51 protein-coding genes, 2 tRNA genes and 1 pseudogene (1 of these 54 running past the window's edge) are annotated in these 57,671 nt (G+C 68.8%); 36 read left to right on the top strand and 18 right to left on the bottom strand.

Going from position 1 to position 57,671, the window contains the following annotated elements; all coding sequences use genetic code 11:
• Together ACFC0D_RS23340 and rpsF are read right to left on the bottom strand one after the other, a co-directional pair.
• On the bottom strand, window positions 1-563 hold the 5' portion of the coding sequence (locus ACFC0D_RS23340) for a single-stranded DNA-binding protein (RefSeq protein ID WP_376439095.1). Its footprint begins 25 nt before the window's first position; the window shows 563 of its 588 coding nt (coding positions 1-563); the start codon lies at window positions 561-563; its stop codon lies off the left edge, out of view.
• A gap of 74 nt (window positions 564-637) precedes the next feature.
• Window positions 638-928 (bottom strand): 30S ribosomal protein S6, encoded by a 291-nt coding sequence (rpsF, locus tag ACFC0D_RS23335; RefSeq protein WP_004950685.1) that lies wholly within the window; start codon window positions 926-928, stop codon window positions 638-640.
• 285 nt (window positions 929-1,213) lie between these two features.
• Between rpsF and ACFC0D_RS23330 the strand changes: the two genes are divergently transcribed.
• The 3 genes from ACFC0D_RS23330 (at window position 1,214) to ACFC0D_RS23320 (ending at window position 3,877) form a co-directional block, all read left to right on the top strand.
• Window positions 1,214-1,513: a hypothetical protein gene (locus ACFC0D_RS23330; RefSeq protein WP_376439093.1), complete on the top strand. Its 300-nt coding sequence runs from the start codon at window positions 1,214-1,216 to the stop codon at window positions 1,511-1,513.
• Window positions 1,514-1,641: 128 nt separating this feature from the next.
• Window positions 1,642-2,760: a peptidoglycan bridge formation glycyltransferase FemA/FemB family protein gene (locus ACFC0D_RS23325; protein WP_361435418.1), complete on the top strand. Its 1,119-nt coding sequence runs from the start codon at window positions 1,642-1,644 to the stop codon at window positions 2,758-2,760.
• A gap of 85 nt (window positions 2,761-2,845) precedes the next feature.
• On the top strand, window positions 2,846-3,877 hold the full coding sequence (locus ACFC0D_RS23320; protein ID WP_376439089.1) for an alanine racemase: 1,032 nt from the start codon (window positions 2,846-2,848) through the stop codon (window positions 3,875-3,877).
• A gap of 47 nt (window positions 3,878-3,924) precedes the next feature.
• Here ACFC0D_RS23320 and ACFC0D_RS23315 read toward each other — a convergent pair whose 3' ends face one another.
• A complete protein-coding gene (locus ACFC0D_RS23315; RefSeq protein WP_376439086.1) occupies window positions 3,925-5,418 on the bottom strand; it encodes a glycosyltransferase family 87 protein in 1,494 nt (497 codons plus the stop codon).
• Between the two features lie 122 nt (window positions 5,419-5,540).
• A complete protein-coding gene (locus ACFC0D_RS23310) occupies window positions 5,541-8,237 on the bottom strand; it encodes a transglycosylase domain-containing protein (protein WP_376439084.1) in 2,697 nt (898 codons plus the stop codon).
• 368 nt (window positions 8,238-8,605) lie between these two features.
• Here ACFC0D_RS23310 and ACFC0D_RS23305 point away from each other — a divergent pair, with 368 nt between their 5' ends.
• The 3 genes and pseudogenes from ACFC0D_RS23305 to ACFC0D_RS23295 form a co-directional block, all read left to right on the top strand.
• Window positions 8,606-9,295 carry a helix-turn-helix transcriptional regulator gene (locus ACFC0D_RS23305; RefSeq protein ID WP_376439081.1) on the top strand — a complete coding sequence of 230 codons (690 nt, stop codon included), beginning with the start codon at window positions 8,606-8,608 and terminating at the stop codon, window positions 9,293-9,295.
• Between the two features lie 49 nt (window positions 9,296-9,344).
• Window positions 9,345-10,427: an inositol-3-phosphate synthase gene (locus ACFC0D_RS23300; RefSeq protein WP_376439078.1), complete on the top strand. Its 1,083-nt coding sequence runs from the start codon at window positions 9,345-9,347 to the stop codon at window positions 10,425-10,427.
• Window positions 10,428-10,504: 77 nt separating this feature from the next.
• Window positions 10,505-11,746 (top strand): annotated as a pseudogene (locus ACFC0D_RS23295) (MFS transporter); the annotation flags it as partial.
• Window positions 11,747-11,838: 92 nt separating this feature from the next.
• Here the strand turns inward: ACFC0D_RS23295 and ACFC0D_RS23290 are convergent.
• Entirely contained in the window at window positions 11,839-13,281 is a 1,443-nt protein-coding gene (locus ACFC0D_RS23290; protein ID WP_376439075.1) for a CCA tRNA nucleotidyltransferase, read from the bottom strand.
• A gap of 181 nt (window positions 13,282-13,462) precedes the next feature.
• Here ACFC0D_RS23290 and ACFC0D_RS23285 point away from each other — a divergent pair, with 181 nt between their 5' ends.
• From ACFC0D_RS23285 to trxA, 7 genes are all read left to right on the top strand, one after another.
• Complete coding sequence (locus tag ACFC0D_RS23285; protein ID WP_376439072.1) at window positions 13,463-15,745, top strand: DUF6049 family protein; 2,283 nt, start codon at window positions 13,463-13,465, stop codon at window positions 15,743-15,745.
• Window positions 15,746-15,790: 45 nt separating this feature from the next.
• Window positions 15,791-17,998: a murein biosynthesis integral membrane protein MurJ gene (gene murJ, locus ACFC0D_RS23280; RefSeq protein WP_376439069.1), complete on the top strand. Its 2,208-nt coding sequence runs from the start codon at window positions 15,791-15,793 to the stop codon at window positions 17,996-17,998.
• A gap of 118 nt (window positions 17,999-18,116) precedes the next feature.
• Window positions 18,117-19,826, top strand: a complete 1,710-nt coding sequence (locus ACFC0D_RS23275) for a protein kinase family protein (protein ID WP_376439066.1) — start codon at window positions 18,117-18,119, stop codon at window positions 19,824-19,826.
• A 24-nt stretch (window positions 19,827-19,850) separates the two neighbouring features.
• Window positions 19,851-20,555: an RNA polymerase sigma factor SigM gene (sigM, locus tag ACFC0D_RS23270; protein WP_376439063.1), complete on the top strand. Its 705-nt coding sequence runs from the start codon at window positions 19,851-19,853 to the stop codon at window positions 20,553-20,555.
• The gene (locus ACFC0D_RS23265; protein ID WP_376439060.1) at window positions 20,552-21,463 is read left to right on the top strand and encodes a hypothetical protein; all 912 of its coding nucleotides are present in this window, start codon (window positions 20,552-20,554) and stop codon (window positions 21,461-21,463) included. The genes sigM and ACFC0D_RS23265 overlap by 4 nt, the downstream gene beginning before the upstream one ends.
• Before the next feature lie 126 nt (window positions 21,464-21,589).
• Window positions 21,590-22,564, top strand: a complete 975-nt coding sequence (gene trxB / locus ACFC0D_RS23260; RefSeq protein ID WP_376439057.1) for a thioredoxin-disulfide reductase — start codon at window positions 21,590-21,592, stop codon at window positions 22,562-22,564.
• A 49-nt stretch (window positions 22,565-22,613) separates the two neighbouring features.
• Entirely contained in the window at window positions 22,614-22,949 is a 336-nt protein-coding gene (gene trxA, locus ACFC0D_RS23255) for a thioredoxin (protein WP_376439055.1), read from the top strand.
• A gap of 78 nt (window positions 22,950-23,027) precedes the next feature.
• Here the strand turns inward: trxA and ACFC0D_RS23250 are convergent, their stop codons facing one another.
• The 9 genes from ACFC0D_RS23250 to rpmH form a co-directional block, all read right to left on the bottom strand.
• Window positions 23,028-23,645 carry a GNAT family N-acetyltransferase gene (locus ACFC0D_RS23250; RefSeq protein WP_376439053.1) on the bottom strand — a complete coding sequence of 206 codons (618 nt, stop codon included), beginning with the start codon at window positions 23,643-23,645 and terminating at the stop codon, window positions 23,028-23,030.
• Between the two features lie 159 nt (window positions 23,646-23,804).
• Entirely contained in the window at window positions 23,805-24,911 is a 1,107-nt protein-coding gene (locus tag ACFC0D_RS23245) for a ParB/RepB/Spo0J family partition protein (protein WP_376439050.1), read from the bottom strand.
• The gene (locus ACFC0D_RS23240; RefSeq protein ID WP_329118463.1) at window positions 24,904-25,983 is read right to left on the bottom strand and encodes an AAA family ATPase; all 1,080 of its coding nucleotides are present in this window, start codon (window positions 25,981-25,983) and stop codon (window positions 24,904-24,906) included. The genes ACFC0D_RS23245 and ACFC0D_RS23240 overlap by 8 nt, the downstream gene beginning before the upstream one ends.
• Window positions 25,984-26,272: 289 nt before the next feature.
• Window positions 26,273-26,989, bottom strand: coding sequence for a 16S rRNA (guanine(527)-N(7))-methyltransferase RsmG (gene rsmG / locus ACFC0D_RS23235; RefSeq protein WP_376439047.1), 717 nt, complete (start codon window positions 26,987-26,989; stop codon window positions 26,273-26,275).
• A gap of 115 nt (window positions 26,990-27,104) precedes the next feature.
• The gene (locus ACFC0D_RS23230) at window positions 27,105-27,617 is read right to left on the bottom strand and encodes a protein jag (protein ID WP_376439044.1); all 513 of its coding nucleotides are present in this window, start codon (window positions 27,615-27,617) and stop codon (window positions 27,105-27,107) included.
• 13 nt (window positions 27,618-27,630) lie between these two features.
• Window positions 27,631-28,941: a membrane protein insertase YidC gene (gene yidC, locus ACFC0D_RS23225; RefSeq protein WP_376439041.1), complete on the bottom strand. Its 1,311-nt coding sequence runs from the start codon at window positions 28,939-28,941 to the stop codon at window positions 27,631-27,633.
• A gap of 3 nt (window positions 28,942-28,944) precedes the next feature.
• Complete coding sequence (gene yidD / locus ACFC0D_RS23220) at window positions 28,945-29,271, bottom strand: membrane protein insertion efficiency factor YidD (protein ID WP_137994568.1); 327 nt, start codon at window positions 29,269-29,271, stop codon at window positions 28,945-28,947.
• Window positions 29,268-29,639, bottom strand: coding sequence for a ribonuclease P protein component (gene rnpA, locus ACFC0D_RS23215; protein WP_376439037.1), 372 nt, complete (start codon window positions 29,637-29,639; stop codon window positions 29,268-29,270). The genes yidD and rnpA overlap by 4 nt, the downstream gene beginning before the upstream one ends.
• Window positions 29,640-29,660: 21 nt before the next feature.
• Window positions 29,661-29,798 carry a 50S ribosomal protein L34 gene (gene rpmH / locus ACFC0D_RS23210; protein ID WP_060891143.1) on the bottom strand — a complete coding sequence of 46 codons (138 nt, stop codon included), beginning with the start codon at window positions 29,796-29,798 and terminating at the stop codon, window positions 29,661-29,663.
• A gap of 383 nt (window positions 29,799-30,181) precedes the next feature.
• Here rpmH and dnaA point away from each other — a divergent pair, with 383 nt between their 5' ends.
• The 13 genes from dnaA (at window position 30,182) to ACFC0D_RS23145 (ending at window position 46,807) form a co-directional block, all read left to right on the top strand.
• Window positions 30,182-31,948, top strand: coding sequence for a chromosomal replication initiator protein DnaA (gene dnaA / locus ACFC0D_RS23205; RefSeq protein WP_376439033.1), 1,767 nt, complete (start codon window positions 30,182-30,184; stop codon window positions 31,946-31,948).
• An 839-nt stretch (window positions 31,949-32,787) separates the two neighbouring features.
• Window positions 32,788-33,918 (top strand): DNA polymerase III subunit beta, encoded by a 1,131-nt coding sequence (dnaN, locus tag ACFC0D_RS23200; protein ID WP_030205035.1) that lies wholly within the window; start codon window positions 32,788-32,790, stop codon window positions 33,916-33,918.
• Window positions 33,919-34,027: 109 nt separating this feature from the next.
• A complete protein-coding gene (gene gnd / locus ACFC0D_RS23195; protein ID WP_376439029.1) occupies window positions 34,028-34,906 on the top strand; it encodes a phosphogluconate dehydrogenase (NAD(+)-dependent, decarboxylating) in 879 nt (292 codons plus the stop codon).
• Between the two features lie 56 nt (window positions 34,907-34,962).
• Window positions 34,963-36,084: a DNA replication/repair protein RecF gene (gene recF, locus ACFC0D_RS23190; protein ID WP_376439026.1), complete on the top strand. Its 1,122-nt coding sequence runs from the start codon at window positions 34,963-34,965 to the stop codon at window positions 36,082-36,084.
• 4 nt (window positions 36,085-36,088) lie between these two features.
• On the top strand, window positions 36,089-36,664 hold the full coding sequence (locus tag ACFC0D_RS23185; protein WP_376439023.1) for a DUF721 domain-containing protein: 576 nt from the start codon (window positions 36,089-36,091) through the stop codon (window positions 36,662-36,664).
• 482 nt (window positions 36,665-37,146) lie between these two features.
• Window positions 37,147-39,195, top strand: a complete 2,049-nt coding sequence (gene gyrB, locus ACFC0D_RS23180; protein ID WP_376439021.1) for a DNA topoisomerase (ATP-hydrolyzing) subunit B — start codon at window positions 37,147-37,149, stop codon at window positions 39,193-39,195.
• A 41-nt stretch (window positions 39,196-39,236) separates the two neighbouring features.
• Window positions 39,237-41,837 carry a DNA gyrase subunit A gene (gyrA, locus tag ACFC0D_RS23175; protein ID WP_376439018.1) on the top strand — a complete coding sequence of 867 codons (2,601 nt, stop codon included), beginning with the start codon at window positions 39,237-39,239 and terminating at the stop codon, window positions 41,835-41,837.
• A gap of 3 nt (window positions 41,838-41,840) precedes the next feature.
• A complete protein-coding gene (locus tag ACFC0D_RS23170) occupies window positions 41,841-42,500 on the top strand; it encodes a DUF3566 domain-containing protein (protein WP_376439015.1) in 660 nt (219 codons plus the stop codon).
• Between the two features lie 97 nt (window positions 42,501-42,597).
• Window positions 42,598-42,671 (top strand) — tRNA-Ile (locus tag ACFC0D_RS23165).
• A 95-nt stretch (window positions 42,672-42,766) separates the two neighbouring features.
• Window positions 42,767-43,093: a hypothetical protein gene (locus ACFC0D_RS23160; RefSeq protein WP_376439012.1), complete on the top strand. Its 327-nt coding sequence runs from the start codon at window positions 42,767-42,769 to the stop codon at window positions 43,091-43,093.
• 161 nt (window positions 43,094-43,254) lie between these two features.
• Window positions 43,255-43,389 (top strand): DLW-39 family protein, encoded by a 135-nt coding sequence (locus ACFC0D_RS23155; protein WP_003958712.1) that lies wholly within the window; start codon window positions 43,255-43,257, stop codon window positions 43,387-43,389.
• 155 nt (window positions 43,390-43,544) lie between these two features.
• Complete coding sequence (locus tag ACFC0D_RS23150; protein ID WP_376439009.1) at window positions 43,545-45,458, top strand: VWA domain-containing protein; 1,914 nt, start codon at window positions 43,545-43,547, stop codon at window positions 45,456-45,458.
• Between the two features lie 8 nt (window positions 45,459-45,466).
• Window positions 45,467-46,807 (top strand): hypothetical protein, encoded by a 1,341-nt coding sequence (locus tag ACFC0D_RS23145; protein ID WP_376439104.1) that lies wholly within the window; start codon window positions 45,467-45,469, stop codon window positions 46,805-46,807.
• Window positions 46,808-46,856: 49 nt separating this feature from the next.
• Here the strand turns inward: ACFC0D_RS23145 and ACFC0D_RS23140 are convergent, their stop codons facing one another.
• Window positions 46,857-48,182 carry a protein kinase gene (locus tag ACFC0D_RS23140; protein ID WP_376439006.1) on the bottom strand — a complete coding sequence of 442 codons (1,326 nt, stop codon included), beginning with the start codon at window positions 48,180-48,182 and terminating at the stop codon, window positions 46,857-46,859.
• A 67-nt stretch (window positions 48,183-48,249) separates the two neighbouring features.
• Window positions 48,250-48,798 carry a DNA-binding protein gene (locus ACFC0D_RS23135; protein WP_329118492.1) on the bottom strand — a complete coding sequence of 183 codons (549 nt, stop codon included), beginning with the start codon at window positions 48,796-48,798 and terminating at the stop codon, window positions 48,250-48,252.
• A 129-nt stretch (window positions 48,799-48,927) separates the two neighbouring features.
• Between ACFC0D_RS23135 and ACFC0D_RS23130 the strand changes: the two genes are divergently transcribed.
• A tRNA-Ala gene (locus ACFC0D_RS23130) sits at window positions 48,928-49,000 on the top strand.
• A 145-nt stretch (window positions 49,001-49,145) separates the two neighbouring features.
• Window positions 49,146-50,132, top strand: coding sequence for a DUF6344 domain-containing protein (locus ACFC0D_RS23125; protein WP_376439100.1), 987 nt, complete (start codon window positions 49,146-49,148; stop codon window positions 50,130-50,132).
• A gap of 71 nt (window positions 50,133-50,203) precedes the next feature.
• Here the strand turns inward: ACFC0D_RS23125 and ACFC0D_RS23120 are convergent, their stop codons facing one another.
• Entirely contained in the window at window positions 50,204-50,947 is a 744-nt protein-coding gene (locus ACFC0D_RS23120; protein ID WP_376439098.1) for a DUF5324 family protein, read from the bottom strand.
• A 168-nt stretch (window positions 50,948-51,115) separates the two neighbouring features.
• Here ACFC0D_RS23120 and ACFC0D_RS23115 point away from each other — a divergent pair, with 168 nt between their 5' ends.
• Window positions 51,116-51,643, top strand: coding sequence for a peptidylprolyl isomerase (locus ACFC0D_RS23115; RefSeq protein ID WP_376439002.1), 528 nt, complete (start codon window positions 51,116-51,118; stop codon window positions 51,641-51,643).
• Window positions 51,644-51,765: 122 nt separating this feature from the next.
• Window positions 51,766-52,632 carry a rhomboid family intramembrane serine protease gene (locus tag ACFC0D_RS23110; protein WP_376438999.1) on the top strand — a complete coding sequence of 289 codons (867 nt, stop codon included), beginning with the start codon at window positions 51,766-51,768 and terminating at the stop codon, window positions 52,630-52,632.
• A gap of 284 nt (window positions 52,633-52,916) precedes the next feature.
• Here the strand turns inward: ACFC0D_RS23110 and crgA are convergent, their stop codons facing one another.
• Window positions 52,917-53,171, bottom strand: a complete 255-nt coding sequence (gene crgA / locus ACFC0D_RS23105; protein WP_329118500.1) for a cell division protein CrgA — start codon at window positions 53,169-53,171, stop codon at window positions 52,917-52,919.
• 149 nt (window positions 53,172-53,320) lie between these two features.
• Here crgA and ACFC0D_RS23100 point away from each other — a divergent pair, with 149 nt between their 5' ends.
• The 6 genes from ACFC0D_RS23100 to ACFC0D_RS23075 are packed head-to-tail and all read left to right on the top strand — an operon-like array spanning window position 53,321 to window position 57,589.
• The gene (locus ACFC0D_RS23100; protein WP_376438996.1) at window positions 53,321-54,088 is read left to right on the top strand and encodes a DUF881 domain-containing protein; all 768 of its coding nucleotides are present in this window, start codon (window positions 53,321-53,323) and stop codon (window positions 54,086-54,088) included.
• A 19-nt stretch (window positions 54,089-54,107) separates the two neighbouring features.
• Window positions 54,108-54,785 (top strand): class E sortase, encoded by a 678-nt coding sequence (locus ACFC0D_RS23095; protein WP_376438993.1) that lies wholly within the window; start codon window positions 54,108-54,110, stop codon window positions 54,783-54,785.
• A 55-nt stretch (window positions 54,786-54,840) separates the two neighbouring features.
• Window positions 54,841-55,011 (top strand): hypothetical protein, encoded by a 171-nt coding sequence (locus tag ACFC0D_RS23090; RefSeq protein WP_329125917.1) that lies wholly within the window; start codon window positions 54,841-54,843, stop codon window positions 55,009-55,011.
• Window positions 55,008-55,646, top strand: a complete 639-nt coding sequence (locus ACFC0D_RS23085) for an aminodeoxychorismate/anthranilate synthase component II (RefSeq protein ID WP_376438990.1) — start codon at window positions 55,008-55,010, stop codon at window positions 55,644-55,646. Before ACFC0D_RS23090 ends, ACFC0D_RS23085 begins: the two co-directional genes overlap by 4 nt.
• Window positions 55,643-56,872 (top strand): class E sortase, encoded by a 1,230-nt coding sequence (locus ACFC0D_RS23080; protein ID WP_376438987.1) that lies wholly within the window; start codon window positions 55,643-55,645, stop codon window positions 56,870-56,872. The genes ACFC0D_RS23085 and ACFC0D_RS23080 overlap by 4 nt, the downstream gene beginning before the upstream one ends.
• 42 nt (window positions 56,873-56,914) lie before the next feature.
• A complete protein-coding gene (locus ACFC0D_RS23075; protein WP_376438984.1) occupies window positions 56,915-57,589 on the top strand; it encodes a class E sortase in 675 nt (224 codons plus the stop codon).
• Window positions 57,590-57,671 lie beyond the last annotated feature (82 nt).

Raw genomic sequence — 57,671 nt, 5'->3', positions numbered from 1 at the left:
CCGCCGCCGCTGGAGTTTCCACCCCAGCCGCCTCCGCCGCCCTGCTGCTGGCCGCCACCGGCCGGCGCGCTGGTCGCCCACGGGTCGTCGGCGGGAGCACCGCCACCACCCTGCTGGCCACCACCGGAGCTTCCGCCCCAGCTGCCGCCGCCCTGCTGCTGGCCGCCACCGCCGCCATAGCCACCCTGGCCACCGCGACCCGTGGTCTTGGTGACCTTGGCCGTGGCGTTCTTGAGGCTGGGGCCGACTTCCTCGACGTCCAGCTCGTAGACCGTGCGCTTGACGCCCTCGCGGTCCTCATAGGACCGCTGCTTCAGCCGGCCCTGCACGACAACGCGCATGCCTCGCTGGAGCGACTCGGCGACGTTCTCCGCCGCCTGACGCCAGACCGAGCAGGTCAGGAACAGGCTCTCGCCGTCCTTCCACTCATTGGTCTGACGGTCGAAGGTGCGGGGGGTGGACGCGATACGGAACTTCGCGACCGCCGCACCGGACGGGGTGAAGCGCAGCTCGGGGTCGTCGACAAGATTGCCGACGACCGTGATGACGGTCTCGCCTGCCATTGGGTGAACCTCTCGGCGGGATTGCTTCTGGCTGCTTACTGCTACTCGAACCCGATGACCTCTGAGCTAGGTGCTCAGTGGGTCTCGGGACGGAGGACCTTGGTCCGGAGGACCGACTCGTTCAGGTTCATCTGGCGGTCGAGCTCCTTGACGACCGCAGGCTCGGCCTGCAGGTCGATGACCGAGTAGATGCCCTCGGGCTTCTTCTTGATCTCGTAGGCGAGACGACGACGGCCCCAGGTGTCGACCTTCTCGACCTTTCCGTTGCCCTCACGGACGACAGAAAGGAAGTTCTCGATCAGCGGGGAGACAGCGCGCTCCTCGAGATCGGGGTCGAGGATGACCATCACCTCGTAGTGACGCATGTGGAACCCACCTCCTTTGGACTCAGCGGCCACGGTCGTTCCGTGGCAGGAGGGTCGTGATGCGTAAGCAACGGTATCGGCCGCCACTGACAATCCCCCTCGGCGAGCGAGGAGGCCGTCGGGGCCCTGGATGGACCTGGGCAGACACCGGTGCAGACCGTACAGACTACCTGCACACCGGCTTCCGGTTGAAATCCGGTGGTGAGGGGACGCAATCTGTACACAGCGGATGTCGGCGGCGCTAGGATGCGCCGCCTTCCCGGAAGCCACGCCAGGAGGTGCCCCATGGCACAGGCCATGCGACCCGACCCCGGACATTCCCTTCTCGCCACCGACGGCAAGCCCCACCCGCTCCAGGACACGCTGGTCGGGGTGACTCTCTTCCTCGGAGTCCTCTCCTTCATCACCGCCCAGTTCCACGACCTCCACGTCCTGGCTTCCTGGGCAGGACTGATCGGCATCGGGACGGGCGCGTTCGGGCAGTTCATCTCGGTGACCACGAGGGAACGCTTCGCCTTGATCGTCGGGCTCGGCGCCTCGGCCGTCGGCTTCTATCTCGGCATGTTCTACGGAGGCCTCGCCTGAGCCATCTCGGGCCCTCCACCGGCCAAGGGACACACGCACAATCGGGGCGCTCCCCGGTCACAGTAGGCTTCGGCGCGAGAGCCGGAGCCCCTGACCGATGGGGACACACCTGCCGAGGAGCGCCCCGCATGAGCCTGACCCTGAGGACCATCAGCCGTGAGCAGCATCTGGCATTCATCCAGAGCCAGCCCGCGGCGAGCCACTGCCAGGTCCCGGCGTGGGCTGATGTGAAGACCGAGTGGCGCTCGGAGAACCTGGGTTGGTTCGACAAGTCCGGTGAACTCGTCGGCGCGGGCCTCGTCCTCTACCGCCAGCTGCCGAAGATCAAGCGCTACCTGGCCTATCTGCCCGAGGGCCCGGTCATCAACTGGTACGCCCCCAACCTCGACGACTGGCTGCAGCCGATGCTCGCGCATCTCAAGCAGCAGGGCGCCTTCTCCGTGAAGATGGGCCCGCCGGTCGTCATCCGGCGTTGGGACTCCGCCGCCATCAAGTCCGGTATCCAGGACCCGGACGTGAAGCGCCTGAAGGACGTCGAGGCCTCGCACATCGAGCCGCGTGCCTTCGAAGTCGCCGACCGGCTGCGGAAGATGGGCTGGCAGCAGGGCGAGGACGGCGGCGCCGGCTTCGGCGACGTCCAGCCCCGCTACGTCTTCCAGGTCCCCCTCGCGAACCGCTCCCTCGACGATGTCCTCAAGGGCTTCAACCAGCTGTGGCGCCGCAACATCAAGAAGGCCGACAAGGCCGGCGTCGAGGTCGTCCAGGGCGGCTACGAGGACCTCGCCGAGTGGCAGCGGCTGTACGAGATCACAGCCGTCCGCGACCACTTCCGCCCGCGCCCGCTCTCGTACTTCCAGCGCATGTGGACCGTCCTCAACAACGAGGACCCCAATCGCATGCGGCTGTACTTCGCCCGCCACAACGGGGTGAACCTGTCCGCGGCCACCATGCTCGTGGTCGGCGGGCACGTCTGGTACTCGTACGGAGCCTCGGACAACATCGGCCGCGAGGTCCGGCCCTCGAACGCGATGCAGTGGCGGATGCTGCGCGACGCCTACGCGATGGGCGCGACCGTCTACGACCTGCGGGGCATCTCGGACTCGCTCGACGAGACCGACCACCTCTTCGGCCTGATCCAGTTCAAGGTCGGCACGGGCGGCGAAGCGGTGGAGTACGTCGGCGAATGGGACTTCCCGCTCAACAAGCTCCTGCACAAGGCGCTCGACATCTACATGTCGCGCCGCTGACGGTTGCGTAGTCTCGTACGTAATCTCGTAGGTCTCGTACATACCTTTGATACACCGCAGCCATCAGAAAGGTTCCGGGCCGGCCATGGCGCTCTCCCTCTACGTCGACACCGCTCGCTGGCGGGCGCACCAGAAGTCCGTGATCGACCAGTTCCCCGGACTGATCCCGGTCTGCAAGGGCAACGGCTACGGATTCGGCCATGAGCGGCTGGCCGACGAGGCGGCCCGCTTCGGCTCGGACATGCTGGCCGTCGGCACCACGTACGAGGCCGCCAAGATCAAGGACTGGTTCGGCGGCGACCTGCTCGTCCTCACCCCGTTCCGACGGGGCGAGGAGCCGGTGCCGCTGCCGGACCGGGTGATCCGCTCCGTGTCGTCCGTGGACGGCGTGCACGCCCTCGTGGGCGCGCGGGTCGTCATCGAGTGCATGAGCTCGATGAAGCGCCACGGCATCCTCGAGGAGGACCTCGGCCGGCTGCACGCCGCCATCGAGGACGTACGGCTCGAGGGCTTCGCGCTCCACCTGCCCCTGGACCGCACCGACGGCACCGACGCGGTCGAGGAGGTCATCGCCTGGATGGACCGCCTGCGGGCCGCCAGGCTGCCGCTGCACACCATGTTCGTGAGCCATCTGCGGGCCGAGGAGCAGGCCAGGCTCCAGCAGCAGTTCCCGCAGACCCGGTTCCGCGCCCGGATCGGCACCCGGCTCTGGCTGGGCGACCACGAGGCGACCGAGTATCGGGGCGCCGTCCTGGACGTCACCCGCGTCTCCAAGGGCGACCGCTTCGGCTACCGCCAGCAGAAGGCCGCCTCCGACGGCTGGCTGGTGGTCGTCGCAGGCGGAACCTCGCACGGAGTGGGCCTGGAGGCCCCCAAGGCGATGCACGGTGTCATGCCGCGCGCCAAGGGCGTGGCCCGTGCCGGCCTCGCGACCGTCAACCGGAACCTTTCGCCGTTCGTCTGGGCCGGCAAGCAGCGCTGGTTCGCCGAGCCGCCGCACATGCAGGTGTCGATCCTGTTCGTCCCGGCCGACGCCCAGGAGCCGAAGGTCGGCGACGAGCTGGTGGCCCACCTGCGGCACACCACCACGCAGTTCGACCGCCTCGTCGAGCGCTGAGCCTCCAGCAGCCCCCAGGCGCCCCCTGGAGGCCGCTGGAGCCCGCGCTACTCCCGCGGAACTCCCCACTCCACCCGTGGGCCGTCCACGGCCATGGCCGCGTGCCGCGCCGGGTGGGCGGCCCTGCCCCGTACGAAGACGTCCTCCGCGCCGTCCAGGACACCCCCTGAGGGGTCGTCCGAGCCGTCCTGCCGCACCACGTCCCGCTCGGGCGCCAGGATGTCCCGCACGATCACGGCGCACAGGTAGAGCGTGCCGAGGATGTGCAGGACGACGGCGAAGTGGTAGCCGTCCGTCGGCAGGCCCTGCTTGTTGCCGCTCATGGTGAAGGCCAGGTACATCCAGATCCCGAGGAAGTACATGACCTCGCAGGCCTGCCAGATCAGGAAGTCGCGCCAGCGCGGCCGGGCCAGTGCGGCCAGCGGAATGAGCCACAGGACGTACTGCGGCGAGTACACCTTGTTCGTCAGCACGAACGCGGCAACGACCAGGAACGCGAGCTGGACGAAGCGGGGCCGGCGGGGTGCCGTGAGCGTCAGGACACCGAGGCCCGCGCAGGCGAGGAGCATCAGAAGGATCGCGAACGTGTTCGCCGTACTCGGCGCGATCGGCTCACCACTGCGCTGGCTGATCAGCAGCCAGAACGACCCGAAGTCGACGTTCCGGTCGGTGCTGAAGGTGTAGAACTGCTTCCACCCCTCGGGCGCGAGCAGCATGATCGGCAGGTTCACCACGAGCCAGGCCCCCGCCGCACCGAGCAGCGCCGCCCCGTACTCCCGCCACCGGCAGGCCCGCCAGCACAGCAGCAGCAGAGGGCCGAGGAGCAGGACCGGATAGAACTTGGCGGCGGTCGCGAGGCCGATCAGGATGCCGAACGCGAGCGGACGGCCTCGTGACCACATCAGGATCGCGGCGCAGGTCAGCGCGACGGCCAGCAGATCCCAGTTGACGGTTGCGGTGAGCGCGAACGCGGGGGCCAGGGCGACGAGCAGAGCGTCCCAGGGCCGACGACGGTGGGTTCGGGCGACACAGACGGCCATGACGGCGGCGCAGACCATGAGCATGGCCGCGTTGACCATCCAGAAGACCTGCTCACGGTGCATCAAGTCGCTGCCGCCCGGCGTGAGCCAGGCTGCGACCTGCATGAACAGACCGGTCAGGACCGGGTACTCCAGGAACTCTATGTCGCTGTTCAGCCGGTCGAAGTACGGCACCATGCCGTCGGCGAACCCGCGCCCCGCGAAGAGGTGCGGGATGTCGGAGTAGCAGGCGTGGGTGTACTGGGACGTGGTGCCCCGGAACCATGCCCAGTCGTAACACGGGATCTTCTGCACCATCCCGAGGGCAAACATCCCGATGGCCACCAGTGCGATCACTCGCACAGGGGTGAGGGCACCGGTACCGAGCAGCGCCCGGCGGCCGATCGGGCCGCCGATCAGTTCACTGCCCGCCGCCGCGACCTCGTCGCGCTGGGTGGGGCACACCACCGGCGGGTCCTGCGGGCGGTCCTGAGACGGACTCGTCTTGTGGAGGCTCGGCATGGGGGACATCCTGCCGTACGTCCCTGGGAAACGGTGAGGGCCGCCGTGCCCGGCCACGCACCTGGGGTACGTGTCGGGTACGGCGGCCCTCAGGACCGTGCCGGGCGGGCCCGGCAGGCGGATCAGCCGCCGCTCAGCCCCCAGGTTCCACCGTTCGGCCTGCCTCCACCGTTGTCGTCGGTGGCTGTCGGCGTGGGTGACGTCGGCGTCGAGGTCGCACCGCCGTCGGAGGCCCCGCCGCTGTCATTGCCCGAGGTGGCGCCACCGTCCTGCCCGCCGTTGTCGTCGCACGGCCAGTCCCAGACATCACAGGTCTTGCCGGGCTTCGGCGAGTTGCTGGGCCTCGTCGAAGGGGTCTGCGACGGGGTGGAGGAGGGCGTCTCGGAAGGCGTCGGCGAAGGCGTCGGCGTGGGGCTGGTCAGACCGCCACCGAAGACCGGGTCCACGTCCAGGTCCTCCGGCTCCGGGAAGGACTTGACCTCCACGCCCTTGTGCGCGGCGGTCATGTAGTTGTGCCAGATCTGGGACGGGAACGAGGAACCGTGGATCTTCGGCTGGTCACCCGTGCCGTACATCTCCTCGAACTTGCGGCCCTGCTTGGTCTCGTCGTCGTCGAAGCGGTACATGTCGATCGCCGTCGACAGCTGCGGGGTGTAGCCCACGAACCATGCCGACTCGTTGCCGTCGGTCGTACCGGTCTTGCCGGCGGCCTTCCGGTCGTCCAGCTTGGCCTTCTTGCCGGTGCCCTTCTCGACGACGTCCGTGAGGACATCAGTGATGTTGCTGGCCACGGCGGTGGAGAAGGCACGCTCCGGCTTGGCCTCGTGCTTGTAGATGACCTGGCCCTTCTCCTTCACCTCGGTGACGGAGTACGGGTCGTTCTGCTCACCGTTGTTCGCGAAGGTCGCGTAGGAACCGGCCATCCGGATCGCGCTCGGAGAGGAGATACCGAGAGAGAACGAAGGCACCTCGCCCTTCACCAGCGAGGTCTCCAGGAGACCCGCCTTCTTGGCTGCCTGACGGACGTTGTCGATGCCGACGTCCATGCCGAGCTGCACAAAGGGCGAGTTGAGGGACTTGATCATCGCCAGCCGGAGATCGGCCTTCTTGACGCTCGAGTTCTCATCGTTGTTCTGGAGCCACGGCTTGCCGTTCTCGTCCTGCCAGACCGAGCCGTCGTAGTTCTTGACCTTGTAGTCGTCCACGCCGCTGTAGAAGGTCTTGTCGGGGTCGACGACGGTCCGGACGGAGGGGTCCTTGGGGTCGCGCACACCGTCGGTCATGGCCGCCGCGAGAACGAAGGGCTTGAACGTCGATCCGACCTTGGCGCCGGTCTCGTCCGCGTTGTTGGTGAAGTGCTTGGTGGCGTCGGTGCCGCCGTAGATGGCGACGATCGCACCGTCCTTGGGGTCGACCGAGGCACCGCCGAACTGGACGTGGGTGTCCGTCTCCGGTCGCTTCTTCGGGTCGATGTGCCCGTCGTAGATCTTCTTGATGGAGTCCTCGAGAGCCTTGACCTTCTTCTTGTCGAAGGTCGTGTGGATCTCGTAACCGCCCTCGGCGAGCTTCTTCGCGTCCATCCCCGGGTGGTTGTTGATGAAGTTGGCTTTGGCCGTGCTCACCAGATAGCCGATCTGGCCGGTCAGCTGGGCGCTCTTCTTCGGCGGCTGCACCTTGGGGAAGTTCGGGTACTTCGCCCGATCCGCGGCTTCGAGGCTACCGTCGTTGACCATCTCGCCGAGGATCCAGTTCCACCGCTCGGTGGCACGGGCCGTGTTCGCCTGGGCCGTCGCCTTCGTGTCGATGTCGGTGGAGCCCGCAGGGTCGTAGTAGGTCGCGCCCTTGAGCAGGGAGGCGAGGAAGGCGGACTCGCTGACGTTGAGCTTCTCGGCGTCCTTGTTGAAGTACGTCCGGGCCGCGGCCTGAATGCCGTAAGCCCCGCGGCCGTAGTACGCCGTGTTCAGATAGCCCGCCATGATGTCGGGCTTCTCCATCTCGGCGCCGACCTTTATGGAGATGAAGAGCTCCTGGATCTTACGGGTCAGAGTCTGCGACTGGTCGTTGAGCATGTTGTTCTTCACGAACTGCTGGGTGATCGTCGAGCCACCCTGGGTCTGACCGCCCTTGGCCATGTTCCAGACGGCACGACCGATACCCATCGGGTCGATGCCCGAGTCGGACTTGAACGTCTTGTTCTCGGCCGAGATCACCGCGTCCTGCATGTGCTTCGGGATCTTCTCGATCCCGATGATCTGGCGGTTGACCTCACCACCGGTCGCGGCCATCTGCGAGCCGTCGGCCCAGTAGTAGACGTTGTTCTGCGCCGTGGCTGCGTCGGCCGGCTCGGGGATCACCACCTGGGAGTACGCGATCGTCGCCGCACCCATCATGCCGCCGAAGAACACCAGACAGAGGCCGGTGACGAGCTTCCACGAGGGCATCCAGCGGCGCCAGCCGTACTTGCCGTACCGCGGGTAGTCGATGATCCGCTTCTTGCCCGGCGGACGGTCCCCGCCACGGCCGCGGCCCGGACCGCCCTGGCCTCCGCCGCCACCACCGCGCCGGCCGCCGCCAGCACCGCCGGCACCGCCTCCGTCGGGGGAACGCCGACGGCTACCGCCGCGCTGTGCCGCGCGACGGGCCTCGGCCCGCCCTCCGTAGGTTCGCTCCTCTTCGTACCCTGACGAAGGGGACCCCGTACTCACGTCCCGCGACTGGGCTGACCTGCGGCCCGTGGGCTGCTGGGCAGCGCGTCGGGCCGCCGCGCGGCCGCCACTCGGCGGCTGCGACTGCGGCATTTTGCGACGGTGCTCGCTCATCGAACGACTACTCCTCGGGCAGGCGTGTACGCCTGGAAGCGGCAGTTGAGTTCCGGTCCCCCCGAAATGCGGACGGCCGAGCCTCATCGAAGACTCCTCCGTACCGCAGCCGGTCACCCGCATCACTGACGCCCGGCGGCGTCGCTCGGTTCCCGGTGCTCTGCATGCCGCACAGACTACGCACGGTCAAAACCTGCCTAGCGGCGAAGTTCACCCCAAATCAGGCAACTCAATTGCTGTGAATTGACGATGTGATGCCGGTCACTGTGGCCCCACTTGTCGCAGGAGAGTGGCCGTTCTATCGTCATGATGTATCGAGTCGATACATCAGTGCGGCATAAGAGCCCTGAAGGCGGAGGAGGAGGCGGATGAGCAGACGCTCGGGAATCCTCGAGTTCGCCGTCCTCGGCCTGCTCCGAGAAGCGCCCATGCACGGGTACGAGCTGCGCAAGCGGCTCAACACCTCGCTGGGCATCTTCCGTGCCTTCAGCTACGGGACCCTCTATCCCTGCCTCAAGACGCTGGTCGCCAACGGCTGGTTGATCGAGGAGCCGGGAAGCGCCCCCGAGGACGCTCTCGCCGCTTCACTCGCAGGGCGCCGCGCCAAGATCGTCTACCGGTTGACGGGCGAAGGTAAGGAGCACTTCGAAGAGCTCCTTTCCCACACCGGCCCGGACACCTGGGAGGACGAACACTTCGCCGCCCGCTTCGCCTTCTTCGGTCAGACCGAGCGCGAGGTGCGGATGCGAGTGCTGGAAGGACGCCGCAGTCGGCTGGAGGAGCGTCTGGAGAAGATGCGCGCCTCTCTCGCCCGTACACGCGAGCGCCTCGACGACTACACGCTTGAGCTGCAGCGCCACGGTATGGAGTCCGTGGAGCGCGAAGTGCGCTGGCTGAACGAGCTCATCGAGAGCGAGCGGGCGGGGCGGGATCAGCGATCCGGCCCCGACGCCCCCGAGGGCGCCGCTCGGCACGACAACGATTCTGGAGAAACGGGCGGCCTGCCCCGGCACGGGGGCAGTACCCGGCCGGATCCGTCCGACGACACCGCCAAGTGAAACCCTGCGTCCCGCAGGGCTTCCACGATCACACAGGGAGCAACCGGAAATGGGTTCGGTTCGCGTAGCCATCGTCGGCGTGGGCAACTGCGCCGCCTCACTGGTGCAGGGCGTCGAGTACTACAAGGACGCCGACCCGGCGACCAAGGTGCCCGGCCTGATGCACGTCCAGTTCGGCGACTACCACGTCGGTGACGTCGAGTTCGTCGCCGCGTTCGACGTCGACGCCAAGAAGGTCGGTCTCGACCTCTCCGACGCCATCGGCGCCAGCGAGAACAACACCATCAAGATCTGCGACGTCCCGAACACGGGCGTCACGGTCCAGCGCGGCCACACCCTCGACGGCCTCGGCAAGTACTACCGCATGACCATCGAGGAGTCCGCCGAGGCCCCCGTGGACGTCGTCCAGGTCCTCAAGGACAAGCAGGTCGACGTGCTCGTCTGCTACCTGCCCGTGGGCTCCGAGGCCGCCGCGAAGTTCTACGCGCAGTGCGCCATCGACGCCAAGGTCGCGTTCGTCAACGCTCTTCCGGTCTTCATCGCCGGCACCAAGGAGTGGGCGGACAAGTTCACCGAGGCCGGTGTCCCGATCGTCGGTGACGACATCAAGTCCCAGGTCGGTGCCACCATCACGCACCGTGTGATGGCGAAGCTGTTCGAGGACCGCGGTGTCCGTCTTGAGCGCACCATGCAGCTCAACGTCGGCGGCAACATGGACTTCAAGAACATGCTCGAGCGCGACCGCCTCGAGTCCAAGAAGATCTCGAAGACGCAGGCCGTCACCTCGCAGATCCCCGACCGCGAGCTGGGCGAGAAGAACGTCCACATCGGTCCGTCGGACTACGTGGCCTGGCTGGACGACCGCAAGTGGGCGTACGTCCGCCTGGAGGGTCGCGCCTTCGGTGACGTTCCGCTGAACCTGGAGTACAAGCTCGAGGTGTGGGACTCCCCGAACTCGGCCGGTGTCATCATCGACGCCCTGCGTGCCGCGAAGATCGCCAAGGACCGGGGCATCGGTGGCCCGATCCTCTCCGCGTCCTCGTACTTCATGAAGTCCCCGCCGGTGCAGTACTTCGACGACGAGGCCTTCGCCAACGTCGAGAAGTTCATCAAGGGCGAGGTCGAGCGCTAAGACGCCGATCGAGTTCATCGATCGAGGGTCCCCGGTCTTTCGCCCGGGGGCCCTCTTCGTATGTGAGTCTTGCTGCCATGTCCGTCGTACGTGATCTGCGCGTACTCCTGCGCCTGACGAACTTCCGCCGTCTCCTGGCCGTCCGCCTGCTCTCGCAGTGCGCCGACGGCGTCTACCAGGTGGCGCTGGCCACGTACGTCGTCTTCTCCCCCGAGAAGCAGGCCTCTCCTGCCGCCATCGCCTCGGCCATGGCCGTGCTCCTGCTCCCGTACTCCCTCGTCGGCCCCTTCGCCGGAGTCCTCCTGGACCGCTGGCAGCGACGCCAGGTCTTCCTCTACGGGAATCTGCTGCGGACGCTCCTCGCCTGCGGAACGGCCGTACTGATGCTGGCCTCCGTGCCCGATTGGCTCTTCTACGCCTCGGCCCTCTCGGTGACCGCCGTCAACCGCTTCGTCCTCGCAGGTCTCTCCGCCGCACTGCCCCGGGTCGTCGACGCCGACCGGCTGGTCGTGGCCAACTCCCTCTCGCCGACCGCCGGCACCGTAGCGGCGACGGTGGGAGGCGGTCTGGCTTTCGGCGTACGCCTGATCTCCGAGGACTCCGACGCCGCGGTCGTGGCCCTGGGCGCTCTCCTCTATCTCTGCGCCGCCCTCGCCTCGCTGCGGATGCCCCGCGAGCTCCTCGGCCCCGACCCGGACATGGTCCAGCCCAGGCTCGGCGCCGCGCTGGCATCGACGGCCCGCGGCCTCATGGACGGGCTGCGCCATCTGGCCGAGCGGCGTCCCGCTGCACGTGCCCTGGCGGCGATGACATTGATGCGCTTCTGCTACGGCGGGCTGACGGTGGCCGTGCTGATGCTCTGCCGCTACGCCTGGAGCACCACGGAGTCCGAGGGGCTGGCGCTGCTGGGACTGGCCGTCGGCATCTCGGGCGCCGGCTTCTTCGCGGCCGCCGTCATCTCGCCCTGGGCGATGGGGCAGTTCGGCGCCTTCGGGTGGATGGCCCTGTGTGCGGGTTCTGCCGCCGTCCTGGTGCCCGCGCTGGGGCTGCCCTTCGCTCAGACTCCTCTGCTGATCGCGGCGTTCGTCCTCGGGCTCACCACGCAGGGAGCCAAGATCGCAACGGACACGGTGGTGCAGACGTCGGTGGACGACGCCTACCGCGGGCGAGTCTTCTCGCTCTACGACGTCCTCTTCAACGTCGCCTTCGTCGGTGCAGCCGCCGTCGCGGCGCTGATGCTCCCGCCGGACGGCCGGTCCGCCCCGCTCGTCGTGCTGGTGGCCGTGGTCTCGGGGGACAGGGCCGCGTTGCTGCGGCGCGGAGTTATCGTGGGGTTATTTTACACTTCAAAAATCCCCCCTCTGGATCCCCGCTCCGTCGATGTTTCACGTGAAACATCGACGGATCCGGCTCAGCTCTGGGTCGCCCACCACTCCTTGAGCGCTGCGACCGCCGCCTCGTGCTCCATCGGCCCGTTCTCCAGGCGCAGCTCCAACAGGAACTTGTACGCCTGCCCGACGGCCGGGCCGGGCCGGATGCCCAGGATCTCCTGGATCTGGTTGCCATCCAGGTCGGGACGGATCGAGTCCAGCTCCTCCTGCTCCTGGAGCTGCGCGATCCGCTCCTCCAGACCGTCATAGGCGCGCGAGAGCGCTCCGGCCTTGCGCTTGTTCCGCGTCGTGCAATCCGACCGGGTCAGCTTGTGCAGCCGCGAGAGCAGCGGGCCGGCATCGCGCACATAGCGACGGACCGCGGAGTCGGTCCACTCGCCGGTTCCATAGCCATGGAAGCGGAGATGGAGCTCCACGAGGCGCGAGACGTCCTTGATCATCTCGTTGGAGTACTTCAGCGCCGTCATCCGCTTCTTGGTCATCTTCGCGCCGACCACCTCGTGGTGGTGGAACGAGACCCGCCCGTCCTTCTCGAAGCGACGGGTACGCGGCTTGCCGATGTCGTGCAGCAGAGCGGCCAGCCGCAGCACGAGATCGGGCCCGTCCTCCTCCAGGTCGATCGCCTGGTCGAGGACGGTCAGGGAGTGCTCGTAGACATCCTTGTGCCGGTGGTGCTCGTCGCTCTCGAGCCGCAGGGCCGGGAGCTCGGGCAGGACGTGTTCGGCGAGGCCGGTGTCGACCAGCAGACCGAGGCCCTTCCGGGGGTACGTGGAGAGCAGCAGCTTGTTGAACTCGTCACGGACCCGCTCGGCGGAGACGATCTCGAGCCGGCCGGCCATGTCGGTCATCGCCGTGACGACCTCGGGGGCCACCTCGAAGTCGAGCTGGGCGCCGAAGCGTGCCGCACGCATCATCCGCAGCGGGTCGTCGGAGAAGGACTCCTCGGGCGTTCCGGGCGTCCGCAGCATCTGTGCGGCGAGGTCGTCGAGCCCACCGTGCGGGTCGATGAACTCCTTCTCCGGGAGGGCCACGGCCATGGCGTTGACCGTGAAGTCGCGCCGGACGAGGTCCTCCTCGATGGAGTCGCCGTAGGACACCTCGGGCTTGCGCGAGGTCCGGTCGTACGCCTCGGAGCGGTACGTCGTCACCTCGATCTGGTAGCCGCTCTTCTGGCACCCGACCGTGCCGAAGGCGATCCCGACCTCCCAGACCGCGTCCGCCCACGGGCGGACGATCTTCAGGACGTCCTCGGGGCGGGCGTCGGTGGTGAAATCGAGATCATTGCCGAGCCGGCCGAGCAACGCGTCCCGTACCGAGCCGCCGACCAGCGCGAGGCTGAACCCTGCCTCCTGGAAACGGACGGCGAGGTCGTCGGCGACAGGGGATACGCGCAGTAGTTCACTGACCGCGCGGCGTTGCACCTGGCTCAGTGCAGTCGGGGTGTCTTCGTTGGCGTTCGGCACAACAGAAAAGGGTACGTGCCCCGACCCGCGGCAGCGTCCCCGTTTTTCCTCACGGCCGACCCTCTCCGCGCATCAGCTGGAGCAGTCCCCGGCACTTGGCCACAGCGTGCCTCGTTACCATGCGTGGACACAGCAACGGCGAACAACCGACACCACTGATACGACGAGGACGGGCGAACGCGTGGCCGAGGCGGCAGACATCCAGGGGACCGTTCCCTCAACTGCCCGTCGTTGGCTGCGGCGCACAGCGTCACTCCTCGCAGGCGCGCCGCTACTGGCGGGCCTCCTGTACGGCGCGGCCACGCCGGCAGCAGCTGTCGAGACGGCCAGCGGCTCCCGGACCGTCGATGTGTCTCTCGACACGCTCTCCCCGAGCGCACCGGTCGAGAGCGACACGCTCACCGTCTCCGGGCGGGTCACCAACCAGAGCAAGCAGACGGTCACCGATGCCACGGTGGACGTCAGGGTCGGCCCCCGAATGACGAGCCGGAGCGAGATCGACGCCGTCTCGGGCCGTACCGGCTTCCACCCCGCCAGCGATCCCGCGCCCCTGGGCGGCAGCTACAAGGTCGAGATCCCCCGACTGGCAGCCGGACTCAGCCAGGAGTTCACGCTCTCCGTGCCGGTCGCCAAGCTCGGGCTCAAGGACGGGGGCGTCTACCAGCTGGGCGTCTCCCTCACCGGGCAGACGCCCGCCCAGCTGGGGGAGCGGGTGCTCGGGATCGAGCGGACCTTCCTGCCCTACCAGCCCGAGGCGACGGAGAAGAAGACACAGCTCACCTACCTCTGGCCGCTGATCTCCTCGGCCCATGTATCGGCGGAGACCGGTACGGACGACCAGCAGACGCCGGTCTTCGAGAACGACGAGCTGGCCGCCGAGCTCGCTCCGGGCGGGCGCCTGGACCACATGGTGACGCTGGGCAAGGAGCTCCCCGTCACCTGGGTGATCGACCCGGACCTGCTGGCCACGGTCGATGCCATGACGAAGAACTACCAGGTCAAGTCGGGCACAGAGACCGTGCCCGGCAAGAACCAGGCGGTCGCTGAGCGGTGGCTCGACGCGCTGGAGAAGGCCGTGGCGGGGCGCGAGGTCGTCGCGCTGCCGTTCGCCGACCCGGACATCGCCTCCCTCGCACACCGGGGCAAGGACGTCCCCGGCTCCGTGAGCCATCTCCAGCCCGCGACGGAGCTGGCCGGGACGACCGTGGAGACGATCCTCCATGTGCAGCCGTCCACCGACTTCTCCTGGCCCGTCGACGGAGCCGTCGACCCCTCGATCATGGATGTCGCGACCTCGGCCGGTGCCCGCAAGGTCATCGCCCGATCGGACAGCTTCCGGGACGACCTCCCGTACACCCCGACGGCGGCGCGGCCCGTCGGCGGCGGCACCACGGCCGTCGTCAGCGACGCCTATCTGTCGACGGCGTTCGAGGGCGACATGCTCCCCGCCGGGAACTCCACGCTCGCCGTCCAGGAGTTCCTGGCCCAGTCGCTCGCGGTGACCCTGGAACAGCCCGAACTGCAGCGCAGCATCGTGGTCGCTCCCCAGCGGATGCCGACCACGGCCCAGGCGCAGAGCATGGCGAGCGCGCTGCGCGGCCTGTCGGCCCAGCGCTGGACCCAGTCGCAGGACCTGATCGCCGCCTCCGCGGTGAAGCCGGACCCGGACGCGAACACCAAGGTGCCCAGCGCCTCCCGCTACCCGCAGGCTCTGCGGAAGCAGGAACTGCCGGTGCAGGCCTTCCGCGAGATGCAGGACACCCGCGGGGCGCTCGACGACTTCAAGGTCATCCTGACCCAGCCGGACCGTGTGGTGACACCGTTCGGCAACGCGATCAGCCGCGAGATGTCCACGTCCTGGCGCGGACAGGCTCCTGCGGCGTCGCTCTATCGGATCACGGTGCAGGACTACCTGCAGACCCTCTCCAAGGGGGTCCAGCTGATCAGCAAGTCGGACCTCACGCTCTCCGGCCGCAGCGCCACCATCCCGGTGACGGTCCAGAACAAGCTGCTGCAGGGTGTGGACAATCTGGTGCTGCGGCTGACCTCCAGCAACAAGACCCGTCTGAATCTCAACGGCAGTGACGTCCACGAACTGCCCGTCAAGATCGACGGTGGGCACAGCCAGTCGGTGAAGTTCACCGCCTCGGCCAACGCCAACGGCCCGGTGCCGATGACGGCGCAGCTGTTCACCGCGGACGGCACGCCGTACGGACAGCCGATGAACTTCACGGTGAAGGTCTCCGAGATCACTCCGACCGTGATGCTCGTCATCGCCGGCGGTGTCCTGCTCCTGGTCCTCGCCGGCGCGCGGATGTACACCCAGCGAAAGCGCGCGGCGGCCAGGAACGCCGAAGCGGAGGCCGCGGAGGACAACGATCCCGAGCAGCCGAGTGACCCGACACCGGACACCGGTCCCGAAAGCGGCGACCCGTCGGGCCCGGGTGAGAAGGTGGACCGTTGAGCGATGTCGTGGCCGGTCGGCCGGGGACGATGAGGTGGGGTAACCATGAACGCGCCGTACGACGGTGACCGCGGCCAGGGCGCGGGCGGCACCGAGCCGTCCGGTGGCACGCCCGCGGCGCCCCCGGGACCCGGCCAGACGCCGGCTCCGTCGCCGCAGCAGCCCGCTCCGGACCCCTACGCCCAGAACCAGTACGCCCAGGACCCCTACGTCGAGGACGCGTACACCCACGATCCCTACCTGGCGCAGGATCTGTCCGCACAGGACCCGGTGGCCGAGGCGCTCTACGACCGCGCCGCCCACCCTCCGCCGCCGCCTGGCACGTACCAGGAGCCTCAGCCGCTCTACCAGCAGCCGGCGGCTCCGCAGCATGCCCCGGACCCTCGGGTCTGGGCACAGACCCCGGCGCCCGAGCCGGACGGTCCCTCGCGCCATCTGCCGTACGGCGACGACCCCCGCACGGTCCAGTTCACCGGAGTCGACGACCTGGTGACCCGGGCCGGTGACGAGAAGCCCGAGCCGGACGCCTTCGCGCACCTCTACCGGGACCAGCAGACCCCCGGTCAGGTGCCCTCGCCCGCTCCGGAGCCGAACCCGATGCCCGCCCCCGCCCCGAAGAAGTCCGGCCGCGCCTCCGGGCTGCTGAAGTCGAGCGCGGTGATGGCGGCCGGCACGCTGGTCTCCCGCCTGACCGGCTTCGTCCGCAGCCTGGTCATCACCGGCGCTCTGGGCGCCGCCCTGCTCGGTGACACCTTCACCATCGCGTACACGCTGCCGACGATGATCTACATCCTGACGGTCGGTGGCGGTCTCAACTCGGTGTTCGTGCCGCAGTTGGTCCGCTCGATGAAGAACGACGAGGACGGCGGCGAGGCCTACGCCAACCGGCTGCTGACGCTGGTCATGGTGGCGCTCGGCGCGATCGTGGTCGTCGCCGTATTCGCGGCGCCACTGCTGATCCGGCTGATGTCGAACACCATCGCCGACGACGTGGCCGCCAACAGCGTGGCCGTCACCTTCGCCCGCTACTGCCTGCCCACGATCTTCTTCATGGGTGTGCATGTGGTGATGGGTCAGATCCTCAACGCCCGTGGCAAGTTCGGCGCGATGATGTGGACCCCGGTCCTCAACAACATCGTCATGATCGTCACGTTCGGTCTGTTCATCTGGGTCTACGGCACCTCCGGCGAGTCCCAGATGGGCGTCCAGACCATCCCGGACGACGGCATCCGTCTGCTCGGCATCGGCACCCTGCTCGGCCTGGTCGTCCAGGCACTGGCAATGATTCCCTACCTCCGCGAGACGGGCTTCCGGTTCCGGCCCCGCTTCGACTGGAAGGGCCACGGCCTCGGCAAGACGGTCAAACTGGCCAAGTGGACCGTGCTGTTCGTGCTGGCCAACCAGGCCGGTGTCCTGGTCGTGACCCAGCTCGCCACCGCGGCGGGCGAGGAGTCCGGCAGGGACGGCGCCGGCTTCCTCGCGTACTCCAACGCCCAGTTGATCTGGGGTATGCCGCAGGCCATCATCACCGTCTCGGTCATGGCTGCGCTGCTGCCCCGCATCTCCCGCGCGGCCCACGACAACGACCCCGGCGCCGTCCGCGACGACATCTCGCAGGGTCTGCGGAACTCCGCCGTCGCGATCGTCCCGGTCGCCTTCGCCTTCCTCGCCCTCGGCGTCCCGATGAGCACCCTGCTCTACGCCTCCAGCGGCATCGAGGCGGCCCAGGGCATGGGCTTCATCCTGATGGCCTTCGGGCTCGGGCTCATCCCGTACTCGGTCCAGTACGTCGTCCTGCGCGGCTTCTACGCCTACGAGGACACCCGGACGCCCTTCTACAACACGGTCATCGTCGCCGCCGTCAACGCGGCCGCCTCGGCGGCCTGTTACTTCGTGCTGCCCGCCCGGTGGGCCGTCGTCGGTATGGCCGCCGCGTACGGTCTGGCCTACGCGGTCGGCGTCGGCGTCGCCTGGCGCCGTCTGCGCAACCGACTGGGCGGCGACCTGGACGGCGCCCACGTGATGCGGACCTACGCCCGTCTCTGCCTCGCCTCGCTGCCCGCCGCGATCGTGGCCGGAGCGGTGGGCTTCGGTCTGCTGAAGGTGGTCGGTGACGGCGCTCTCGGCTCGCTGGTGGCCCTGCTCATCGGCGGTGCGGTGCTGCTCGGGGTCTTCTTCGTGGCGGCTAAGCGGATGCGAATCGAGGAGCTGAACTCCATGGTCGGTATGGTCCGTGGACGCCTGGGACGATAGGTAATCCGGTCCCGCACAACCATCGTCGGCCGCCGCGTGTCGTGCAGAGCGGCCGACTGTGGGCACAATTGGCTTGGCTGTTGGATGTGGCGCAACGGATGGGGAGGCAGGAACGACGGTGGCGGAACGTAGCACGGCTGCCGTCGACGTGGCCGACAACAGCGGTGACGACCCGCTGACCGCCAAGGCGGACAAGGCCGCGACCGACGGGGTGGCGGAAGCGCAGGACCAGGCGGACAAGTCCGCCGAGGTCGAAGAGGACGAGGCCGGTACCCGGCAGAACGGCGAACAGCCCTCCATCGAGACACCCGAACTGCACAGCGGGCACAAGTTGGCCAGGCGTTACCGCCTGGAGGAGTGCGTCACTCGTCTGGACGGTTTCAGCAGTTGGCGTGCCGTCGACGAGAAACTGCGGCGGGCGGTCGGTGTCCATCTGCTGCCGGCCGACCACCCTCGGGCCCGTTCGGTCCTCGCGGCGGCCCGTTCCTCGGCGCTTCTCGGAGACCCCCGGTTCGTCCAGGTCCTCGACGCCGTGGAAGAGAACGATCTCGTGTACGTGGTGCACGAGTGGCTTCCCGACTCCACCGAACTGACGGCTCTGCTCGCCGCGGGCCCCCTGGAGCCGCACGACGCCTATCAGCTCGTCAGCCAGGTCTCCCAGGCGATGGCCGCCGCACACCGCGAGGGCCTTGCCCACCTCCGCCTCACCCCGAGCGCGGTGCTGCGCAGCTCCACCGGCCAGTACCGGATCCGCGGCCTGGCCGTGAACGCCGCGCTGCGCGGGATCAGCGCGGAGCGCCCCCAGCGCGCCGACACCGAGGCGATCGGCGCCCTGCTGTACGCGGCGCTGACCCAGCGCTGGCCGTACGACAGTGACGCCTACGGCCTCTCCGGGCTCCCCAAGGGTGTGGGCCTGCTGGCCCCCGACCAGGTGCGGGCCGGCGTCCACCGCGGCCTCTCAGAGATCGCCATGCGCGCCCTGGCCAACGACGGGGCCACCGCCTCGCGCCAGGAGCCGCCCTGCACCACCCCGGACGAGCTCGCCAAGGCCGTGGCGGCGATGCCCCGCATCCGCCCGCCGGAGCCCGAGTTCCCCACTCCGCCCGAGTACCAGCGCACCACCTACCAGCAGGGCACGTACGGCCGCCCGCAGCAGCGCCCGGGCGTCTCGGTCACCCAGCCCGTCATGGCGCCTCCGGCCCCGCTGGAGAGCCGTACGGGCAGAGCTCTGAAGTGGGCCGTGTCGGCGCTGCTCATCGCCGCGCTCGGACTGGGCAGCTGGCAGATCGCGGACCGGCTGCTCGGCCAGAAGGACGCGACCGAGACGCCGCAGACGACTCAGCCGGAGAAGAACAACGAGGACGAGAAGGCACCCGAGACGGGCAAGCCGGTCGCCATCGTCGGCGCTCACGACTTCGACCCGGAGGGCGACGGCGCCGAGACTCCGTCGGAGATAGGGAACGCCTACGACGGCAATCCCTCGACGTCATGGCAGACGTCCATCTACTACGGGTACTCGAACTTCGGCAGGCTGAAGGAAGGCGTGGGCCTCGTTCTGGACCTCGGCTCGGTGCAGCAGGTCGGCAAGGTGGACGTCACGTTCGAAGGCACCACCTCCGTACAGCTGCGACTGGCACCCGAGAACGCTTCGGACCAGCCCACGTCTGCCGACGGCTTCACCACGCTGGCCCAGGGCTCCGGAACGCACGTACCGCTCGCCCCGCCGAAGGCGGTGAAGACCCGCTACGTTCTCGTCTGGCTGACCGACCTGCCCGGCAGCGGGGGCGGTTACCGCGGCAAGATCACGGATATCAAGATCACGAGCTGACGGCATCCGGGAGGGGGCTCACCGTTGGACAAAGCCATAGGGGGCGACATCAGCGACCAGGATCTCCTGGCGCGCCATGTCGCCGGCGATCCCGACGCCTTCGGTGAGCTTGTGCGGCGGCATCGCGATCGGCTCTGGGCGGTGGCCCTGCGGACGCTGGGAGACCGCGAGGAGGCCGCTGACGCCGTCCAGGACGCCCTTGTCTCCGCCTTCCGGGCCGCGCACACCTTCCGGGGGCAGTCGGCCGTCACGACCTGGCTCCACCGGATCACGGTGAACGCCTGTCTCGACCGTGCCCGCAAGACCGCCTCCCGCAAGACCTCTCCCATGGACGACACGGAGCGCTTCGAGCAGCTCCTCGAACCCGCCGAGTCGGCCGAGGCCCCCGCCGAACGCCAGGACCTCCACCGTGAGCTGCTGGCCGCCCTCGCCAAACTCCCCGAGGACCAGCGGGCCGCGCTCGTCCTGGTGGACATGCAGGGGTACCCGGTGGCGGAGGCGGCCCGCATCCTGGATGTCCCCACCGGAACGGTGAAAAGCCGCTGTGCGCGAGGGCGGGCCCGGTTGCTGCCGATGCTCATCCATCTGCGCGCAGATACGGGGGGTAACGAGGCCTCCGACCGGGGAAGGAACCGGACGCCGGGGACATCCGTCCCACCGGTGTCGGGGCCAACGGATAACGGATCGAATGGTCCGGCTGCTGTGAAGGGCGGAGGTGGGCGCGCGTGACTTCCACGACCGGCAGGGCCGACACAACACAGCACCCGGACGTCTCGGAGATCTCCGATCTCACCGAGGGGCTGCTTTCTCCGTCCCGCACTGCGGCCGTACGACAGCATCTCGTCGACTGTCCCCTGTGCGCGGATGTACGGACCTCCCTGGAGGAGATCCGTGGGCTGCTCGGTACGCTCCCCGGGCCGCCGCGGATGCCCGCCGAGATCGCCGGCCGCATCGATGCCGCCCTGGCAGCAGAAGCGCTTCTGAACGCCACCACGCCGGATGTCGACGCGCATGTTTCACGTGAAACACCGAGCGCCCCGGCTCCGCACCCCAGCCCGGCTCCCGCCGCCACGGACCGTCCTGCCGGCCGTCCTCGCGCCGCCACCGGACCGGGCCGCCGCAAGAATCGACGCCGCCGGATCGCCACCCTCGGCGCGGTCTTCGGTGCCGCGGCGCTGGGCATGAGTCTCTTCTTCGTCCAGGGCGGGCTCCAGACGCTCAGTGGCGAGTCGGGCGTCAAGAAGACCGACACCGCCGCCAGCGGAGTTGCCCCGGACCAGTTCGACGGCCGGTCGGTCGAGTCCCGGATCCAGGAGCTCCTGCAGCCGCAGGGCACTCTCAAGGACCCCGGCGGCATGCCCCCGGAGTCCATGTCTACCGAAGACGGCGGTGACGCCACCAAGCGAGGCATGGCGGAGTCTCTGCCCAGCTGCGTCAAGGCCGGCACCGGCCGGGCCGACGCGGTTCTCGCCTTCGAGAAGGGCGACTACCAGGGCACCCCGGCCTATCTCGTCGTGCTGCCTCAGGGAACCGAGAGCACTCATGTGCAGGCCTTTGTGCTGGACGCTTCCTGTGCCGACGGCGGAGGACAGGCCAAGGCCGAGGTTCTGATGACGAGGGTCTACCCCCGGTCCTGACAGAGACGCCGTGCCGCACGGCGGTCTCGGGAATGCTCGCCCCGTAGGATCCGTTGGGTGGGGTGAGAGTCACCGATCGACCGCCCCGTAGGTAGTAGGCAGTCTGCAGAGACGAGGAAGAAACCCGTGAGCGACGTCCGTAACGTGATCATCATCGGCTCCGGGCCCGCGGGTTACACCGCTGCGCTCTACACAGCGCGTGCGTCGCTGAAGCCGCTGGTCTTCGAGGGTGCTGTCACCGCTGGTGGCGCACTGATGAACACGACCGACGTGGAGAACTTCCCCGGCTTCCGTGACGGCATCATGGGCCCGGACCTGATGGACAACATGCGCGCCCAGGCCGAGCGCTTCGGCGCCGAGCTTGTCCCCGACGATGTCGTCGCCGTGGACCTCACCGGCGAGATCAAGACCGTCACGGACACCGCCGGCACCGTGCACCGCGCGAAGGCCGTCATCGTCACCACCGGTTCGCAGCACCGCAAGCTCGGTCTGCCCAAGGAGGACGAGCTCTCCGGCCGCGGTGTCTCCTGGTGCGCCACCTGCGACGGGTTCTTCTTCAAGGACCAGGACATCGCCGTCGTCGGCGGCGGCGACACCGCGATGGAGGAGGCCACGTTCCTCTCGCGCTTCGCCAAGTCCGTCACGATCGTCCACCGTCGGGACTCTCTGCGCGCCTCCAAGGCGATGCAGGAGCGCGCCTTCGCCGACCCGAAGATCAAGTTCGCCTGGGACAGCGAGGTCGCCGAGATCCACGGCGACCAGAAGCTCTCCGGTCTGACCCTGCGCAACACCAAGACGGGCGAGACCAGCGAGCTGCCGGTGACCGGTCTCTTCATCGCCGTGGGCCACGACCCGCGCACCGAGCTCTTCAAGGGCCAGCTGGAGCTGGACGAGGAGGGCTACCTCAAGGTCGACGCCCCGTCGACGAAGACGAACCTCTCCGGTGTCTTCGGTGCCGGTGACGTCGTCGACCACACCTACCGTCAGGCGATCACCGCCGCCGGCACCGGCTGCTCCTCCGCGCTCGACGCCGAGCGTTACCTGGCCGCCCTCGCCGACAACGAGAAGGTCGCCGAGCCGGCGACGACCCCCGTGGTCTGACCCACCCGGCTTTCCTCACCCCACACCCCGCGAAGTTAAGGAGGTCGCCGTGGCCGGCGCCCTGAAGAACGTGACCGACGCTTCCTTCGAGGAGGACGTCCTCAAGAGCGACAAGCCCGTCCTGGTGGACTTCTGGGCCGCTTGGTGCGGACCCTGCCGCCAGATCGCCCCGTCGCTCGAGGCGATCGCCGCCGAGCACGGCGAGATCGAGGTTGTGAAGCTCAACATCGACGAGAACCCGGCCACGGCTGCCAAGTACGGCGTCATGTCCATCCCGACGCTCAACGTCTACCAGGGCGGCGAGGTCGTGAAGACGATCGTCGGTGCCAAGCCGAAGGCCGCGATCCTCCGTGACCTCGAGGGCTTCGTCGAGGCCACCGCCTGACGCCTCTGTTTCACGTGAAACACGAACGGCCCGCCTCCGGATGGAGGCGGGCCGTTGTCGTCGTTGGAGGGGTCGTCCTCAGAGGGGCCGCAGCGCCGGTTCCTTCTGGACGGCGCCCAGGAGCCGGTCCAGCGCCAGTTCGACGTCCTCCTTCCAGGACAGCGTCGTCCTGAGCTCCAGCCTCAGCCGCGGATGGCTCGGGTGAGGTCGCACGGTCTTGAAGCCCACAGCGAGAAGATGCTCGGCCGGCAGCACGCAGGCCGGCTCCTTCCATCGCGCATCCCCGAACGCCTCGATCGCCTTGAACCCGCGCCTCAGCAAGTCCTTCGCGACGGTCTGCACCATCATCCGGCCGAGCCCCTGCCCCTGGTACCCCGGCATGATCCAAGCCGTCATCAACTGCACCGAGTCCGCGGAGACCGGGCTCGTGGGGAAGGCCATGGAGCGCGGCACATATGCCGGGGGTGCGTAGAGAACGAAGCCGACTGGGACCTCATCCACATAGACCACCCGCCCGCAGGATCCCCACTCCAGCAGCACCGCGGAGATCCAGGCCTCCTTCTCCAACTCCGGCCGGCCGGCCTTCACCGCGGCCTCCCCACTCACGGGGTCCAGCTCCCAGAACACGCAGGAGCGGCACCGCTTGGGGAGGTCCGGAAGGTTGTCCAGAGTGAGCGGTACGAGCCGACGCCCCACGGCTGTTCCTCGCTTCCCACGGCCATCGCAGTGTTGGATACGCCCTCACAGAATCGTATCGATGGGGCGATCAGGGCGATACCGCACTCAGCGCAAAGGGCGGGCCGTGTCCCGGCTTTCACCGGAAAACGGCCCGCCCTGAAGGCTCCAGAAGGCAGATCAGCCCTCGTCGTCTTCCTCGCCCTGCTCGGAGTTCACCTGGTCCATGACCCGCCCCTCACCCGGAGCAAGGGTCGAGAGGATCCGGTCCAGATCCTCTATCGAGGCGAACTCGACGACGATCTTTCCCTTCTTCTGCCCCAGGTCGACCTTCACGCGAGTCTCGAAGCGATCGGAGAGCCGGGTGGCCAGACCCGTCAGTGCCGGGGAGACACGCGCCCCCGCCCTCGGCCCCTTCGCCTTCGTCGTGGCGGTGGGCTCGGAGCCCATCAGCGTCACGATCTCCTCGACCGCACGGACCGAGAGACCCTCGGCCACGATCCGGTACGCCAGCTTGTCCTGGGTCTCCGGGTCCTCCACGGAGAGCAGGGCGCGGGCATGGCCGGCCGAGAGCACACCGGCCGCGACCCGTCGCTGGACCGGAGGCGACAGCCGCAGCAGACGCAGCGTGTTGGAGACCTGCGGGCGCGAGCGCCCGATGCGGTCGGCCAACTGGTCATGGGTGCAGTTGAAGTCCTTGAGCAGCTGGTCGTAGGCGGCGGCCTCTTCCAGCGGGTTCAGCTGAGCCCGGTGAAGGTTCTCCAGGAGGGCATCCAGGAGAAGCTTCTCGTCCTCCGTGGCACGAACGATCGCGGGGATGCGCTCCAGGCCGGCCTCACGGCACGCCCTCCAGCGGCGCTCACCCATGATGAGTTCATAGCGCTCGGCACCCAGCTGCCGTACGACGACCGGCTGGAGCAGACCGACCTCCTTGATGGAGGTGACCAGCTCGGCCAGAGCGTCCTCGTCGAAGACCTCACGCGGTTGCTTCGGGTTGGGCGTGATGAAGTCCAGCGGCAGCTCGGCGAAGTGCGCCCCGGCGGGGGACTCCGGCTCCACGACCGACACGGCCTCGATCACCGGGACAACCGAGTCCGGGGACTGCGGGCTCTGAGGAAGGGTCGCCACCTTCGCGGCAGCCACACCTCGCTCCGAGGCCATGGCCGGAACGGCTCCGGGGGAGGCGGAGCCCGTCCCCACACCGGCGGCCGGCGCCTGCCGCTCCTGGGGAGCAGCAGGGATCAGCGCACCGAGCCCACGCCCCAACCCTCTACGTCGCTCACTCACTGAATCCCTCCGACATGCTTGGCTGGCTGTTCTGGTGGCCCACGTGGGCGTGCTGGGGGTCGTACTGGATGCCGACACCCCGCATCGCGATCTCACGGGCCGCCTCGAGATACGACAGCGAACCACTTGAGCCCGGGTCGTAGGTGAGGACGGTCTGACCGTAGCTCGGCGCCTCCGAGATGCGCACGGATCGCGGGATGCTGGTCCGCAGCACCTCCTCGCCGAAGTGGGTGCGCACCTCGTCGGCGACCTGCGAGGCGAGCCTCGTCCGGCCGTCGTACATGGTGAGCAGGATCGTCGAGACATGAAGCGTGGGGTTGAGGTGCCCACGCACCAGGTCGACGTTCCGCAGGAGCTGGCCCAGGCCCTCCAGCGCGTAGTACTCGCACTGGATCGGGATCAGCACCTCGGCCCCCGCCACCATGGCGTTGACCGTCAGCAGGCCGAGCGAGGGCGGGCAGTCGATCAGGATGTAGTCCAGCGGCTGCTCATACGCCTGGATCGCTCGCTGCAGTCGACTCTCCCGCGCCACCAGCGACACCAGCTCGATCTCCGCACCGGCGAGATCGATGGTGGCGGGGGCGCAGAAGAGACCTTCGACGTCCTGAACGGGCTGCACCACGTCGGAGAGCGGCTTGCTCTCCACCAGGACGTCATAGATCGAGGGAACTTCGGAGTGGTGGTCGATACCCAGGGCCGTGGAGGCGTTCCCCTGCGGGTCGAGGTCGATGACCAGAACACGTGCCCCATGCAGCGCCAGGGAGGCGGCAAGGTTGACCGTCGTGGTCGTCTTGCCGACACCGCCCTTCTGGTTGGCAACCACCATCACGCGTGTCTGTGCAGGCCGGGGAAGACCCTCGCCGGCACGCCCCAGTGCCTCTACTGCCAGTTGGGCAGCACGACCAATGGGGGTGTCGTCCATCGGGGGCGGTGTTTCACGTGAAACATCCTCCCCCACCGATTCGGTTCGGGGACCGGGGACCGGATCGGTCATCGGTCCCGCGATGTTGGCGTCGGACCGCAAGGATTCACTCTCCTCGGCTTCAGGCTCGCGATGAACAGAGCCTGCCATGCTTTCGGGGTCGCGAACCAGCGAGGCCCGTGGTTCTGTGGAGGAATCCACCTCTGTGGACAATCCCGTACCCCTTGCGAGTGGCTTCGCGAGAGGTTTGCGGTCCCGTGGCGTGGCAGCCGCGCGGCCGCGGCTGATGATCCCCTGCAGCAGTGAGCGACGTTTCACGTGAAACACGATGCACGCGCCGCTCACCCAGGACTGCTCGACACTCCGAAATACGTACGTATGGCAGCTTGTACGGCTCAGTCGCGCCGCATTGACGACTCAGTCACGTCGTATTGACGGCTCAGCGACGACGACGGGTGCGGCTGGGACGGGCGGCCTTGGCGCGTTTTGCGGCGAACCTCACACCACCCGGGCTCTCACCGACCTCCACCCGGACGACGGTCGACAGGGGATCCACGATGCCCTCGCCGACCTGGACCACGGAGGTCCCCACCACACCGAGCTTGGAGAGCGCGGCGCGGGCGCCGTCGATCTCCTCCTCGGCCGTGTCGCCCTTGAGTGCCAGCATCTCTCCGTACGGACGCAGCAGCGGGACTCCCCAGCCGGCCAGCCGGTCCAGCGGCGCCACGGCGCGAGCGGTCACGACATGCACGGGCGGAAGCTTGCCGAGCATCTCCTCGGCACGGCCGCGCACCACGGTGACATGGTCCAGACCCAGCAGCTCCACGACCTCCTGGAGGAAGTTCGTACGGCGGAGCAGCGGCTCCAGGAGCGTGATCTTCAGGTCCGGCCGTACGAGGGCCAGGGGGATACCGGGCAGCCCGGCGCCCGAGCCGACGTCGCACACGGTGACGCCCTCGGGCACCACCTCGGAGAGCACCGCACAGTTCAGCAGGTGCCTCTCCCACAGCCGGGGAACCTCACGCGGGCCGATCAGCCCACGCTTGACGCCCGCGTCCGCGAGGAGCTCCGCGTACCGGACGGCCTCCGGGAAGAACTCACCGAATACCGTCCGCGCCTGTTCGGGCGCAGGGGGGAGCTCCGCTGCCTCCGTCACGGGAACCGTCCTTCCGCACCGCACACATAGGTGCGAGCGCACTGTGGTGGCTGACTATCAGGCTGACAAGATCGGCCCCGCCTGCGAGCAGACGGGGCCGACACTGCGAGAGGGGTCAGGCAGGGAGTACGACGACGAAGCGCTGCGGCTCCTCGCCCTCGGACTCGCTGCGCAGACCGGCCGCGGCGACCGCGTCGTGCACGACCTTGCGCTCGAACGGCGTCATCGGGTCCAGCTTGACCGGCTCGCCGGTCGACTTCACCTCGGACGCGGCCTTGGCACCGATCTCGGCGAGCTCCGCGCGCTTCTTGGCGCGGAACCCGGCGATGTCGAGCATCAGCCGGCTACGGTCACCGGTCTCCCGGTGCACGGCCAGGCGGGTCAGCTCCTGGAGCGCCTCCAGCACCTCGCCGTCACGGCCCACGAGCTTCTGCAGGTCCCGGCTGCTCGAGTCGCTGACGATCGAGACCGCCGCACGGTCCGCCTCGACGTCCATGTCGATGTCGCCGTCGAGGTCGGCGATGTCGAGCAGACCCTCGAGGTAGTCAGCCGCGATCTCACCCTCCTGCTCGAGGCGGGTCAGGGTGTCGCCACCCTCGGCGGCGGCGGAGATGGTGCCTTCCGTCACGGATGGACTCCTTCTACTTCTTGGACGACGGGTGCTTCGGGCGCTGCTGGCCCTTGCGCTGACCGGACTTGGCCTGACGATTGCCGCCGGAGTTGGCCCGGCTCGGGCGCGCGGGCTTGTCGCCCTCCGCCGAGTCCTTGGCCTCGCTCTTGGCCTCGTCCTGCGGCTTCTTCTCCAGCGAGGTGGTGGGCTTCTCGCCGGGCTCCTCGGAATCCGCGACGTCCTCGGCCTTCGCCGTGGAGTGCTGGGCCGCGGCCTGACGCTTGGCCTTGGTCTGGCGCTTGGGCTGCTGACGCTTGGCGGCGGCACCGCCCTCGACCTCGGCGGCGACGGTGTCGCTCTTGATCACGGTGCCGTCGGTCTGGGGCGCGAAGCCGGCCTTGGCCAGACCCGAGAAGAAGCGGCGCTCGTTCTCGTTGCGATCGGCGCCCTTGGCGACGATGGCCTTGACAATGTTCTTCCGACGACGACCGCGGACCTCACCGTGCGAGCCGACGCTCTTCAGCAGGCGCTGGAGGTAGGCGTCCTGGGCCTTGCTGCCCGGGGTGGGGTTCTGGCTGATCACGTACATCTGCTGGCCCATGGTCCACACGTTGGTGGTCAGCCAGTAGACGAGAACACCGACGGGGAAGTTGATGCCCATGACGGCGAAGATCACCGGGAAGATGTACATGAGCATCTTCTGCTGCTGCATGTACGGCGTCTTCACCGAGAGGTCGACGTTCTTCATCATCAGCTGGCGCTGCGTGTAGAACTGCGAGGCCGACATCATGATGATCATGACCGCGGTGACGATGCGGACCGAGGTCAGCGAGGCGTCGAGGGCGGCGACCTCAGCGGCGCTGTCGGTGAAGGTGGCGGCCAGCGGAGCGCCGAAGATGTGCGCCTGGCGGGCACTCTCGAGCAGTGGCTGATCGATGACGCCGATCGTCTTGCCCTCGGCGATGTGGGACAGCACCGAGTACAGGGCGAAGAAGAACGGCGACTGCGCCAGGATGGGAAGGCACGAGGAGAGCGGGTTGGTGCCCGTCTCCTTGTACAGCTTCATCATCTCTTCGGACTGACGCTGCTTGTCGCTCTTGTAGCGCTCCTGAATCGCCTTCATCTTCGGCTGGAGCGCCTGCATGTTCCGCGTCGACTTGATCTGCTTCACGAAGAGCGGGATCAGACAGATACGGATCAGCACCACGAGGGACACGATCGACAGGCCCCAGGCCCAGCCCGTGTCAGGACCGAAGATCGCCCCATACAACTTGTGGAACTGGACGATCACCCATGAGACAGGTGTGGTGATGAAGCTGAAGAAATTGGCAATCGTGTCCACTAATCAGGCTCCTTGAGCATTGGGCGAGGTCTCTGCGGCCGGGCTCGTCTCGGCGGTGGACCCGCCCTTGTCGCCACGTAGCGCGTTCCGCAGCAGTTCATGCCAGCGCGGACGCTTGCGCGGAGGCACGTGGTCCACGCCGCCGGGCGACCACGGATTGCACCGCAGGATGCGCCAGGCGGTCAGGGCTGTGCCCTTGATCGCGCCATGCCGGTCGATGGCCGTGAATCCATAGTGGGAACACGACGGGTAGTACCGGCAGACGGGCCCGAGGAGCGGGCTGATCGTCCACTGGTACAGCTTGATGAGAGCCAGCAGCGGGTACTTCATCGCGTGCCCCCTCCCAGGAGCCGCTGAAGAGCGGTGTCCAGGTCTCGGGCCAGCTGTGCGTGATCGGCGTCGCCGGCTCCGGGCAATGCCCGTACGACCACAAGGCTACCGGGGGGCAGCTCGGACAGTCGTTCGCGGACGAGATGGCGCAGGCGTCGCTTTACCTGGTTGCGTACGACGGCACCGCCCACGGCCTTGCTCACGACGAAACCCGCACGTGCCGGGGAAGCGCTCTCCCCAGGCGCGTGCGGGTTCGTTGCACCGCTGTTCAGGTGGACGACGAGGAGCGGGCGACCGGCCCGGCGCCCTCGGCGTACCGCGGTTGCGAAGTCCTCGCGCCGCCTCAGCCGATTCTCGGTAGGCAGCACGTCATGACCTGTTTAAGCGGATCAGGCGGACAGGCTCGAGCGACCCTTGGAACGGCGGTTCGCCAGGATGGCGCGACCGGCACGCGTACGCATCCGCAGGCGGAAGCCGTGGGTCTTGGCGCGGCGACGGTTGTTCGGCTGGAAGGTGCGCTTGCTCACTCGGGGGCTCCAGAAATGATTCGTAGATGGCGGGACATCGCCTGGCTGTCACCGTGCGCCCACGAGTAGCTCGCAATACGCCCGAGTGCACCGCTTCACGATCACAGACCGTGATCTTTGCCCATCGGAGGCAGGCGGCAGCAGCCATCGACAACTCGACCTGGTTACGGTACGCGCGGCTACGCCATCCGGTCAAACCGACCGATCACCGGGGTCCATTGTGCACAGGCTGTGGACAACAACTTGAACGAGGTCAGCCGCCGCGACTACCGTGGCTGGACTCCTCAATCTTTTTCCGTTCTGTCCTTACCTGTCCTCGACGGAACTTCGACCCACTGTCCCGAGAACCACACATTCGTGGGACCTGCGAGAAAGCGTGCCCTGTGGCTGACGTACCTGCCGATCTTGCCGCAGTGTGGCCACGCGTGCTCGAGCAGCTCCTCGGAGAAGGCCAGCAGGGCATCGAGCCCAAGGACAAGCAGTGGATCGAGCGCTGCCAGCCTCTCGCGCTGGTTGCCGACACCGCACTGCTCGCCGTCCCCAACGAATGGGGCAAGCGGGTTCTCGAGGGACGCCTGGCTCCGCTGATCAGCGAGACCCTGAGCCGCGAGTGCGGCCGCCCGATCCGGATCGCGATCACCGTCGACGACTCGGTCGGTGAGCCGACCCCCCTCGCCCCTCCGGTCCAGCAGCCGCCGCGCTACGACGAGCGGCCGCCGGCGGAGCCGTACGACAAGTACGACGGATACGGCCACCGGCCCATGCCCGACGACGGCCTGCCCACGGCGCGCCCCGCCTACCCGGACTACCAGCAGCAGCGCCCCGACCCGGGCTCCTGGCCGCGCACCCAGGACGACCTGTCCTGGCAGCAGCCGCGGCTCGGCTCGTTCCAGGAGCGCGATCCGTACACGGGCCCGCGCACGCAGCAGCCCCAGCAGCCGCGGTACGACGAGCGGCCGCCCGGCTACGACCAGCCGCAGCGGCCGGAGCGGGCCGACCTGCCCGACTCTCCGCGTCAGGGCGGCGGCCCGGGGCACCGCCCCGGCGGCCCGGTGTCGGGTCCTGTGGGCGGTGGCGCCTCCGGGCAGGGTTCCGCGTCGGGGGCTCCCGGCGAGCAGCACGCGCGACTGAACCCCAAGTACCTCTTCGACACCTTCGTCATCGGTTCCTCGAACCGATTCGCGCACGCCGCCGCCGTCGCGGTGGCCGAGGCTCCGGCGAAGGCGTACAACCCGCTCTTCATCTACGGGGAGTCGGGCCTCGGCAAGACGCATCTGCTGCATGCGATCGGGCACTACGCGCGGAGCCTCTACCCGGGCACGCGGGTGCGGTACGTGAGCTCGGAGGAGTTCACCAACGAGTTCATCAACTCGATCCGCGACGGCAAGGGCGACACCTTCCGCAAGCGGTACCGCGATGTGGACATCCTGCTGGTCGACGACATCCAGTTCCTCGCGAGCAAGGAGTCGACGCAGGAGGAGTTCTTCCACACCTTCAACACGCTCCACAACGCGAACAAGCAGATCGTGCTCTCCTCGGACCGGCCGCCCAAGCAGCTGATGACCCTGGAGGACCGGCTGCGCAACCGCTTCGAGTGGGGCCTGACGACCGATGTGCAGCCGCCGGAGCTGGAGACGCGGATCGCGATCCTGCGCAAGAAGGCGGTGCAGGAGCAGCTCAACGCGCCGCCGGAGGTACTGGAGTTCATCGCCTCGCGGATCTCGCGGAACATCCGTGAGCTGGAGGGTGCGCTGATCCGCGTCACCGCCTTCGCCAGCCTCAACCGCCAGCCGGTGGACCTGGGGCTGACCGAGATCGTCCTCAAGGACCTGATCCCGGGCGGCGAGGACTCGGCGCCGGAGATCACGGCGCCGGCCATCATGGCGGCCACGGCCGACTACTTCGGGCTCACGGTGGAGGACCTCTGCGGGTCCTCGCGCAGCCGGGTCCTGGTGACGGCCCGCCAGATCGCCATGTATCTGTGCCGGGAGCTGACGGATCTGTCGCTGCCGAAGATCGGCGCGCAGTTCGGCGGCCGGGACCACACGACGGTGATGCACGCGGACCGGAAGATCCGCGCGCTGATGGCCGAGCGGCGCTCGATCTACAACCAGGTCACCGAGCTGACCAACCGCATCAAGAACGGCTGAGGCGGCCACTCAGACAGCTCGCGAACGCGGCTGAGAGCCGCTCCGCACCCTCCGAAGGGCGCTCCGGGACACCTCCCGGGGCGCCCTTCGCCGTTTCCCACACGGGTGTGCACAGCCGGGCTGTTCGAATCCGTGGAGCGGGTGGCACGTTCTCCACAGATTGGGGGATGATCTTCCGTCCACAGGGTGGGGACTGCGAAGTTATCCGGATCGCATCCACAGGCCATCCGGCTGAGGGGTCATCACTCCAGGTCAGATGGGTGTGGATTTGTTGGCAACCTTGATCCACAGGTTGTGGACGAATCTTTCGTCCACAGGGGGTCCTCTCGGTTGTCCACCGGCGGCCCACAGGCTGCCGTCGGTTGCCCACAGCTTCTCCACACCGCTGTCCACTGTTCGGCAACGAAACACCCGGCATCACCGCGTCGAGTGAAAGCGGTCACACCAAGGGAGACGATTGGGCTGTGGGGAACGTGGGTAAAGCTGGGGACAGCACTGGGGAGAACTCCAGGTTGCCTGTGTACCGGGTGTGCAGAACTTTCGGGTGTCCACAGAACACCCCGGTTGTCCACCGGGTCCACCCACAGGGGCAGTGGACAAAAAACCGACGTTGACCTGCGCATATGGCGTTATCCACGGTTTCCACAGGCCCTACTACTACTCCCACATAGAGTTAGCCCGGAATCCGCTTCGAAGTGGGACCTGTGCACAACTCGGCGCCGGAGCCTCGGCGGCCTCTTGTCGCGACTTGACCCCGAGCAGCACCGAGTGTCGGCGGCGTACGTCAGACTGGTTCCCGCAGTCGACGAAGAGCCAGCAACAAGCAGGAGGCGGTTCCGGTGAAGATCCGGGTGGAGCGCGACGTACTCGCCGAGGCGGTGGCCTGGGTGGCCCGCAGCCTCCCGGCCCGTCCGCCGGCGCCCGTACTCGCGGGCCTTCTGCTGAAGGCCGAGGACGGCGCGCTGAGCTTCTCGAGCTTCGACTACGAGGTCTCGGCCCGTGTCTCCGTCGAGGCGGAGGTCGAGGAGGACGGCACCGTCCTGGTCTCCGGCCGCCTGCTCGCCGACATCTGCCGCGCCCTGCCCAACCGTCCGGTGGAGATTTCCACAGACGGTGTACGGGCGACCGTGGTCTGCGGCTCCTCCCGCTTCACCCTCCACACCCTGCCTGTGGAGGAGTACCCGGCACTGCCGGAGATGCCCACCGCGACCGGCACCGTGCCCGGTGAGGTCTTCGCCTCCGCCGCCGCCCAGGTCGCCATCGCCGCGGGCCGCGACGACACGCTGCCCGTCCTCACCGGTGTCCGCATCGAGATCGAGGGCGACACGGTCACCCTGGCCTCCACCGACCGCTACCGCTTCGCGGTCCGCGAGTTCCTGTGGAAGCCGGAGTCCCCGGACGCCTCGGCCGTCGCCCTGGTGCCCGCCAAGACGCTCCTGGACACCGCCAAGGCGCTCACCAGCGGTGACACGGTCACCCTGGCGCTCTCCGGCTCCGGCAAGGGCGAGGGGCTGATCGGCTTCGAGGGCGCGGGCCGCCGCACCACCACCCGGCTGCTCGAGGGCGACCTGCCGAAGTACCGGACGCTGTTCCCCACCGAGTTCAACTCGGTCGCGGTGATCGAGACCGCCCCGTTCGTCGAGGCCGTCAAGCGTGTGGCCCTGGTGGCCGAGCGCAACACCCCGGTCCGCCTCAGCTTCGAGCAGGGCGTGCTGATCCTCGAGGCCGGCTCCAGCGACGATGCACAGGCTGTGGAGCGTGTGGACGCGCAGCTGGAGGGCGACGACATCTCGATCGCCTTCAACCCGACCTTCCTGCTGGACGGCCTGAGCGCGATCGACTCCCCGGTCGCCCAGCTCTCGTTCACGACGTCCACGAAGCCCGCGCTGCTGAGCGGCAAGCCGGCCGTCGACGCCGAGGCGGACGAGGCGTACAAGTACCTGATCATGCCGGTTCGCCTGAGCGGCTGACAGCTCATTGGTGGGCGTCGACTGAGCGGCTGACCCCACAGGTGTGCACCCGGGTCCGGGCGTAGGCTCGGACCCGGGTAAACCGCACACGACGCTTAAGGAATCTCTGATGGAGCTCGGTCTCGTCGGTCTCGGCAAGATGGGCGGCAACATGCGTGAGCGCATCCGCCGCGCAGGCCACACCGTCATCGGATACGACCGCAACCCGGACCTCGCCGATGTCCACAGCCTCGAAGAGCTTGTGGGCAAGCTCAAGGGTCCGCGCGTCGTGTGGGTCATGGTCCCGGCGGGTGCCGCGACCCAGTCCACCATCGACGAGCTGGCGGAACTACTCTCCCCCGGTGACATCGTCGTGGACGGAGGGAACTCCCGCTGGACCGACGACGAGAAGCACGCCGAGGAGCTCGCGGCCAAGGGCATCGGCTTCGTCGACTGCGGCGTCTCCGGCGGTGTCTGGGGCCTGGAGAACGGCTACGCGCTGATGTACGGCGGCGACGCCGAGCACGTGGCGCGGGTCCAGCCGATCTTCGACGCGCTCAAGCCCGAGGGCGAGTTCGGCTCGGTGCACGCGGGCAAGGTCGGCGCGGGTCACTTCGCGAAGATGGTCCACAACGGCATCGAGTACGCCATGATGCAGGCGTACGCCGAGGGCTGGGAGCTCCTGGAGAAGGTCGACTCCGTCACGGACGTGCGCGAGGTCTTCCGCTCCTGGCAGGAGGGGACGGTCATCCGTTCCTGGCTGCTGGACCTGGCGGTCAACGCGCTGGACGAGGACGAGCACCTGGACGAGCTCCGCGGCTTCGCGCAGGACTCCGGCGAGGGCCGCTGGACGGTGGAGGCCGCGATCGACAACGCGGTGCCGCTGCCCGCGATCACCGCCTCGCTGTTCGCGCGGTTCGCCTCGCGTCAGGACGACTCCCCGCAGATGAAGATGATCGCCGCACTGCGCAACCAGTTCGGTGGCCACGCGGTCGAGTCCAAGAAGTAATCCACAGGCTGTGCACCCCTCGGTGCACAGCAGCCGGGGGAAGGTCGGCGTACACCATGCATGTCACGCATCTGTCGCTGGCCGACTTCCGCTCCTACGCCCGGGTCGAGGTCCCGCTCGATCCGGGCGTCACGGCTTTCGTGGGCGCCAACGGCCAGGGCAAGACCAATCTGGTCGAGGCCGTCGGCTATCTCGCCACCCTCGGCAGCCACCGCGTCGCCTCGGACGCCCCGCTGGTACGGATGGGGGCGGACCGGGCGATCATCCGCGCCGCGGTCACCCAGGGCGAGCGCTCCCAGCTGGTCGAGCTGGAGCTCAACCCGGGCCGGGCCAACCGTGCCCGTATCAACAGGTCCTCGCAGGTCAGGCCGCGTGACGTCCTGGGGATCGTACGGACCGTGCTGTTCGCTCCGGAGGATCTGGCCCTGATCAAGGGTGATCCCGGGGAGCGCCGACGCTTCCTCGACGAGCTGATCACGGCGCGCTCGCCGCGCATGGCGGGTGTGCGCTCCGACTACGAGCGCGTGCTCAAGCAGCGCAACACCCTGCTGAAGTCCGCCGCGATGGCACGGCGGCACGGCGGCCGTGGCATGGACCTGTCGACGTTGGACGTGTGGGACCAGCATCTGGCGCGCGCGGGCGCCGAGCTGCTGGCGCAGCGGCTGGATCTGATCGCCGAACTGCAGCCGCTGGCCGACAAGGCGTACGAGCAGCTGGCGCCGGGTGGCGGGCCGATTCTGCTGGAGTACCGGCCGTCCGCGCCGGGCCCCGGGCACACCCGTGAGGAGCTGTACGAGCAGCTGATCTCCGCGCTCGAGGAGGTGCGCAAGCAGGAGATCGAGCGCGGCGTGACGCTGGTCGGGCCGCACCGGGACGAGCTGCTGCTCAAGCTCGGCGATCTGCCGGCGAAGGGGTACGCGAGTCACGGGGAGTCCTGGTCGTACGCGCTGGCGCTGCGGCTGGCCTCCTACGACCTGCTGCGGGCCGAGGGGAACGAGCCGGTGCTCGTCCTCGACGACGTCTTCGCGGAGCTGGACGCGCGCCGCCGGGAGCGGCTCGCGGAGCTGGTGGCTCCGGGCGAGCAGGTGCTGGTGACGGCGGCGGTGGACGACGACGTGCCGGGGGTGCTGGCGGGGGTCCGGTACTCGGTCGCGGGGGGTTCGGTGGAGAGGCTGTGAGGTCGTGAGCGAGAACGAGAGCCCCCAGGCCCAGATCCCTCAGGCCGGGGTTCCCCAGGCCTCCAAGGCGGCCGAGCCGTCGGGTGTGGATCTCGCGCGGGTCGCGCTGCGTGCGGCGAAGGAGCAGGCGAAGGCGCGGGGCGCCGCGGCTCAGCAGAAGAAGCAGGCCCGGCGCGGCGGCGGGCTGCGCTCGGGCGCCCACGCCGACGGGCGCGACCCGGTCGGGCTCGGCGCCGCGATCAACCGGCTCATCACCGAGCGCGGCTGGGAGACGCCGGCGGCGGTGGGCGGGGTCATGGGGCGCTGGCCGCAGATCGTGGGCGAGGACCTGGCGAAGCACTGCGTACCGCTGAAGTACGACGAGGCGCCGGAGGAGCGGGTGCTGACCGTGCAGTGCGACTCGACGGCGTGGGCGACACAGCTTCGGCTGTTGGCGCCGAGGCTGGTGGCGCGGCTGAACGAGGACCTGGGGCACGGGACGGTGCGGGTGATCAAGGTCTTGGGGCCGGGTGGTCCGCGCAAGGGGTACGGGCCGCTGCGGGCGCCCGGGTCCGTGGGACCTGGGGACACGTACGGCTAGAGCGCCGGGCGGGGCGGCTGCTGTAGTGCGGGTCCCAGTGGTCCAGGCCCCAGCAGAGCGGGCCCTCGTGGTGCCGGTACACGTGCGGAGCGCGCCCGCAAGGGCGCCGTTCCGCTGTGCCCACCCTCCCCCAGACTTCGTCCGGGGGGACCCCCAGCCCCGGCGGAACGTATGCCCACAGCGGGGCGGGACAGGCGGAGGGTGGGCGGGCACCGCCCAGTGGAACAGTTGCCCACGACGGTCGCGGTGGTGATGCCCACGCCGCGCTACGGCCCGAAGCGCTGGGTGGCCGTCAGAGCCCTTTGGAGCCCCTCCCTGGATATGGGGAGTCGTCTCGCTCCCGCCCAGGGCGGCACATGCGGACTCAGGTACCGGCAAACCCCCATTCGTGTCGGCGCTACCGGTAGACTGGTAGACAATCCCGCCACCCCGCGGAACAAGTCGAACGACGCAGCCGCTCCCGTATGCCCGGAGAACGGCCTGTGCTGTGCCAGAAAGGGCGCTTCGTGGCCGATTCCGGCAACCCCAACGAGAACATTCCGTCCGCCAACGCTGCGTCGTACGACGCCAGCGCGATCACCGTCCTCGAGGGTCTGGACGCGGTCCGCAAGCGACCCGGCATGTACATCGGGTCCACCGGTGAGCGCGGACTGCACCACATGGTGCAGGAGGTCGTCGACAACTCCGTCGACGAGGCCCTGGCCGGCCACGCGGACACCATCGACGTGACGATCCTGGCCGACGGCGGCGTCCGCGTCGTCGACAACGGCCGCGGCATCCCCGTCGGCATCGTCCCCTCCGAGGGCAAGCCGGCCGTCGAGGTCGTGCTCACGGTCCTCCACGCGGGCGGCAAGTTCGGCGGCGGCGGCTACGCGGTCTCCGGCGGTCTGCACGGCGTCGGCGTCTCCGTCGTCAACGCCCTGTCCACCAAGGTCTCGGTGGAGATCAAGACCGACGGCCACCGCTGGACGCAGGATTACAAGATGGGCGTCCCGACCGCGCCCCTCGCGCAGCACGAGGAGACCGACGAGACCGGCACCTCGGTCACGTTCTGGTCCGACCCGGACATCTTCGAGACGACCGAGTACTCCTTCGAGACGCTCTCGCGCCGCTTCCAGGAGATGGCGTTCCTCAACAAGGGCCTCACCATCGCCCTCACCGACGAGCGCGAGTCCGCGAAGGCGACCGTCGGCGCCGACGACCCGGACGCCGAGGCGGCCGCCGAGCCCACCGCGCGCACGGTGAAGTACCACTACGAGGGCGGCATCGTCGACTTCGTGAAGTACCTCAACTCGCGCAAGGGCGAGCTGATCCACCCGACCGTCATCGACGTCGAGGCCGAGGACAAGGAGCGCACGCTCTCGGTCGAGATCGCGATGCAGTGGAACTCGCAGTACAGCGAGGGCGTGTACTCCTTCGCGAACACGATCCACACGCATGAGGGCGGTACGCACGAGGAGGGCTTCCGGGCCGCGCTGACGGGCCTGGTGAACCGCTACGCGCGGGACAAGAAGCTGCTGCGTGAGAAGGACGACAACCTCACGGGTGAGGACATCCGCGAGGGTCTGACGGCGATCATCTCGGTCAAGCTGGGCGAGCCGCAGTTCGAGGGCCAGACGAAGACGAAGCTGGGCAACACGGAGGCCAAGACCTTCGTCCAGAAGATCGTCCACGAGCACCTCAACGACTGGTTCGACCGCAACCCGGTCGAGGCCGCGGACATCATCCGCAAGTCCATCCAGGCGGCCACCGCGCGCGTGGCGGCCCGCAAGGCGCGCGACCTGACCCGCCGCAAGGGCCTGCTGGAGTCGGCGTCGCTCCCGGGCAAGCTGAGCGACTGCCAGTCGAACGACCCCACCAAGTGCGAGATCTTCATCGTCGAGGGTGACTCCGCCGGCGGCTCGGCCAAGTCCGGCCGTAACCCGATGTACCAGGCCATCCTGCCGATCCGCGGCAAGATCCTGAACGTCGAGAAGGCGCGGATCGACAAGATCCTGCAGAACACCGAGGTCCAGGCGCTGATCTCGGCCTTCGGCACCGGAGTCCACGAGGACTTCGACATCGAGAAGCTCCGCTATCACAAGATCATTCTGATGGCGGACGCCGACGTCGACGGTCAGCACATCAACACCCTGCTGCTGACCTTCCTCTTCCGCTTCATGCGTCCGCTGGTCGAGGCCGGTCACGTCTACCTCTCCCGTCCGCCGCTCTACAAGATCAAGTGGGGCCGGGACGACTTCGAGTACGCGTACTCGGACCGTGAGCGCGACGCGCTGGTCGAGCTGGGCAAGCGGAACGGCAAGCGGATCAAGGAAGACTCGATCCAGCGCTTCAAGGGTCTGGGCGAGATGAACGCCGAGGAGCTGCGCGTCACCACCATGGACCAGGACCACCGTGTCCTCGGCCAGGTGACCCTGGACGACGCGGCCCAGGCGGACGACCTGTTCTCGGTGCTGATGGGTGAGGACGTCGAGGCCCGGCGTTCGTTCATCCAGCGCAACGCCAAGGACGTTCGCTTCCTCGACATCTGAGTCGGTCTCAGCTGACCGTACGAAAGGACTGACGACCAGCAATGGCCGACGAGAACCCCCCTGTGACCACTGAAGAAGAAGAGCCGGTGCTGCGCATCGAGCCCGTCGGGCTCGAGACCGAGATGCAGCGCTCGTACCTCGACTACGCGATGTCCGTCATCGTGTCGCGTGCGCTGCCCGACGTCCGGGACGGCCTCAAGCCCGTGCACCGGCGCGTGCTGTACGCGATGTACGACGGCGGCTACCGGCCCGAGAAGGGCTTCTACAAGTGCGCCCGCGTCGTCGGCGACGTCATGGGTACGTACCACCCGCACGGCGACTCCTCCATCTACGACGCGCTCGTCCGCCTCGCCCAGCCCTGGTCGATGCGGCTGCCGCTGGTGGACTCCAACGGCAACTTCGGTTCCCCGGGCAACGACCCGGCCGCCGCCATGCGGTACACCGAGTGCAAGATGATGCCCCTGGCCATGGAGATGCTCCGGGACATCGACGAGGAGACCGTCGACTTCCAGGACAACTACGACGGCCGTAACCAGGAGCCGACGGTCCTGCCGGCGCGCTTCCCGAACCTGCTCGTCAACGGCTCGGCCGGTATCGCGGTCGGTATGGCGACCAACATCCCGCCGCACAACCTGCGCGAGGTCGCGGCCGGTGCCCAGTGGGCGCTGGAGCACCCGGAGGCCACGCACGAGGAGCTGCTCGACGCGCTCATCGAGCGGATCAAGGGCCCGGACTTCCCGACCGGCGCGCTGGTCGTGGGCCGCAAGGGCATCGAGGAGGCGTACCGCACCGGTCGTGGCTCCATCACGATGCGCGCGGTCGTCGAGGTCGAGGAGATCCAGAACCGCCAGTGCCTGGTGGTCACGGAGCTTCCGTACCAGACCAACCCGGACAACCTCGCGCAGAAGATCGCCGACCTGGTGAAGGACGGCAAGATCGGCGGCATCGCCGACGTCCGCGACGAGACCTCGTCCCGTACCGGCCAGCGGCTCGTCATCGTGCTCAAGCGCGACGCCGTCGCCAAGGTCGTCCTCAACAACCTGTACAAGCACACCGACCTGCAGACGAACTTCGGCGCGAACATGCTGGCGCTCGTCGACGGTGTGCCGCGCACGCTCTCCCTGGACGCGTTCATCCGCCACTGGGTGACGCACCAGATCGAGGTCATCGTGCGCCGGACCCGCTTCCGGCTACGCAAGGCCGAGGAGCGCGCCCACATCCTGCGCGGTCTGCTCAAGGCGCTGGACGCGATCGACGAGGTCATCGCGCTCATCCGGCGCAGCGACACGGTCGAGGTCGCGCGCGAGGGCCTGATGGGTCTGCTGCAGATCGACGAGATCCAGGCCAACGCCATCCTCGAGATGCAGCTGCGCCGACTCGCCGCCCTGGAGCGCCAGAAGATCGTCGCCGAGCACGACGAGCTCCAGGCGAAGATCAACGAGTACAACGCGATCCTCGCCTCCGAGGAGCGTCAGCGTCAGATCGTCAGCGAGGAGCTGGCGCTGCTCGTCGACAAGTTCGGCGACGACCGCCGCTCCAAATTGGTGCCCTTCGACGGTGACATGTCCATCGAGGACCTCATCGCCGAGGAGGACATCGTCGTCACCATCACGCGTGGCGGCTATGTGAAGCGGACGAAGACCGAGGACTACCGCTCGCAGAAGCGCGGCGGCAAGGGCGTGCGCGGTACGAAGCTGAAGCAGGACGACATCGTCGACCACTTCTTCGTCTCCACGACCCACCACTGGCTGCTCTTCTTCACCAACAAGGGCCGGGTCTACCGGGCCAAGGCGTACGAGCTTCCGGACGCCGGCCGGGACGCGCGCGGTCAGCACGTCGCCAACCTGCTGGCCTTCCAGCCGGACGAGCAGATCGCCGAGATCCTCGCGATCCGCGACTACGAGGCCGCCCCGTACCTGGTGCTCGCCACCAAGGCCGGTCTGGTGAAGAAGACCGCGCTGAAGGACTACGACTCGCCGCGTTCCGGTGGCGTCATCGCGATCAACCTCCGGGAGACCGAGGGCGGCAGCGACGACGAGCTGATCGGTGCGGAGCTGGTGTCCGCGGAGGACGATCTGCTGCTCATCAGCAAGAAGGCGCAGTCGATCCGGTTCACCGCGACGGACGACGCGCTCCGTCCGATGGGACGGGCGACGTCCGGCGTCAAGGGCATGAGTTTCCGCGAGGGCGACGAGCTGCTCTCGATGAATGTCGTCAGGCCGGGTACGTTCGTCTTCACCGCCACCGACGGTGGGTACGCGAAGCGGACCAACGTCGACGAGTACCGCGTCCAGGGTCGCGGTGGCCTCGGTATCAAGGCCGCCAAGATCGTGGAGGACCGCGGCTCGCTCGTGGGCGCGCTGGTGGTCGAGGAGACGGATGAGATCCTCGCCATCACGCTGTCCGGCGGTGTGATTCGTACGCGCGTCAACGAAGTCAGGGAGACCGGCCGTGACACCATGGGCGTCCAGCTGATCAACCTGGGCAAGCGCGATGCCGTCGTCGGCATCGCACGGAACGCCGAAGCGGGCAGCGAGGCCGAAGAGGTCGAAGCTGCCGCGGACGGCGATGGAGTCGAGGCCGCGATCGCGGTCGAGGCAGCCGAGGGCACCCAGCCCTCGGCCGGGGAGCACGAGGAGTAGAGCGTGAGTGGATCCACGGGCGCCGGTTCGGCGGCTGCCGGAGCTTCTGCTGGAGCGAACGGTGCCCGTGGTTCCGCCACGGACTCCCAGGGGGTTGCGGTGACGGACACCCGAGGGCAGGGGCCCTCGTATGAGACGTACAACGGGCCGCTGCCCGGCGATCGCGCGGGAGCGCAGCAGCCGAGCGGGCCCTACCACCCGCCGCAGGCGTACGGCGCTCAGGCGCCGGACGCCGGCGGTCAGAACACCGGCGCGGTGCGCCGTCCGCGTACGGGGGCCCGCACCACGCCCCGTACGCGCAAGGCGCGGCTGCGGGTGGCCAAGGCCGACCCGTGGTCGGTGATGAAGGTGAGCTTCCTGCTCTCCATCGCGCTGGGCGTCTGCACGGTCGTGGCGGCCTCGGTGCTGTGGATGGTCATGGACGCCATGGGCGTCTTCTCGACCGTCGGCGGCACGATCAGCGAGGCGACGGGCTCGAACGAGTCCAACGGCTTCGATCTGCAGTCGTTCCTCTCGCTGCCGCGTGTGCTCATGTTCACCTCGGTGATCGCCGTGATCGACGTGGTCCTGATGACCGCGCTGGCGACCCTCGGGGCGTTCATCTACAACCTGTCCGCCGGTTTCGTGGGCGGCGTGGAGCTGACGCTGGCCGAGGACGAGTAGCGCCGCGGTGGGGGCCGAGGAACCGATTTTGGGACTGGCCCCCACGTGCGCTAATCTTCAGGAGTCAGCGCGCGGGACACACACCGCAGAGCGCGGCGGGGCTATAGCTCAGTTGGTTAGAGCGCATCCCTGATAAGGATGAGGCCACAGGTTCAAATCCTGTTAGCCCCACAGCATGAAGACCCCCAACCGGTCACGGTTGGGGGTCTTCGGTATGTAGGGCGGCAGGTCGCCGGATGGAGCGGGGACGGCCGAGCGGAGTGGACATGGATGGCGCGGGAAGCACGGTGGGGACCCTCAAGGCCGAGGCCAAGGAAGTGGCCAAGGGCTGGGGGCTGTGGGTGCCGGCCCTGCTGTTCATGCTCGATGGCCCCGATGGGCAGTGGGGCGTCTGGGAGACCGGCAAGGCGGTCATCTTCTGGCTGTGGACGGCAGGGAACGTCTGGTTGACCGTCCCCTTCGTGTTCCGCCTCCTCAAGCGCACGGCGGGAAGGCCCGGAGGCTCCCGGGGGAGGGCGGGGGAAGTCGAACCGGGCAGGGCGACATCGACGGTCGTCCCGATGCGGTCCGATGGGGACGGAGCCGCTGGTTGAGGTCCTGGTGGCCCTCCGGCGTTGCGCGGCCCGGACGGTTCACCCATTCGGGCCGATTGCATTTCACGCCACAGGCCCTGCCTAGGTCACCGATCGGTATCGGTCGGTGTGTAGAGTGGGCGTCAGAAGTCTCCTACGTCAACGAAAGACGAGGTCGCGCGGTGAAGAAGCTTCTCCTGGTCGCACTGGCCGCCATCGGCGGGCTCCTCGTGTACCGCCAGATCCAGGCGGATCGCGCCGAGCAGGATCTGTGGACGGAGGCGACCGACTCCGTGCCCGCAGGTTCGGGTGTCTGAGTCGCACATTGTCTGAGGGCGAAGCCCCGGCCGCGTTCGAGCGGCCGGGGCTTCGCGCTGTTTCAGGACCGTGACACCACCTCTCTTGAGTTCGCCTACGCAAATCATTAGATTGCGAGAGCAAAGTTGAGTGATCGCGGTCAAGGGGGAACGGCGTGAGAGTGCGACGTACAGCGACCGGCTGGGTGGTGGGGGCGTTGATCGCCCTTCTGCTCGCGCCGGCACCGGGAGCGGCCGCGGCCGAGGGCGAGGGCGAGGGCGAGGCGTCGGGGGCCGGCAGCCTGGTGATGGTGCTCGACTCGTCCGGTTCCATGGGCGACGACGACGGCTCGGGACGTACGAGGATGGAGGCGGCGCGCACCGCCGTGGGGACCGTCGTCGACGGCCTGCCCGACCGGCATCCCACCGGACTGCGGGTCTACGGCGCCGACCGGCCCCAGGGATGCACGGACACCCGGCTCGTCCGGCCCGTCGCGCCGCTGGACCGGGCCGGGCTCAAGGCCGCCGTCGCGGCGCTGAAGCCCACCGGGGACACTCCCATCGGGCTCTCCCTCCAGAAGGCCGCCCAGGACCTTCCCGGGTCTTCCGGCGGAACGATCGCCACGCGCACGATCCTGCTGATCTCCGACGGCGAGGACACCTGCGGCACCCCCAAGCCCTGCGAGGTCGCCGCCCAGCTCGCCAAGGACGGCATCGGACTGCGGATCGACACCGTCGGCTTCCAGGTGAAGGGCGCGGCGCGCAAGCAGCTGGAGTGCATCGCCGAGGCGGGCAACGGCCGTTACTACGACGCGCCCGACGCCGACGCGCTCGCCCGCCAGCTCCAGCGGGCCGCACGGCTCTCGGCGGACGGCTACCGGCTGCGGGGCGAGCAGATCGCGGGCACCCCGACGAGCGACCGGGCGCCCGCACTGGTGCCGGGGCAGTACCTGGACACCATCGGGCCCGGCGAGAAGCGGTACTACGCCGTCGACGTGGACGACGTCTCCACGGTGGATCTCTCGGCGACGGCGGTGCCGCAGCCCGGAGCGGCCGTGGACACCGTCGACAAGCTGAGCACCGCCCTGGTCTACGCCCACGCCGGCGGTGAGGGCAACTGCGCGACCGACAGCGAGATCTTTCACCAGAACGAGGGAGCGGTCCCGCTCACTTCGGCCGTCTCCCGCATCCCCACCGAGAAGCGGTACTCGACCTGCGACAAGGCGGGCCGCTACTGGTTCGTCGTCGAGCGCACCAGCAAGCCCGACTCGGACGCGGCCCGCTGGCCGCTGGAGCTGGTCCTCGGCGTCGAGAAGCCGCTGCGGGCCGGAGTCACTCCGGCGCAGTCGCAGCCGGAGTACGGAGCCGGCGGCAAGGAAGCCGTCCTGCCCACCGGCGATCCGAAGGACGTCCGCGGCGGGACCGGCTTCAACGACGCCCGGGAGCTCGGGCGGGGCGTGTGGCGCGACCGGCTCCTGCCCTCGCAGACCCTCTGGTACAAGGTGCCGGTCGGCTGGGGACAGCAGCTGCGCTACGACGTCGAGTTCGCCAACGAGCCCACCGTCGACGGCTCTTCGTCGGTGAGTTCATACGGCGGCACGCAGGTCTACACGCCGGCGCGCCACCCTGTCGGCGGCGGGACCGGAGAGTTCGGCTCCCAGACCACGTACGACGGCCGTCCCGCCGCGCTGAGCATGGGTACGGTGCCTGTCGCCTGGACCAACCGGTACGAGAGCGACTCCAACGTCGTCTCGGTGCACACCACCGGCGGCTTCTACATCGCCGTCACGCTCGGCGCCGAGGCCGCCGAGATCGCCCGGAACCCGCAGATCGCCATGGTCCTGCGGGTCGCGGTCCTCGGCGAGGAGCTGGCCGGGCCGGAACACGGCGCGGCGCGGGTGGCCGGAAAGACCGACAACCAGGGCGAATCGTCCGCGCACGCAGACAGCGGAGGGACGGGCGGGGCAGGATGGACCGTCACCGGGGCCGCCGGGGCGGCGGGCGGCGCCGTCGTACTGATCGCGGCGGCGGTGTTCGTTGTGAAGCGGGTACGGGGCGGGACGGCTACGGACACGAGGAGAGGCGCGTGAACAGGCGCGTGAAGAGGCAGCACGGGAGGATGCGGGCGGCCGGGTCCCTGGTCGCGGCGGCGGGTGCGGCGGCGGTGTTCACGGCCGCGGTGCTGCCGGGCGCGGCATGGGCGGCCGGCGACGACCCGTACGCCTTCGACGGTGGCGCCACGCAGGTCAAGGGCGCCGCATCCAGCCTGGACGCCCAGCAGTTGAAGGCCGGTCAGAGCTACCGCGACAGCATCAAGAAGGACGGCAAGCTCTACTACCGGGTCGATCTGGACGCGAAGCAGAACGCGTACGTGTCCGTCGTCGCCGTCCCCAAGGCCGGCGGCAAGGTGGAGTACGGCGACGGCATCAAGGTCAGCCTGCAGGACGGCTCCAACGCGCAGTGCGGCTACCAGGACACGGCGTTCGGGTCCGCCGGGTTCACCCGGCCCATCACCGCGTACGCCCACCGCACGATCGAGGCCGACAGCTCGACCTGTCAGCAGGCGGGCGCCTACTACGTGCTGGTCGAGCGGACCTCCAAGGCCGTCTCCACTCCCGACGACTGGGAACTGGAGATCCGGTACCTCACCGAGCCCGGGGTGAAGCAGACCGGGCCCACCGAGCTGCCCGAGAACTGGCCCTCCTCCTCGCCCCCGCCGCCCGCGGGCGGACCGCAGAAGCGGCAGGGCGGCGCGGGCTTCCACGACGCCACCTCGCTGAAGCAGGGCGAGTGGCGTGCCGACATCAAGCCCGGGCAGACGCTCTTCTACCGGGTCCCCGTCGACTGGGGGCAGCAGCTCTTCGCCACCGCGGAGATCGGCAGCAGCCCCTCGGGCGCCACGACGTACGTGAGCAACGCGCTGGTCCTGTCGCTCGACAACCCGGCCCGCGGCCATGTCGACGAGGACACCCTCAGCTACGACGGCAAGCAGGCGACGCTCGCGCTCGACCCGCACCGGCCGGTCGCCTTCGAGAACCGTTACTCCTCCAACAGCTACACCAACGCGCTGCGGTTCGCGGGCTGGTACTACCTGTCGGCCACGCTCAGCCCGGAGGTCGCCAAGGAGTACGGCGACAAGCCGGTGCCGCTGACCCTGCGGGTGAACGTCATCGGCACGCCGAAGGCGGGTCCCGCGTACGACGGGGACGCCGGCGCCTTCAAGGTCACCGACGACGACCGGGACGCGGCGGCCAGCGGAGCGAGCGGGCCGCAGGCGCAGAAGAGCGACAGCATGGCCCTGGTCGCGGCGGCCGGGATCGGTGCCGGGACCGTACTGATCGTCGGGCTCGGCCTGTGGACGCTCGCGGGACGGCGCCGGGCGGCGCGTGCGACGCCGCAGGACGGGCCGCCGCAGTTCGGACCCCCGACGACCTGGTAGGCCGGGGCCGCCTGGTCGGCGGGCGGGCTCGCCGACCAGGGCCGGCCGGTCAGGTCTGGGTGAGTGCCCAGATGCCGACGGCGAAGCAGATCAGCGCGACGACCAGAACCGGGACCGCCACCTTCGGGGGCGGTCCCGGTCGCTTTGCCGGGACCGGGGCGGCGGAAGCCGCCTGCGCGGGAACCTGATGGGCGTGAGCGGTGTATTGACGAGTGGAGGCTTGGTTGAACGACACCGCGGCCGTCGGGGCCTGGGCGAAGTCCGGCGCGGCGGCGGGATGGGGGGAGGCCGTATGCGCGGAAGGGGCGGTGACCGGGGGCTGCGTGGGGGCGGCGACCGGCTGAGGGGGCGGGGACAGGTGGAAGCTGCCCGTCTCGGAGGGGCTCGGCGTCGGCACGGGCTGCTGTGGCAGAGCCTGGCCCTCTGTCTGCGGCTGTGTATGAGGCTGTGCCGGTACGGAGGCGGGGGTGGCCACGGGCTGGGCCGGGGCCCGGGGCTCCGGGCCGTTCGGGCCGAATCCGGCGGGCAGCGGGCCGATCTGGTCGAAGACCTCGACCGGCTCCTCGTCCGGGCGGGCCTCGGGCAGCATCTCGATCGCCGAGGTCAGCGCCTTGCGCACGCCCGTCGCCGTCTTGAAGCGGGCCTGCGGGTCCGGCTGGAGCAGGCCCGCGAGGACCTGCCACAGCGGCTCCGGAATGCCTTCCGGGGCTCCCGGGGTCCCGTGCGCCATGAAGTACTCGATCAGGGCACGGGAGTCGGGCTTCTGGCCCTGGAGCAGATAGAGCGCGACCAGGCCGACCGCGAAGAGGTCGGCCGGGAAGTCCGGCTCCGCGCCCAGCATCTGTTCGGGAGCGAAGTAACCGGGCGTTCCCACCACGTAGTTGGTCTCCGTCAGGCGAGGTTCGCCCTTGCGCATCGAGATGCCGAAATCGGACAGCCGCAGATGCGGCCGCCCGGCTCCGGTGACGTCGAGCAGGATGTTCGCCGGCTTGATGTCGCGGTGCACGACCCCCTCCGCGTGCACCGCGGCAAGTCCGGAGAGCAGCTGGTCCAGCAGGGTGCAGACGAAACGCGGCGGCAGCGGACCGTAGTCCCCGATCACGTGCGCCAGAGACCCGCCGGCCACCAGATCCATGGTGAACAGCACCTTGTCGTCGTCCGCGGCCCAGCTGGCCGGGGCGAGGACATGGGGGTGATCGATCCTGAGCGCCTGCTCCCGGACGAAGCGGAGCAGTGTGTGGGCGTCGCTCTGCTGGAGCACCTTGGCCGCCACATAGCGGCGGCGTCGATGGTCCCAGGCACGCCACACCGCGCCGACGCCACCGCGTCCGATCGGGTCGATCAGCTCGTACCGACCAGCGAAGACCTCACCCATTGCGCTACGCCCGCTCCCCGTCGTGCCGTCTCGTTCTGCCGTGTGTGCCGAACCCGGCTGCTCTACGTCAGTTCTGGTGCGACTCGTAGTGCGCGACCGCGTCCGCGGTGCGTCCGGCGCCGTACACCCGGAGGAACTCTGCCAGTTCCGGGTGGGCCGGGGCGAGGGAGTCCGCCGCATCGATGATGTCGCCCGCCGCCGCGACCGAGCGCAGCAGCGACTGGATCTCGCGCACCACGCGGCGCACGGTCGGCGCGCCCGAGCTGGTCGTGGTCTGGCTGGTGCCGGTCAGCACGGAGCCACCCTGGGACTTCTTGATCTCGTCCATGCGGTCGGTGGCCTCGGCCGCGCTGACGCTGCCGTCCGCGACCAGCCCGGCGAGCTCCTGAAGGGCCTGGACACGCTGCACGACGGCCGGGTTGCCGATCTTGGCCCGCTGGCCGCTCATCAGCTGGGAGAGCATGGGCGCCGAAAGACCGAGCACGGCCGCGAGCCGTGCCTGATTGAGCCCGAGATCGTCGATCAGGCGACGGAAGAGCGCCCCCAGTGGCTCTCCGTACCAACTGCGCTGAAGCTCTCTGGCTCTTGCCGTGGCTTCCTGCTGCGCTGTGTCCATTGCTTCTCCCCATCCCTGCGGTTCGCCACTGCGAACCTCGATCAGCATCTTACGGAGCGTGGTCGCCGACGGGGAGTCCCAATCCTTTTGCGGGAATGAGGGGGTGACCCGGTACTCTGTTCTCGTTCCGGGGCCTTAGCTCAGTTGGTAGAGCGCTGTCTTTGCATGGCAGATGTCAGGGGTTCGACTCCCCTAGGCTCCACTCCCAGAATGCCCTCTGACCTGCGGAAACGCGGTGTCGGGGGGCATTTTTCGGTGCGTGCGGCCGGTGCGCCCGCCCCAGGAGGCGCTGGGGAGTCGGTGCGGCGCCGAGGGGGACAAGCCGGCAGTCGCAACACCGCGCCGTGATGCTCTTCCGGGTACGGACGGCCAGGTCGGTGACCGGGCTTGCGCAGGCCAAGCGCGCGGTGGGCCGGTCCGGCGTCGTCATGCTCGCCTCCTGCGCCGTGTTCGCGGTGACGGCGGCCGGACCCGGGCCGTGGACGACCGTCGCCGTGCTCGCGTTCGACGCGGCGCTCCAGGTCGCCGCGGAGATGCGTCACTCCGCCGGTTCCCGGCAGATCGGCTTCGCCCTCGCCCCGGCCGGCCGGATCGGCCAGTACCAGGGCTTCTACGGCACCGGTGTCCCGGTCGCGCGGACGCTGGGCCCGCCGCTCGTCACCACGCTCCTGGTGACCTGGGGCGTGCCCGGCCGGCTGGTGCTCGGCGGGATCTTCCTGGCCGCCTCGGCCGCGACGAAGCCCGCGTCCGGTGGGCCGAGAAGGCGCGCGCGCAGGCGGCCGCCACCGACGACGCCACGGAGCTCGTGGGAGCGCGCTGAGCCGTACGGGTGGTGTTCATCGGAAGAACTGCGCGGTGACGGCGTCGCTCCGAGAAATCGAAGCGCCCGTCCACATCATGAGGAAGGTACGAAAAGCGCGCAAATCGAAATGCACCATCCGAGAACGTCACGAAAGCGAGGGGCCATGGCCACCGCCAAGGTCAAGCAGTTCTGGACCGCCTTCATCTCCGTACTCTTCGCCCTGCTCGCCTCCGTCGGCCTGGCGTCCACCGCCACCGCCGCGCAGGCTCCCGCCGTTCAGCAGCCGGAGGAGCCGGCCTCGGCCGCCACCGCCACGGCGCGCACCCAGGCCGTCGTACCGGCACAGCGGGCGGCGCATCAGTGGCCCTGGGTCCGCGACCGCTCCCTGCCGCCCACCATCAAGCAGCGCATCGGCGCCGAGGCGCACAACTCCTCGCCTTCCGTCCGCCACCTGCCCGCCGACGCCCCGGACGAGACGACGCTCGCGGACCAGACGGAGCTGACGGACATCGCGCTCGCCGCGAAGGCGTAGGGCGCAGGGAGTTCGTGCTCCCCGTGCCCCACGACCCACGACCCACCGCGAAACGCGGAGGCAGCCCGCGGTCAGCGACGCTCGTCGCGGTCCGTATCGGTATCGGCTTCGGCCTCCTTGGCCTCCACCTCGGGATCGAGAGCTCCACTGCCGTCGACGGACGACAGCGGCGACGTACGGGACGACGGTTCCGCCCCCTCATCGACCTCGGTAGGAGCCGGCGGTTCGACCAGCCAGTCCGGGTTGGCCTGCTTGTCCCACCACTTCCAGGCGGCGAAGGCGCCGCCGAGCACCACAGCGAAGACCGCGAGTCCGATGGCGACGCGTCCGGCCTTGGCCCGACGCTCATGCTTCCTCACGATCTTCCGAATCTCCTTCGGTGTCACCTGTCCGCGTAGCGCGGCCCAGGCGGCCACCGAACGCGACCCGGCCTCATCGAGGGCCGGACCGGTCGCGGCGACCGCGTGCTCGACACGCGGAACGGTGTAGTCGGCCGCCTGACGGGCGGCCTTGCGGGTGACGATCGCGGCACGTTGCGCGGCCTCGTCCACCCGCGGCGGTACATGCGGTGCGACATGGGCGACGTACTGCACACGAGCTTGCTTGCGGGCCTGCTGAGCGGCCTTCGAGACCTTCGGCGCGAGCCGGACGCGCGCCTCGTGCGCATAGAGCGCGGCGTGGTCCTTGGCCGTGCCGGCGTACTGCGAGGCCTGCTCCTTGGCCGTGCTCGCATAGGGCGCCACCACTTCCGCGGCGTGCAGCACGCTGTCCTTGGCCGAATCGGTCGCGGCGCGCACGCTGTCCATCCGGGTCACGGGATCCTCCTCCTCGGTGGCGGTGTCGGTTTTTCGCCTTTCCACCCATTTCGAAATCATGCCTGCCCGATCGCGGTCCGGCATGCGGGGCGGGCATCCGGGGCATCCCCCTGTCTCTTCCGTGCGAGGATGCGATGCGCGTCAGTGGAGACTTACGGAAGGCGGACCGTGGCCGAGCAGCTCTACGCCACTCTCAAGACCAATCTGGGCGACATCGAGATTCGGCTGCTGCCGAACCACGCCCCGAAGACGGTCAGAAACTTCACCGAACTCGCCAAGGGCGAGCGGGAGTGGACGCACCCGGCCACCGGCGATGTCACCTCGGACCGCCTGTACGACGGAACCGTCTTCCACCGGGTCATCGAGGGCTTCATGATCCAGGGCGGCGATCCGCTGGGGAACGGCACGGGCGGACCGGGGTACGAGTTCGCCGACGAGTTCCACCCGGAGCTCTTCTTCGACCGTCCCTATCTGCTGGCGATGGCCAACGCGGGCCCGGGCACGAACGGCTCCCAGTTCTTCATCACGGTCGGGGCCACGACCTGGCTGAACCGCAAGCACACCATCTTCGGCGAGGTCGTCGGCGCGGCGAGCAGGAAGGTCGTCGACACGATCGCCGCGGCGCCGGTCAACGCCAACACCCAGCGCCCCCTCGACGACGTGGTCCTGGAGTCCGTCGTCATCGAGACGCGCTGACCGGAGGAACCCGCTGACCGGACAGCCGGCCGGCCCCCGCCAGGGAACCTTTCCGCCCTGCTCATCCGTATCAGGAGGGCGGGGCGCCGCCTCGTCGCCCCATCTCCTCGGGAGGGATCTCCATGGAGCCGCAGTCCGGCATGCCGCGCTGTTACCGCCACCCGGACGTCGAGACAGGCATCCGCTGCACCCGCTGCGACAAGCCGATCTGCCCGCAGTGCATGGTCTCCGCCTCCGTCGGCTTCCAGTGCCCGGACTGCGTACGCAACGGCTCCGGCACGGGCCACGCGCCCGACGCCAACCAGCCCCGTACGCTCGCCGGCGGCCGGGTGGCGTCCGACGGGCGCCTGGTCACCAAGATCCTCATCGCGATCAACCTCGCCCTCTTCATCGCCGTCCAGGTGGCCGGAGACCGGGTCGTGGACGAGCTTTCGCTGATCGGCTACGCCTTCAGCCCGTCGCTCACCGAGGTGGTCGGGGTCGCGGACGGCGAGTGGTACCGGCTGATCACCTCGGCGGCTCTCCACCAGGAGGTCGCGCACTTCGTCTTCAACATGCTGGGTCTGTGGGTCATCGGCGGGATCGTGGAGCCGGAGCTCGGCCGGATCCGCTACGCCACGCTCTGTCTGCTCTCCGGACTCTCCGGCTCCGCGCTCGCCTATCTGCTCTCCCCGGCGAACCAGCCCTCGCTGGGCGCCTCGGGCATCGTCTTCGGGCTGATCGGCGCCTGGGCGGTACTCACCCGCCGCCAGCGACTGGACATGCGACCGGTGATCCTCTTCGTGGGCCTGTCGCTGCTGCTGACCTTCACCCGCCCCGGAATCTCCTGGGAGGCGCACATCGGCGGCCTCGTCGGCGGCGCCCTGGTCGCCTACGGACTGCTGCACGCGCCGAGGGCCCGGCGGAACGTCGTCCAGTACACGGCCTGTGGACTGGTGCTCCTGATCGACCTGGGTATGGTCCTCGCCCGCTCGGCCGCGCTCACCTGAGCGACGAGGGCTGTGGACGAGCTTCCCGAAAAGCTTTCCCCAGAGTTATCCACAGCGAGTGGTGGATCTTGTGCACCTGGTGGAGAACGACTGCGCCCCTCACTCCTGAGCTGGGCTTTTCCAGCGGGAGTGAGGGGCGGGGCGCGCTTCCGGCAGGGGTGCCGCAGTCACACCGGCGTCAACCTGCCCTGGAGTTATCCACAGATCTTCGTAAGTTATCCAGTGCTGTGCACAACGCTGTGGATAAGTTCAGGGCAAGGCTTGACGGGCAGAGCGGGGAGGAGCTACTTCCACTGCGTGGAGACGCCGAACCCGGCCGCGATGAAGCCGAAGCCCACCACGATGTTCCAGTTGTTGATGGACTTCACCGGCAGCGTGCCGTCGGTGACGTAGAAGACGACGATCCACACCAGCCCGATCGCGAACAGTGCCAGCATCACGGGAGCCACCCAGCTGCGATTGGTCAGCTTGATGTTGGTGGCCTGCTTGGCGGGCGGGGGCGTGAAGTCGGCCTTCTTGCGGATACGTGACTTCGGCACGAGGGACTCTCCTGTCGATGCGCTGCGTGACCGCGCAGGGAACTGTGGCTGGCGCCGGGGCGGGACGACTGTGACGTAGGAGGACCACTGCGTCCCCCGGGCGTCCGTTAGCGTAGTGGTTCCGCGGCACCGAAGGGGATCAGGGTACGTTGAGCAATTCCGCCGACTCATCCCCCGGGCCGGGCCGAACCGCTGGGTGGCGCCCCGTCCGGGTGCTGACCGCTGCCGTCTTCGCCCTCGCCGGACTGATCTTCGTGACCAGTTTCAACACCGCGAAGGGCACCAACATCCGGACGGACGCCTCCCTGCTGAGGCTCTCCGACCTGATCGAGGAGCGCAGCCACAAGAACGCCGGACTGGACGAGTCCACCGCCGCCCTGCGCGGCCAGGTCGACGCCCTCGCCGCCCGCGACGACGGCTCCACCACCGCCGAGGACGCCAAACTGCGCGCCCTGGAGGCGGCCGCCGGGACCTCCGAGATCGCGGGGCCCGGCCTGACCGTCACCCTCAACGACGCCCCGGCGAACGCCCAGGCCGCCCCCGGCTACCCCGAACCGCAGGCCAACGACCTCGTCATCCACCAGCAGGATCTCCAGGCCGTCGTCAACGCCCTGTGGAAGGGCGGCGCCCGGGGCATCCAGGTGATGGACCAGCGGCTCATCTCCACCAGCGCCGTGCGCTGTGTGGGCAACACCCTGATCCTCCAGGGCCGCGTCTACTCTCCCCCGTACAAGATCACCGCTGTGGGCGACCGGGGGAAGCTGACCGCGGCGCTCGCCGACGCGCCCGCCGTCCAGAACTACCAGCTGTACGTGAAGGCGTACGGGCTCGGCTGGAAAGTGGACGAGCACAGGGCGGTGACTCTTCCCGGCTACTCCGGCACAGTGGATCTCCACTACGCGAAGCCTGTGAGCTGACTGCGGGGAGGCCCGGCCGGTGGCGGTGCGACTGATCGTCAGAACGTTCAGCGAGCTGTGCATCACCGTCGGGACCGTGATCGTCCTCTTCGTCGTGTACGTGATGTTCTGGACCGGAGTCCAGGCCGAGAGCGCCACGGCCGGCCAGATCGACACCCTGGAACAGGAGTGGATCGACCGCCCCGTCCCCGACGCCACCGCGGCCGCACCGCCCCCGAAGGCGTACACGGCCGGCAAGGGCATCGCCGTCATGTACATCCCCCGGCTCGGCAGGAACTGGGAGTGGCCCGTCCTGGAAGGCACCTCCACGGCCATCCTGAAGAAGGGGCTCGGCCACTACGCAGCCACCGCCCGCCTCGGCGAGACCGGCAACTTCTCCGTGGCAGGCCACCGGCGCACGTACGGAGATCCGTTCAAGGACTTCCCCCGGCTGCGCCCGGGTGACGCGGTCGTCCTCACCGACGGCACGACCTGGTACACCTACCGCGTCGCACGCACGCCCCACCGGACTGTTCCCACCGACATCGGCGTGATCGACCCCGTCCCCCGAAAATCCGGATTCGACGGGCCCGGCCGCTATCTCACCCTCACCACCTGCGAGCCCGAGTGGGGCAGCAGCCACCGGCTGATCGCCTGGGCGCACCTGGACGCCACCCAGCCTGTGACGCAGGGCAAGCCACCTGCTTTGGCCGGCTGACCCCTGACAGCCCCGATCCCCCGTACTCTGGTGCCCGTAACGAACGGAAGGGGCAGTGGACGTCATGTACGGCTGGATCTGGCGGCATCTGCCGGGCAACGCGTGGATCAGGGCGATCATCTCGCTCGTACTCGTCCTCGGGATCGTCTACGCGCTCTTCCAGTACGTGTTCCCCTGGGCGGAGCCGCTGCTTCCGTTCAACGATGTGACGGTGGACGGCCAGTGAGCGCGCGGATTCTCGTCGTCGACAACTACGACAGCTTCGTCTTCAACCTCGTTCAGTACCTCTACCAGCTCGGCGCCGAGTGCGAAGTGCTGCGCAACGACGAGGTCGAACTGAGCCACGCGCAGGACGGCTTCGACGGCGTCCTGCTCTCGCCCGGCCCCGGCGCGCCCGAACAGGCCGGTGTCTGCATCGACATGGTCCGCCACTGCGCCACGACCGGCGTGCCCGTCTTCGGCGTCTGCCTGGGGATGCAGTCGATGGCGGTGGCGTACGGCGGTGTCGTCGACCGCGCCCCCGAACTGCTGCACGGCAAGACCTCGCTGGTCACGCACGAGGGCAAGGGCGTCTTCGCCGGCCTTCCCTCGCCGTTCACCGCCACGCGCTACCACTCGCTGGCCGCCGAGCCCGCGGCGCTGCCGGACGAGCTGGAGGTCACGGCGCGCACGGACGACGGCATCATCATGGGGCTGCGCCACCGTGATCTGGCGGTCGAGGGCGTGCAGTTCCACCCCGAGTCGGTGCTCACCGAGCACGGCCACCTGATGCTCGCCAACTGGTTGGAGCAGTGCGGCGACAAGGGGGCGGTGGGCCGGTCGGCGGGGCTCGCGCCGGTGGTGGGCAAGGCCGTCGCGTGACGGCGGGGTCGCCGTGGTTCCGGGCGACGAATCTGTCGGACGAGCCGGTGCCGGGGGAGCCGACGCCGACGGCGTCGTACGAGGAGACGGCGTACCAGGCCGCTCAGGGGTACGACACGCCCGCGTATGAGGCGCATCGGCCGACCGCGTACGAGACACCCGGGTACGAGACGCCTGCGTACGACGCGTCCGGGTACGGCGCGTCCGGATACGAGGCACCGGCGTACGAGGCACCGGCGTACGAGCCGATAGCCGAGCCTTCCGCCGTGCCGGCGCCCGAGCCGACTCCCGAGACGTCGTACGAGACGCCCTACGAGGAGCCGTACGAGGAGCCGTACGAGCCTCAGGAGGAGCCGAACGACGGGACGATGGCCCTGCGGACCGTCGAGCCCGCCGCGGCCCCGCTCCCGGGCCCTGGCAGGGCCGAGCGCCGCAAGGCCGCCAAGGGACGTGGTCGCCGGGGAGCGACGCCGTCGGAGCCGTCGGAGACGCCCTCCGGGGCCCCCGCGGCCCCGCTCTCGCGCGTCGAGGCCCGCCGTGCGGCCAAGGCACAGAAGGACAGTGTCGGGGTCGTCGCGAGCCGGGTCGTGGGCGAGCTGTTCATCACCTTCGGCGTGGTCATGCTGCTGTTCGTCACGTACCAGCTGTGGTGGACGAACGTCCTGGCCGGCCAGCAGGCCGACCAGGCCAAGGGGCAGATAGAGGACTCCTGGTCCAAGGGCCGGGCGCCGGGCGCGTTCGAGCCGGGGCAGGGCTTCGCCATCATGTACATCCCCAGGCTGGACGTGGTCGTCCCGGTCGCCGAGGGCATCAGCAAGCCCAAGGTCCTGGACCGGGGCATGGTGGGCCACTACGCGGAGGGCAGCCTGAAGACGGCGATGCCCAGCGACAAGCAGGGCAACTTCGCCGTGGCCGGGCACCGCAACACGCACGGCGAACCGTTCCGCTACATCAACCAGTTGGAGCCCGGCGACCCGATCGTCGTCGAGACCCAGGACGCGTACTACACGTACGAAATGGCGAGCATCCTGCCCCAGACCGCACCGTCGAACGTGTCGGTCATCGACCCGGTCCCGAAGCAGTCGGGCTTCAAGGGGCCGGGGCGGTACATCACGCTGACGACCTGTACGCCCGAATTCACCAGTACGTACCGCATGATCGTGTGGGGCAAGATGGTCGAGGAACGCCCGCGGAGCAAGGGAAAGCCGGACGCGCTCGTAGGCTGAGACCCACGACTCACGACCCCACACTCAGAACGGGACGACGCAGTGGCACGTGCGCGCAACCGGATCGCCGGAGTCATCAGCGTCTTCGGTGAACTCCTCATCACCGCGGGCCTGGTGCTCGGTCTCTTCGTCGTCTACTCGCTGTGGTGGACGAACGTCCTCGCCGACCGCGCCGCCGGCCGCGACGGCGACCAGGTCCGCGACCAGTGGGCGGCGGGCCCCGGAGCGCTGGACACCAAGGGCGGCATCGGCTTCCTGCACGTCCCGGCGATGGGCGACGACGAGATACTGGTCAAGAAGGGCACCGAGCCCGAGATCCTGAACAACGGTGTCGCCGGCTACTACCTCGACCCGATCAAGTCGGCCCTCCCGCAGGACAAGCAGGGCAACTTCACGCTGGCCGCGCACCGGGACGGGCACGGGGCGAAGTTCCACAACATCCACAAGTTGAAGAACGGCGACTCGATCGTCTTCGAGTCCAAGGACACGTGGTTCGTCTACAAGGTCTACAAGAGCCTGCCGGAGACGACGAAGTACAACGTGGACGTCCTCCAGCAGGTCCCGAAGGAATCGGGCAGGACGAAGCCGGGCCGCTACATCACGCTGACGACGTGCACGCCGATGTACACCTCGGACTACCGCTACATCGTCTGGGGCGAGCTGGAACGCACGGAGAAGGTCGACGCGGCCCGGACGCCACCGGCGGAGCTGCAGTAGGGCGGAAGCCCAGGTAGGCACCGGATCCCAGGCGGGCACCCGGGTCGGAGCCAACGGGGAGGGCCCCGGCATCCTCATGGAT

The organism is Streptomyces sp. NPDC056222 (assembly GCF_042264065.1).
In the GTDB taxonomy this organism is placed as follows: Bacteria; Actinomycetota; Actinomycetes; order Streptomycetales; family Streptomycetaceae; genus Streptomyces.
This window is presented reverse-complemented; position numbering and strand designations above follow the sequence as displayed.

Excerpts from the sequence above, each read along its gene's own strand:
- ACFC0D_RS23325 (WP_361435418.1), top strand. The coding sequence starts at position 1,642 with ATGAGCCTGACCCTGAGGACCATCAGCCGTGAGCAGCATCTGGCATTC.
- ACFC0D_RS23160 (WP_376439012.1), top strand. The coding sequence starts at position 42,767 with ATGGATGGCGCGGGAAGCACGGTGGGGACCCTCAAGGCCGAGGCCAAG.
- ACFC0D_RS23320 (WP_376439089.1), top strand. The coding sequence starts at position 2,846 with ATGGCGCTCTCCCTCTACGTCGACACCGCTCGCTGGCGGGCGCACCAG.
- ACFC0D_RS23330 (WP_376439093.1), top strand. The coding sequence starts at position 1,214 with ATGGCACAGGCCATGCGACCCGACCCCGGACATTCCCTTCTCGCCACC.
- gnd (WP_376439029.1), top strand. The coding sequence starts at position 34,028 with ATGGAGCTCGGTCTCGTCGGTCTCGGCAAGATGGGCGGCAACATGCGT.
- ACFC0D_RS23315 (WP_376439086.1), bottom strand. The coding sequence starts at position 5,418 with ATGCCGAGCCTCCACAAGACGAGTCCGTCTCAGGACCGCCCGCAGGAC.
- ACFC0D_RS23140 (WP_376439006.1), bottom strand. The coding sequence starts at position 48,182 with ATGGGTGAGGTCTTCGCTGGTCGGTACGAGCTGATCGACCCGATCGGA.
- ACFC0D_RS23305 (WP_376439081.1), top strand. The coding sequence starts at position 8,606 with ATGAGCAGACGCTCGGGAATCCTCGAGTTCGCCGTCCTCGGCCTGCTC.
- ACFC0D_RS23110 (WP_376438999.1), top strand. The coding sequence starts at position 51,766 with ATGGAGCCGCAGTCCGGCATGCCGCGCTGTTACCGCCACCCGGACGTC.
- ACFC0D_RS23135 (WP_329118492.1), bottom strand. The coding sequence starts at position 48,798 with ATGGACACAGCGCAGCAGGAAGCCACGGCAAGAGCCAGAGAGCTTCAG.
- ACFC0D_RS23240 (WP_329118463.1), bottom strand. The coding sequence starts at position 25,983 with ATGGCAGGCTCTGTTCATCGCGAGCCTGAAGCCGAGGAGAGTGAATCC.
- gyrA (WP_376439018.1), top strand. The coding sequence starts at position 39,237 with ATGGCCGACGAGAACCCCCCTGTGACCACTGAAGAAGAAGAGCCGGTG.
- recF (WP_376439026.1), top strand. The coding sequence starts at position 34,963 with ATGCATGTCACGCATCTGTCGCTGGCCGACTTCCGCTCCTACGCCCGG.
- ACFC0D_RS23300 (WP_376439078.1), top strand. The coding sequence starts at position 9,345 with ATGGGTTCGGTTCGCGTAGCCATCGTCGGCGTGGGCAACTGCGCCGCC.
- ACFC0D_RS23310 (WP_376439084.1), bottom strand. The coding sequence starts at position 8,237 with ATGAGCGAGCACCGTCGCAAAATGCCGCAGTCGCAGCCGCCGAGTGGC.
- murJ (WP_376439069.1), top strand. The coding sequence starts at position 15,791 with ATGAACGCGCCGTACGACGGTGACCGCGGCCAGGGCGCGGGCGGCACC.
- rpsF (WP_004950685.1), bottom strand. The coding sequence starts at position 928 with ATGCGTCACTACGAGGTGATGGTCATCCTCGACCCCGATCTCGAGGAG.
- yidD (WP_137994568.1), bottom strand. The coding sequence starts at position 29,271 with ATGAAGTACCCGCTGCTGGCTCTCATCAAGCTGTACCAGTGGACGATC.
- ACFC0D_RS23125 (WP_376439100.1), top strand. The coding sequence starts at position 49,146 with ATGCTCTTCCGGGTACGGACGGCCAGGTCGGTGACCGGGCTTGCGCAG.